Source organism: Streptomyces sp. NPDC017246, assembly GCF_044331325.1.
Taxonomy (GTDB): domain Bacteria; phylum Actinomycetota; class Actinomycetes; order Streptomycetales; family Streptomycetaceae; genus Streptomyces.
The window spans coordinates 57,672-114,436 of sequence record NZ_JBIRMW010000010.1 but is presented as its reverse complement, the minus strand read 5'-3'; the positions used below and the strand labels follow the sequence as shown (position 1 = coordinate 114,436).

The 56,765-nt window shown below is 72.5% G+C and carries 50 protein-coding genes (2 of these 50 cut by a window edge); 23 read left to right on the top strand and 27 right to left on the bottom strand.

Annotated elements, in window-relative coordinates; all coding sequences use genetic code 11:
• The 4 genes from ACH4MY_RS23495 to ACH4MY_RS23480 all read right to left on the bottom strand — a co-directional run.
• On the bottom strand, positions 1-428 hold the start of the coding sequence (locus tag ACH4MY_RS23495; RefSeq protein ID WP_398005682.1) for a polynucleotide kinase-phosphatase. The gene continues 2,143 nt to the left of window position 1, outside the view; 428 of the gene's 2,571 nt are visible here — the first part of the coding sequence; the start codon lies at positions 426-428; the stop codon falls past the left edge of the window.
• Entirely contained in the window at positions 425-2,047 is a 1,623-nt protein-coding gene (locus tag ACH4MY_RS23490) for a 3' terminal RNA ribose 2'-O-methyltransferase Hen1 (protein WP_398005681.1), read from the bottom strand. The genes ACH4MY_RS23495 and ACH4MY_RS23490 overlap by 4 nt, the downstream gene beginning before the upstream one ends.
• 94 nt (positions 2,048-2,141) lie before the next feature.
• Complete coding sequence (gene mmuM / locus ACH4MY_RS23485) at positions 2,142-3,068, bottom strand: homocysteine S-methyltransferase (RefSeq protein WP_398005680.1); 927 nt, start codon at positions 3,066-3,068, stop codon at positions 2,142-2,144.
• A 13-nt stretch (positions 3,069-3,081) separates the two neighbouring features.
• Complete coding sequence (locus ACH4MY_RS23480; RefSeq protein ID WP_398005679.1) at positions 3,082-4,005, bottom strand: LLM class F420-dependent oxidoreductase; 924 nt, start codon at positions 4,003-4,005, stop codon at positions 3,082-3,084.
• Between the two features lie 248 nt (positions 4,006-4,253).
• Here ACH4MY_RS23480 and ACH4MY_RS23475 point away from each other — a divergent pair, with 248 nt between their 5' ends.
• The gene (locus ACH4MY_RS23475; protein ID WP_398005678.1) at positions 4,254-4,484 is read left to right on the top strand and encodes a hypothetical protein; all 231 of its coding nucleotides are present in this window, start codon (positions 4,254-4,256) and stop codon (positions 4,482-4,484) included.
• A gap of 73 nt (positions 4,485-4,557) precedes the next feature.
• On the opposite strand, the gene ACH4MY_RS23470 is transcribed toward ACH4MY_RS23475, so the two are convergent.
• The 9 genes from ACH4MY_RS23470 to ACH4MY_RS23430 form a co-directional block, all read right to left on the bottom strand.
• Positions 4,558-5,040: a DUF6099 family protein gene (locus tag ACH4MY_RS23470; protein ID WP_398005677.1), complete on the bottom strand. Its 483-nt coding sequence runs from the start codon at positions 5,038-5,040 to the stop codon at positions 4,558-4,560.
• A gap of 127 nt (positions 5,041-5,167) precedes the next feature.
• Positions 5,168-5,590 carry a nucleotide pyrophosphohydrolase gene (locus tag ACH4MY_RS23465; RefSeq protein WP_398005676.1) on the bottom strand — a complete coding sequence of 141 codons (423 nt, stop codon included), beginning with the start codon at positions 5,588-5,590 and terminating at the stop codon, positions 5,168-5,170.
• A complete protein-coding gene (locus ACH4MY_RS23460; RefSeq protein ID WP_398005831.1) occupies positions 5,587-6,777 on the bottom strand; it encodes an ATP-binding protein in 1,191 nt (396 codons plus the stop codon). Before ACH4MY_RS23460 ends, ACH4MY_RS23465 begins: the two co-directional genes overlap by 4 nt.
• A gap of 223 nt (positions 6,778-7,000) precedes the next feature.
• On the bottom strand, positions 7,001-7,432 hold the full coding sequence (locus tag ACH4MY_RS23455) for a cell division protein SepF (protein WP_398005675.1): 432 nt from the start codon (positions 7,430-7,432) through the stop codon (positions 7,001-7,003).
• Positions 7,433-7,509: 77 nt separating this feature from the next.
• The gene (locus ACH4MY_RS23450; protein ID WP_398005674.1) at positions 7,510-8,034 is read right to left on the bottom strand and encodes a MarR family winged helix-turn-helix transcriptional regulator; all 525 of its coding nucleotides are present in this window, start codon (positions 8,032-8,034) and stop codon (positions 7,510-7,512) included.
• Positions 8,035-8,121: 87 nt separating this feature from the next.
• A complete protein-coding gene (locus ACH4MY_RS23445) occupies positions 8,122-9,345 on the bottom strand; it encodes a PLP-dependent aminotransferase family protein (RefSeq protein WP_398005673.1) in 1,224 nt (407 codons plus the stop codon).
• 66 nt (positions 9,346-9,411) lie between these two features.
• On the bottom strand, positions 9,412-10,137 hold the full coding sequence (locus ACH4MY_RS23440; RefSeq protein WP_398005672.1) for a GntR family transcriptional regulator: 726 nt from the start codon (positions 10,135-10,137) through the stop codon (positions 9,412-9,414).
• A gap of 113 nt (positions 10,138-10,250) precedes the next feature.
• Positions 10,251-11,255, bottom strand: coding sequence for a proline racemase family protein (locus ACH4MY_RS23435; protein ID WP_398005671.1), 1,005 nt, complete (start codon positions 11,253-11,255; stop codon positions 10,251-10,253).
• A gap of 148 nt (positions 11,256-11,403) precedes the next feature.
• Positions 11,404-12,318: a dihydrodipicolinate synthase family protein gene (locus tag ACH4MY_RS23430; RefSeq protein WP_398005670.1), complete on the bottom strand. Its 915-nt coding sequence runs from the start codon at positions 12,316-12,318 to the stop codon at positions 11,404-11,406.
• A gap of 148 nt (positions 12,319-12,466) precedes the next feature.
• On the opposite strand from ACH4MY_RS23430, the gene ACH4MY_RS23425 reads away from it, so the two are divergent.
• Together ACH4MY_RS23425 and ACH4MY_RS23420 are read left to right on the top strand one after the other, a co-directional pair.
• Positions 12,467-13,714 carry an SLC13 family permease gene (locus tag ACH4MY_RS23425; protein WP_398005669.1) on the top strand — a complete coding sequence of 416 codons (1,248 nt, stop codon included), beginning with the start codon at positions 12,467-12,469 and terminating at the stop codon, positions 13,712-13,714.
• A 121-nt stretch (positions 13,715-13,835) separates the two neighbouring features.
• A complete protein-coding gene (locus ACH4MY_RS23420) occupies positions 13,836-14,291 on the top strand; it encodes a tellurite resistance TerB family protein (protein ID WP_398005668.1) in 456 nt (151 codons plus the stop codon).
• Between the two features lie 60 nt (positions 14,292-14,351).
• Here ACH4MY_RS23420 and ACH4MY_RS23415 read toward each other — a convergent pair whose 3' ends face one another.
• From ACH4MY_RS23415 to ACH4MY_RS23400, 4 genes are all read right to left on the bottom strand, one after another.
• On the bottom strand, positions 14,352-15,314 hold the full coding sequence (locus ACH4MY_RS23415) for a M56 family metallopeptidase (RefSeq protein WP_398005667.1): 963 nt from the start codon (positions 15,312-15,314) through the stop codon (positions 14,352-14,354).
• 5 nt (positions 15,315-15,319) lie between these two features.
• The gene (locus ACH4MY_RS23410) at positions 15,320-15,724 is read right to left on the bottom strand and encodes a BlaI/MecI/CopY family transcriptional regulator (protein ID WP_398005666.1); all 405 of its coding nucleotides are present in this window, start codon (positions 15,722-15,724) and stop codon (positions 15,320-15,322) included.
• A gap of 87 nt (positions 15,725-15,811) precedes the next feature.
• The gene (locus ACH4MY_RS23405; protein WP_398005665.1) at positions 15,812-17,071 is read right to left on the bottom strand and encodes a cation:proton antiporter; all 1,260 of its coding nucleotides are present in this window, start codon (positions 17,069-17,071) and stop codon (positions 15,812-15,814) included.
• A gap of 7 nt (positions 17,072-17,078) precedes the next feature.
• A complete protein-coding gene (locus ACH4MY_RS23400) occupies positions 17,079-17,549 on the bottom strand; it encodes a cation:proton antiporter regulatory subunit (RefSeq protein ID WP_266897776.1) in 471 nt (156 codons plus the stop codon).
• A 215-nt stretch (positions 17,550-17,764) separates the two neighbouring features.
• On the opposite strand from ACH4MY_RS23400, the gene ACH4MY_RS23395 reads away from it, so the two are divergent.
• A complete protein-coding gene (locus ACH4MY_RS23395; RefSeq protein ID WP_398005830.1) occupies positions 17,765-18,715 on the top strand; it encodes a histidine kinase in 951 nt (316 codons plus the stop codon).
• Positions 18,712-19,458, top strand: a complete 747-nt coding sequence (locus ACH4MY_RS23390; RefSeq protein ID WP_398005664.1) for a response regulator — start codon at positions 18,712-18,714, stop codon at positions 19,456-19,458. Before ACH4MY_RS23395 ends, ACH4MY_RS23390 begins: the two co-directional genes overlap by 4 nt.
• On the opposite strand, the gene ACH4MY_RS23385 is transcribed toward ACH4MY_RS23390, so the two are convergent.
• Positions 19,418-22,357: a BREX system ATP-binding domain-containing protein gene (locus ACH4MY_RS23385; RefSeq protein WP_398005663.1), complete on the bottom strand. Its 2,940-nt coding sequence runs from the start codon at positions 22,355-22,357 to the stop codon at positions 19,418-19,420. The two genes, ACH4MY_RS23390 and ACH4MY_RS23385, sit on opposite strands and share 41 nt — an antisense overlap.
• A gap of 473 nt (positions 22,358-22,830) precedes the next feature.
• On the opposite strand from ACH4MY_RS23385, the gene ACH4MY_RS23380 reads away from it, so the two are divergent.
• From ACH4MY_RS23380 to ACH4MY_RS23340, 9 genes are all read left to right on the top strand, one after another.
• Positions 22,831-23,397, top strand: a complete 567-nt coding sequence (locus ACH4MY_RS23380; protein ID WP_398005662.1) for a hypothetical protein — start codon at positions 22,831-22,833, stop codon at positions 23,395-23,397.
• Positions 23,394-24,251 (top strand): thioesterase II family protein, encoded by an 858-nt coding sequence (locus ACH4MY_RS23375; protein WP_398005661.1) that lies wholly within the window; start codon positions 23,394-23,396, stop codon positions 24,249-24,251. The genes ACH4MY_RS23380 and ACH4MY_RS23375 overlap by 4 nt, the downstream gene beginning before the upstream one ends.
• Entirely contained in the window at positions 24,248-25,210 is a 963-nt protein-coding gene (locus ACH4MY_RS23370; RefSeq protein ID WP_398005660.1) for a class I SAM-dependent methyltransferase, read from the top strand. The genes ACH4MY_RS23375 and ACH4MY_RS23370 overlap by 4 nt, the downstream gene beginning before the upstream one ends.
• Before the next feature lie 328 nt (positions 25,211-25,538).
• Positions 25,539-26,384, top strand: coding sequence for a BTAD domain-containing putative transcriptional regulator (locus tag ACH4MY_RS23365; protein ID WP_398005659.1), 846 nt, complete (start codon positions 25,539-25,541; stop codon positions 26,382-26,384).
• Positions 26,385-26,472: 88 nt separating this feature from the next.
• Positions 26,473-26,937 (top strand): group II truncated hemoglobin, encoded by a 465-nt coding sequence (locus ACH4MY_RS23360; RefSeq protein ID WP_398005658.1) that lies wholly within the window; start codon positions 26,473-26,475, stop codon positions 26,935-26,937.
• 451 nt (positions 26,938-27,388) lie between these two features.
• Positions 27,389-28,618 (top strand): Cmx/CmrA family chloramphenicol efflux MFS transporter, encoded by a 1,230-nt coding sequence (locus ACH4MY_RS23355; protein WP_398005657.1) that lies wholly within the window; start codon positions 27,389-27,391, stop codon positions 28,616-28,618.
• Between the two features lie 99 nt (positions 28,619-28,717).
• Complete coding sequence (locus tag ACH4MY_RS23350; protein ID WP_398005656.1) at positions 28,718-29,467, top strand: methyltransferase; 750 nt, start codon at positions 28,718-28,720, stop codon at positions 29,465-29,467.
• Positions 29,468-29,567: 100 nt separating this feature from the next.
• Entirely contained in the window at positions 29,568-31,031 is a 1,464-nt protein-coding gene (locus ACH4MY_RS23345) for an NAD(P)/FAD-dependent oxidoreductase (RefSeq protein ID WP_398005655.1), read from the top strand.
• 67 nt (positions 31,032-31,098) lie between these two features.
• Entirely contained in the window at positions 31,099-31,506 is a 408-nt protein-coding gene (locus ACH4MY_RS23340) for a RidA family protein (RefSeq protein ID WP_398005654.1), read from the top strand.
• A gap of 61 nt (positions 31,507-31,567) precedes the next feature.
• On the opposite strand, the gene ACH4MY_RS23335 is transcribed toward ACH4MY_RS23340, so the two are convergent.
• Positions 31,568-32,161 carry a flavoprotein gene (locus ACH4MY_RS23335; protein WP_398005653.1) on the bottom strand — a complete coding sequence of 198 codons (594 nt, stop codon included), beginning with the start codon at positions 32,159-32,161 and terminating at the stop codon, positions 31,568-31,570.
• 233 nt (positions 32,162-32,394) lie between these two features.
• Between ACH4MY_RS23335 and ACH4MY_RS23330 the strand changes: the two genes are divergently transcribed.
• The 5 genes from ACH4MY_RS23330 to ACH4MY_RS23310 all read left to right on the top strand — a co-directional run bounded on the left by ACH4MY_RS23330 (position 32,395) and on the right by ACH4MY_RS23310 (position 40,029).
• Positions 32,395-35,685, top strand: a complete 3,291-nt coding sequence (locus ACH4MY_RS23330) for an amino acid adenylation domain-containing protein (RefSeq protein ID WP_398005652.1) — start codon at positions 32,395-32,397, stop codon at positions 35,683-35,685.
• Positions 35,682-37,352, top strand: coding sequence for a GMC family oxidoreductase (locus tag ACH4MY_RS23325; RefSeq protein ID WP_398005651.1), 1,671 nt, complete (start codon positions 35,682-35,684; stop codon positions 37,350-37,352). Before ACH4MY_RS23330 ends, ACH4MY_RS23325 begins: the two co-directional genes overlap by 4 nt.
• Positions 37,349-38,104, top strand: coding sequence for a thioesterase II family protein (locus tag ACH4MY_RS23320; protein WP_398005650.1), 756 nt, complete (start codon positions 37,349-37,351; stop codon positions 38,102-38,104). The genes ACH4MY_RS23325 and ACH4MY_RS23320 overlap by 4 nt, the downstream gene beginning before the upstream one ends.
• A gap of 4 nt (positions 38,105-38,108) precedes the next feature.
• The gene (locus ACH4MY_RS23315; protein WP_398005649.1) at positions 38,109-39,272 is read left to right on the top strand and encodes an acyl-CoA dehydrogenase family protein; all 1,164 of its coding nucleotides are present in this window, start codon (positions 38,109-38,111) and stop codon (positions 39,270-39,272) included.
• Between the two features lie 154 nt (positions 39,273-39,426).
• Positions 39,427-40,029 (top strand): helix-turn-helix domain-containing protein, encoded by a 603-nt coding sequence (locus tag ACH4MY_RS23310; RefSeq protein ID WP_398005648.1) that lies wholly within the window; start codon positions 39,427-39,429, stop codon positions 40,027-40,029.
• A 64-nt stretch (positions 40,030-40,093) separates the two neighbouring features.
• Here the strand turns inward: ACH4MY_RS23310 and ACH4MY_RS23305 are convergent, their stop codons facing one another.
• The 6 genes from ACH4MY_RS23305 to ACH4MY_RS23280 form a co-directional block, all read right to left on the bottom strand.
• Entirely contained in the window at positions 40,094-41,092 is a 999-nt protein-coding gene (locus tag ACH4MY_RS23305; protein WP_398005647.1) for an NAD(P)/FAD-dependent oxidoreductase, read from the bottom strand.
• Positions 41,093-41,237: 145 nt separating this feature from the next.
• Positions 41,238-42,779 carry a SulP family inorganic anion transporter gene (locus ACH4MY_RS23300; RefSeq protein WP_398005646.1) on the bottom strand — a complete coding sequence of 514 codons (1,542 nt, stop codon included), beginning with the start codon at positions 42,777-42,779 and terminating at the stop codon, positions 41,238-41,240.
• An 89-nt stretch (positions 42,780-42,868) separates the two neighbouring features.
• Positions 42,869-43,471 (bottom strand): carbonic anhydrase, encoded by a 603-nt coding sequence (locus tag ACH4MY_RS23295; protein ID WP_398005645.1) that lies wholly within the window; start codon positions 43,469-43,471, stop codon positions 42,869-42,871.
• A 471-nt stretch (positions 43,472-43,942) separates the two neighbouring features.
• Positions 43,943-44,605 carry a response regulator transcription factor gene (locus ACH4MY_RS23290; RefSeq protein WP_398005829.1) on the bottom strand — a complete coding sequence of 221 codons (663 nt, stop codon included), beginning with the start codon at positions 44,603-44,605 and terminating at the stop codon, positions 43,943-43,945.
• A complete protein-coding gene (locus ACH4MY_RS23285) occupies positions 44,535-46,034 on the bottom strand; it encodes a sensor histidine kinase (protein ID WP_398005644.1) in 1,500 nt (499 codons plus the stop codon). The genes ACH4MY_RS23290 and ACH4MY_RS23285 overlap by 71 nt, the downstream gene beginning before the upstream one ends.
• On the bottom strand, positions 46,034-46,453 hold the full coding sequence (locus tag ACH4MY_RS23280; RefSeq protein ID WP_398005643.1) for a hypothetical protein: 420 nt from the start codon (positions 46,451-46,453) through the stop codon (positions 46,034-46,036). Before ACH4MY_RS23280 ends, ACH4MY_RS23285 begins: the two co-directional genes overlap by 1 nt.
• Positions 46,454-46,917: 464 nt before the next feature.
• On the opposite strand from ACH4MY_RS23280, the gene ACH4MY_RS23275 reads away from it, so the two are divergent.
• From ACH4MY_RS23275 to ACH4MY_RS23265, 3 genes are all read left to right on the top strand, one after another.
• Complete coding sequence (locus ACH4MY_RS23275; protein ID WP_398005642.1) at positions 46,918-47,073, top strand: hypothetical protein; 156 nt, start codon at positions 46,918-46,920, stop codon at positions 47,071-47,073.
• 133 nt (positions 47,074-47,206) lie between these two features.
• The gene (locus ACH4MY_RS23270) at positions 47,207-48,448 is read left to right on the top strand and encodes a hypothetical protein (protein ID WP_398005641.1); all 1,242 of its coding nucleotides are present in this window, start codon (positions 47,207-47,209) and stop codon (positions 48,446-48,448) included.
• A gap of 54 nt (positions 48,449-48,502) precedes the next feature.
• Positions 48,503-49,018: a hypothetical protein gene (locus ACH4MY_RS23265; protein ID WP_398005640.1), complete on the top strand. Its 516-nt coding sequence runs from the start codon at positions 48,503-48,505 to the stop codon at positions 49,016-49,018.
• A gap of 75 nt (positions 49,019-49,093) precedes the next feature.
• Here ACH4MY_RS23265 and ACH4MY_RS23260 read toward each other — a convergent pair whose 3' ends face one another.
• Together ACH4MY_RS23260 and ACH4MY_RS23255 are read right to left on the bottom strand one after the other, a co-directional pair.
• Positions 49,094-51,574, bottom strand: a complete 2,481-nt coding sequence (locus tag ACH4MY_RS23260; protein WP_398005639.1) for an RICIN domain-containing protein — start codon at positions 51,572-51,574, stop codon at positions 49,094-49,096.
• Between the two features lie 1,173 nt (positions 51,575-52,747).
• Positions 52,748-53,896: a serine hydrolase domain-containing protein gene (locus ACH4MY_RS23255; RefSeq protein ID WP_398005638.1), complete on the bottom strand. Its 1,149-nt coding sequence runs from the start codon at positions 53,894-53,896 to the stop codon at positions 52,748-52,750.
• Between the two features lie 556 nt (positions 53,897-54,452).
• Here ACH4MY_RS23255 and ACH4MY_RS23250 point away from each other — a divergent pair.
• Positions 54,453-56,765 carry the 5' portion of an AfsR/SARP family transcriptional regulator gene (locus ACH4MY_RS23250; protein WP_398005637.1) on the top strand. The gene runs 831 nt beyond the window's last position, so 2,313 of the gene's 3,144 nt are visible here — the first part of the coding sequence; its start codon is at positions 54,453-54,455; the stop codon falls past the right edge of the window.

The following is a 56,765-nucleotide window of genomic DNA, read 5'->3' as shown; positions in this document are numbered from 1 at the left end:
ACGTGCGCGGGCATGTCCGCGCGGTCGGGGCGCCCGGCGTTCCGGCTGCGGCAGACCTCCTCGGGCACGTCGAGGACGATCGCGATGGGCAGCACGTCGTACGACCGGGCCAGCTGGACGAGCTGACGCCGGGCCTCCTGCTGCACATTGGTCGCGTCGACTACGGCCAGCCGGCCTGCCGCGAGGCGCTTGCCGACGATGTAGTGGAGGACGTCGAAGGCGTCCTTGCTGGCCGACTGGTCGTTCTCGTCGTCGGCGACGAGCCCCCGGCAGAAGTCGGAGGACACGATCTCGGTCGGCTTGAAGTGGCGCCGCGCGAAGGTGGACTTGCCGGATCCGGTGGCGCCGACGAGCACCACGAGGGACAGGTCGGTGACGGGCAGGGTGCGGGCCGGGGTGGCGGCCGGGGGCGTGGTCTCGGCGGTCATGCCTGTTCCTCCTTCGCCGTGGTCGGGTCGGTGGTGCGGGACTTCCCGGTGGCCGGGTCGGCCGCGCGGGTGTTCCCGGTGGCCGGGGCGTGGGTGCGGGTGTTCTCGGTGGCCGGGGCGTGGGTGCGGGTGTTCTCGGTGGCCAGGGCGTGGGTGCGGGTGTTCTCGGTGGCCGGGTCCGGGGTGCGGGTGAAGACGGCCATCTGGGTGGGCGGTCCGACCTCGGGATCGTCGGGCCCGACGGGGGTGAACCCGACGCCGTACCCGTACCGCCCGGCGACCGACGCCGCCCAGCTCCGGAACTCCTCGCGGGTCCATTCGAAGCGGTGGTCGCGATGCCGTACGTGTCCGGCCGGGAGGGACTCCCAGCGCACGTTGTACTCGACGTTCGGCGTGGTCACCAGGACCGTACGCGGCCGCGCCGAGCCGAACACCGCGTACTCCAGGGCCGGCAGCCTCGGCAGGTCCAGGTGCTCGACGACCTCGCTGAGCACGGCCGCGTCGTAGCCGGTCAGCCGCTTGTCGGTGTACGCGAGCGAGCCCTGCGTCAGCTTCACCCGGGCCGCCTGCCGCTCCCCCATCCGGTCGAGCCGCAGCCGGCGCGCGGCGACGGTCAGGGCCCGGACGGACACGTCGACGCCGACGATCTCGGTGAACCGGGTGTCCTTGAGCAGCGCCTGGACCAACTGGCCCTGGCCGCAGCCCAGGTCGAGGACCCGGCTCGCCCCGGCCTCGGCCAGGGCGGCGAGGATCGCCTCCCGACGCTGCTCGGCGAGCGGCACCGGTCGCTCCTCGGTGTCCGTCGTCTCGTCGATCGCGTTGTCGACGTCGTCGACGTCCAGGCCGTCGGCCTCGGCGAGCCGCACCAGTTCGAGCCGCTCCGTCGCCTCGCGGGCGAGACCCCGGCGACGGGAGAGGTAGCGTGCCGTGATCAGATCCCGCTCGGGGTGGCCCGCGAGCCAGCCGTCACCGGCGCGCAGCAGCTTGTCGACCTCGTCGGGCGCGACCCAGTAGTGCTTGGCGTCGTCGAGGACGGGCAGCAGCACGTACAGGTGGTTGAGAGCGTCCGCGAGCCGCAGCTCGCCCTCCAGGGCCAGCCGTACGTAACGGGAGTCGCCCCACTCGGGGAACCGCCCGTCCAGTGCCACCGGCTCGGCGTCCACCGTGTCCCAGCCGAGCGGGCCGAACAGCGCGCGCACCAGGCTCGCACCACCCCTGGCGGGCAGCGCGGGGACCTCGACACGCAGCGGCAACGGCTCGGCGGCCCGCTCGGGCATCGCCTGGCACACACCGTGCAGCGCCGTCTTGAAGACCTTGGCGAGCGCGACGGCGAGCAGCGAGGACGCCGCGTAGGGCCGGTCGTTCACGTACTGCGCGAGCGCGGAGTCCGGGGCGCCGCCCCGGCCCTTGCCCTTGCCGCGGCGCACCAGCGCCACGGGGTCCACCTCCAGGAGAAGTGCCGCCGTGCACCGCTCGGCGCTCGCCTCGGGATAGAGGACGTGCGCCGTGCCGTGCGAGGTCGAGAACATCTGCGCCCGCTCGGGATGCTTGTGCAGCAGAAAGCCGAGATCGGTCGCAGGACGCTCCGGGTTGCCGGTTGTACTGATCGTCAGGAACACACATCCGAGTATGGGCCGCCCCGACCCTCCCGACCAGGCATTTTCCGGGAGGGACGGGACCCCGAGGGCCCGGCCTCGGTCCCCGTGGCCGGGGCTACCGGGCAGGGGCGCCGGCCGGAGGCGCGTCCAGGGCGGCGGCAAGGGCGGTGATCGTCGCCGGACCCACCCGGCAGCAGCCGCCGACGAGCCGGGCGCCGGAAGCGGCCCAGCCGGTGGCCCCGGCCGGATCGAAGGCGACGTCCCCGCGCCAGCCCCGCGCACGGGCGTCCCACCGTTCCCCGCTGTTGGGGTAGACCACGGCCGGTCTCCCGGTCACCTCGGCGGCGAGCTCCACGGCGGGCCCGGCCTCCGAGGGGTCGCAGCAGTTGACCCCGACGGCGACGACCTGGTCGTTCCCCGCGGCGATCGCGAAGGCCTCCGCCAGGTCCTGCCCGGCCCGGGTCCGCCCTCCCTCGACGGTGTACGAGAGCCACACGGGCACCCCGCATCCCTCGGCAGCCCGCAGCAGCGCCTCCGCCTCCACCGCGTCGGGAACGGTCTCCAGGGCCAGGACGTCCGGCTCCGCCGCGGCGAGCGCCTCGATCCGGGGCCGGTGGAACGCCGCGAGCTCCCGTACGGACAGTCCGTACCGTCCCCGGTACTCGCTCCCGTCCGCGAGCATCGCGCCGTACGGCCCCACGGACGCGGCGACCCAGACCGGCTCCTCCACTGCTCCGGCCGCCGTCCGGGCGAGCGTCACGCTCCGCGCGAGGAGCCGCGCCGCCTCGTCCCGGCCCACGCCCCGCCGGGCGAAGCCCTCGAAGGTGGCCTGGTAGCCGGCGGTGATGAGCACCCGGGCTCCGGCCCTCACGTACGCCGCGTGAGCCGCCTCGATCTGCTCGGGTCCGTCGGCGAGGAGCCGCGCGGACCAGAGCGCGTCCGAGAGGTCGCAGCCCTGCGCCTCCAGTTGGTTGGACAGCCCGCCGTCGAGGACGAGCGCGCCCTCCCCGAGGGCTTCGGCAAGCGTACGGACCGGCTTCATCGGATCGCCCCGCTCATGCCAGTTGCGACTGGACCTGCGCGGAGATCAGCTCCAGGTGGTCCAGGTCGTCCAGATCGAGGACCTGGAGGTAGACGCGGGAGGCGCCGATGGCCGCGTACCGCCCGATCTTGTCGACGACCTCGGCGGGCGAACCCGCGAGACCGTTCGCCTTCAGTTCGTCCACGTCCCGCCCGATGGCGGCGGCCCGGCGGGCCACCTCGGCGTCGTCCCTGCCGACGCAGACGACCAGGGCGTTCGAGTACACCAGGTCGTCGGGCGCCCGGCCGGCCTCCTCGGCGGCGGCCCGGACCCGGCCGAACTGCCGCTCGCTGTCCTCCAGGGAGGCGAACGGGATGTTGAACTCGTCCGCGTACCGCGCGGCCAGGCGCGGCGTGCGGCTCGCGCCGTGTCCGCCGATCAGCACCGGGATCCTGTCCTGGGCGGGCTTGGGCAGCGCGGGAGAGTCGCTGAGCCGGTAGAACTCCCCTTCGTGGCTGAAGGTCTTGCCGACCTCGGTCTCCCACAGTCCGGTGACGATGGCCAGCTGCTCCTCGAGCCGGCCGAACTTCTCCTTCGGGAACGGGATGCCGTAGGCCTTGTGTTCCTCCTCGAACCAGCCCGCGCCGAGCCCGAGTTCGATCCGCCCGCCGGACATCCGGTCCACCTGGGCGACCTGGATGGCGAGCACGCCGGGGAGCCGGAAGGTCCCGGCCGTCATCAGCGTGCCGAGACGGATCCGCTTGGTCTCCCGGGCGAGCCCGGCCAGGGTGATCCAGGCGTCGGTCGGCCCGGGGAGCCCGTCGCCCGAGCCCATGCTGAGGTAGTGGTCGGAACGAAAAAATGCGTCGAATCCGAGCTCCTCGGTGGCCCGTGCCACCGTGAGGAGGGTGTCGTAGTCGGCCCCCTGCTGGGGTTCGGTGAAGATGCGAAGATCCATGCCTCCATCCTGCACCGTCGGGTGCGTGTCAACCTCTCCGTCAGCTCCTCGGGCGCCCCGGCACGGTCGGGTGAATATCCCGCCCCCTGGCGGGCCGCGTCCGCCCCGGCCAGTGACCGGGGCCCGGCACCCGTCGTTGGCTCGGGCGGAGCCGGACCGCCCGGCCCGCGCGCCGGCGGCCGCTGCCGGTGCGTCGCTCTCTCTCGTGGCCCCGTCCTCGGCGGCGGGGTCCGGGCCGAGGAGGCCCCATGTCCCAGGAAGCCGCGCCGGAGCGGGCCGTGCCCGAGCAGCCGGTGACGCCGTCCGTGCCCGAGCAGAAGGGCGCCGGCGCCCCCAAGGGCCTGCTCCAGCAGATGGAGGAACTGATGGCGGCGCTCTCCGCCGACCTGAATCAGCTGGACGCCGACCTCCAGTCCACGGCCGACCGCCACGAGCAGGACCAGACCGCCCGCGACGCCCGCGAGCCCCACCGGCCTTAGGGTCCGCCCGGCTTCCCGGCGGTCCGCCTTCCCCGGTGATCCGCCTTCCCCACCGGTCGCCGCACGCCGCTCGTCATCTGCCCCGCCCGGGGCCCGCGCGGCCTCGGGCGGGGTCGGGCGGGCGGGCCCGCTCCCCGTCCCGCACGGCGAGGCGCCGCAGCATCCCGCGGACCCGGTCGCTCGACTCGTCGGCGGCGTCGATGGCCTCGATGCACTGCCAGTACAGCCCTTCGTCGTCGGTGGCGCAGGCCACGCCCACCAGCGCGATCCCCACCTCCCCGAGCAACTCCCCGAGCTCGGTCAACGCCCCGTGCGGGTCCGCCACTTCGGTCAACTGGGCCGCACGCGGCCCGTCCGATCCCCACGCCGGGAACTCCCCGATCTCGCTCAGTCCCCGTGCCTCGCCGCGCAACTCCTGCGGTCCGCAGAGCGCGAGACGGTTCCCTATCGCCTGGGCGAGCGCCTGCGCCTGCCAGGCCTCGGCCACGATGCCCTGTGCCGATCCGCTCTCCGCCAGCGCGTGCCGGCCGAGCGCGATGAGTCGCTCCGCTTCCATCAACGCCGCCCCCGTTCGTACGACTTATCTGCCCACTCAGTCCACTACCCAGAGTGAGGCGGCCTGAGCCCCCACACCAGAGGAATTCGGAAATCTGTGGACAGGAGGCCTGAGGGGGAAAAGTCGATCACTCCGAAGAGTGACGGTCCTTGAGTGAATGCCCCTCCGCGCCCCCTTCCGCGCCCCCTGCGCCTCCCTCGTCCTCTCCTTCAGCTCCTCCACCCCGCCTCCGAACGGGAAACCGGACCTCGTTCCGGTCGATCTTGGCCGCGAGCGCGGACAGCGGATCGACTCCGAGCACCCCGCAGAACTGGAGCAGATAGGCGAGTACGTCGGCCACCTCGTCGGCGACCCGGTGCGCCGACCTCGGGTCGTCCATCACCCGCTCCGCCTGCTCGGGCGTCAACCACTGGAAGATCTCCAGGAGTTCGGCCGCCTCCACACTCAGGGCCGCCGCCAGGTTCTTGGGCGTGTGGTAGGGCTGCCAGTCCCGGGCCGCCGCGAACTCGGCCAGCCTGTGCTGCAGTCCCGCTACGTCGTTGTCCGTCACGCGCTCAGGTCTACCACCGTCACCCCGGGCGTCCGGCGTGTCTCGGCCGCCGTCCGGTCCCCGACGGTTCCGGCGACCCGGATGTGCCCGTCGGCGGCGATGCCCGCGGCGAGCCGGAGCAGTTCACCCGTCTGCCGGCCGTCCAGCCCGCGGTCGAGGCCGTCGGCGAGCAGTGTCAGGGACTGCATGGCGTCGGGCACCTCGGCGATCCGGTCCATCGCGAGGACGCCGGGGCCGGTGAGCAGGGTGAGCGCGAGGGCCAGATAGCGCAGCTCCCCGTCCCCGAGGCGGCCGAGCGGGGTCGCGGGCCTGCCGCCCCGTTCGAGGACCGCCCGGACCGTCCCCTCCGGCAGCCCCTGCACCCCGAGCCCGGTGACGGGCCCCGCGCAGCCCGCTCCCGCCACGGCCGCGAGGCGGTGGTGGCGGCGCGGGCAGTCGGTGTGGGTGCGGTGCAGGACCTCGGCGAGGTTGCCGCAGTCGCGCCGCAGCCGCCCCTCGCCCGGAAGCACCGGCGCCCGCATCCGCTCGGGACGGGGATCGCAGGCGAAGGCGGACCTGAGGCCGATGACCACCTGCTCGGCGGCGGCCAGGACCTCCAGCTGTCCCGGGGTCTTGCCCGCGACCCTCAGCGGCAGCAGGGCCGTACCGAGGAGGTCGTCGGGGAGCGGTGCCCGGGTGACGGGGGTGGTTCCGGCGGTGTGCCACTCGGCCTGGACGGTGCTGCGGCCCGGGTCGCGCAGCGCGGTGGCGAGGAGGGTGCGGCCGCGGCCGGTGAGCCGCTCACCGACGATCCGGAGGCGGGGTTCGGCCTGGACGGCGAGGTCCAGGTGGACGGGGCCCTCGGGGCCGTCGACCGTGCACCCGATCCGGAACCCGCGCCTGCCCTGGGCGTCGGGCCGGGCCCGCTCGGGGACGCAGTCGGCCGCGTCGGGGAAGACCTCGTCGAGGGGGTCCCCCGCGCCGAGCCGGGCCAGTGCCTCGTACGCGCGCAGGGCGGTGGACTTGCCGCTGCCGCTGGGTCCGGCGAAGAGGGTGACGGGTCCCAGCGTGTGCACGGCGGAGCGGTGACCGGCGAACGCGGAGAGCCGCAGTTCGGTGACGGCGGGCCGGGCCCGGAGTCTCCCGCCTCCTCCCCCGGCGGCGGACCCGCCCCGGGGTGCCCGCCGGGACAGGCCGCCCTCCGACATCACCGGGCCCCGCGCCTCGGGGACGGAGACACGCGGACCGGACCCACCGGCTCGGGGAGGGACCGCGCCGGAGGGGGAACCGGGAGACGGCGCCCCCGGGGAAGGAGCCACGGGGGGAGGAACGACAGGGGAGGAGTGGTCGAGCGTGAAGCCACCGGTGAGGTCCATGCCCGGACCGTACGCAGATCATTCCCTGACGAACCGTTACGGCGAGATGACCTTCCTACGATCGGGGGACGCAGGCCGACCGGCCGCCCACGACACCCTCCTCGTCCTCACCCTCCGCGCCCTCGACCTCCGTACCGGCCGGGGCGAGGAGAAAGACGTTCCGGTCGACGCGGTGCATCCCGCTCCCGAGACCGAAGACCACACCACTGCTGAAGTCGAGGATGCGCTTGGCGACCTCGGTGTCGGCGCTCGTCAGATCGAGGAGCACCGGGATCTGCGCGACGAGGTACTCGGCGACCTCTCGGGCGTCGGCGAACACCTGCACGCGGAGCACGACCATGCGGCGCTGCTCGGCGGTTTCGTACTGCTCGGGGATCGTGCGGTGGTCGACCCTGGACGGCCATTCGTCACGGCCGCGCAGGGGCACGACCTGGGCGAGGCCCTCCCACTGCTCGTCGGTGACGTCGTACCTCTCGTACCTACTCATGGACCCATCCTCCCGCTCCTCACCCGTTCGGCCCAACAGCGACACGAGGTGATGGCCGGGTGAGGGAGCCGAACGGGCTACGCGGGCTCGATCTTCCCCGTGACCTGGACGTTCTTCGCGGCCTCGACGTTGGCGACCATCCTGCGCAGAACCTTGAGCGCGGCCACGTACTCCTCGTCGCCGATGCCCTCGTGGACCACGGCGCGCAGCCCGGTCGCGAGCTCGCGCAGTGCGGCCCTCGCGGACTCGCCCGCGTCGGTGAGACGGAGCCGGTGCTCGTCGTCGGTCCGGAGCCAGCCCCGGTGGAGCAGCTGGTCCACCACCCGGGCGATGTCGTGCGGCCCGTCCGCCAGCGGTGTCAGCTGGGCGACGACGTCCTCGCGGGCGGGGGCCGGGGGTCCCGCGTTCACCCGGTTGAGCACCCAGTACTGCGGCTGCGTGGTGTCGATCCGGGCCATGGCGTCGCGGAGCTGACCGACGACGGCGTCATGCGCCAGGCCGCTCCAGTAGCCGATGGGCTGGCTCGGCAGCATGTCGTCGGTGGCGGCCGGATCGGCCGGCGCCTGGTCGGTGGTGGTGGCAGCGGCGCTCGTCGGGTTCATGATGACGACGCTACATTTCCTCCGGTCGCCGGCGTGAACAGCCCCCGGACGAAAGGCGTTCCGGAGGGACGACGCCGGCCGACCGCCTCAGGCGAAGCTCTTCGCCAGCCTGCGCAGTCCTTCCCTGATCTCGTCGGCCGAGTGCGTGGTGAACGAGAGCCGCATCGCCGCCGGATCCGGCTCCCCGCAGAAGAACGGGGCCCCCGGCACATACGCCACCTCGTGGCCGACCGCCGTCTTCAGGAGAGCGGTCGCGTCATGGCCGGCGGGCAGGGTCACCCAGATGAACATGCCGCCCTCCGGCCTGTTCCACCGGCTGCCCGCGGGCAGCGCGGCCGGCAGGCCTTCGAGCATCGCGTCCCTGCGCTCGTGGTACGCGGCCCTCATCACGGCGACATGCGCGTCGAGATCGCTGTCGCGCAGATAGCGCGCCGCCGCGGCCTGGTCGATGGTCGAGGTGTGCAGGTCGGCGGCCTGCTTGGCGATCACACAGGCGCGGCGGAGCCCGGCGGGAGCGCGCAGGAAACCGAGCCGGAGGCCGGGGGCCATCACCTTGGAGAAGGAGCCGAGCAGCACGGTCCGGTCGGCGGCCGCGGGATCCGCGGCGATCCAGGGGACGCGCTCCCCCTCGAACCGCAGCTCGCCGTACGGGTCGTCCTCGACGATCCAGAAGCCGATCCGCGCCGCGGCCTCGGCGACGGCGCTGCGGCGCTCGGCGGGAAGGGTGCGGCCCGTGGGGTTCTGGAAGGTGGGGACGAGATAGAGGAGGGTCGGCTTCTCGCGGGCCGCGATCTCCGCGAGGGCTTCCGGGATGACGCCCTGGTCGTCGGTGGGCACGGGCACGACGCGCGCGCCGGCGAAGCCGAAGGTCTGGAGGGCCGCGAGGTAGCAGGGGTCCTCGACGAGTACGACGGCGCCGGGTTCGACGAGTGCGGTGGTGAGGAGCGTGAGGGCCTGCTGCGAACCGGTGGTGACGAGCACGTCGTCCGCTTCGGTGGGCAGTTCACGGGCGGTCAGCCGGGCGGTGATCGCCGTGCGCAGCTCGGGGTCGCCCTCGGTCGTCGAGTACTGGAGCGCGTACTGCGGGTTCTCCGCCAGGACCCCGTCGTACGCCGCCCGGATGCCCGCGACGTCGAACAGCTCGGGGGCGGGCAGGCCACCGGCGAAGGAGATCACCTCGGGCCGCGCGGTCAGTGCCAGGATCTCCCGCACCGGCGACGAACCGACGTTGGCCAGCCGGGAAGCCGTGGCCGGCGGCGGCGCGGAGGGGGAACCGGCGGCGTTCGCGGGCCCGGAGGCGGCAGACAGCATGGTGTCAGCATATAGAGCTTCAAGGCGCTGTCCAGGTTGTCCGTTCCCCGCCCGACAAGCCGCCTCCTAGGGCCTGTTGGCGCTCCGGGCCGGCGGCACGGAGCGCTGTCCGCGGCCGTCCGGTTCGTCGCGGGCGTCGGCCCACAGCGACCGTACGTGGCCGAGGTGACGGTGCATGCAGGCCTCGGCCCCCGGCGCGTCGCCGGCGATCATCAGGTCGAGGAGTTCGAGGTGTTCCTCGGCGGAGGAGACGAGTCTGCCGGCCTCGTCGAGGCCGGTCAGGCCGTACAGACGGGAGCGTTTGCGCAGCTCTCCCACCGTCTCGACCAGACGGTCGTTGCCCGAGAGGGCGAGCAGCGCGAGGTGGAAGCGGCGGTCGGCCTCCAGGTAGCCGATGAGGTCGTGCTCCCGGGCCCGGGAGACGATCTCCTCCGCGACCGGACGCAGGGCCTCCAGCCGCTCCCGGTCGGCCGTCCTCGTGACCCGGCCGATGGTGGGGACCTCGATGAGGGTGCGCAGCTCGGTGAACTGGTCGAGGTCCCGTTCGCCGACCTCGGTGATGCGGAAGCCCTTGTTGCGGACGGGTTCGACCAGGCCCTCCCGGGCCAGGTCGAGCATGGCCTCGCGGACCGGGGTCGCGGAGACGCCGAGGTCGCCCGCGAGCCCGGGGGCCGAGTAGATCTGCCCGGGCCGCAGTTCGCCGGCGATCAGGGCCGCGCGGAGGGCGTGCCCGACCTGGTCGCGGAGCCGTTCCTGCGCTCTGACGAGGCCGTACTGTTTCAGGTCACCCATCGTGCGCCCTCCGAGAAGTCACGGAGGAGCATCGTACAATGTCACGTTTCTCCTTCCGGTCCCTCTGCGGAACTCCCCCGATCTGTTCCCCTCTCCCCCGCTCCGCCGCGGCCTCAGAGAAGGAACCCTGCGGGGAAGGGGTCCTCGGGGTCGAGGAAGTACTGGGCCGTTCCCGTGATCCAGGCCCGCCCGGTGACGGTCGGGACGACGGCGGGCAGACCGCCCACCTCCGTCTCCCCGACGATCCGCCCGGTGAACTCCGTACCGATGAAGGACTCGTTGACGAAGTCGGTGTCGGGGGCGAGCAGTCCCCTGGCGTGCAGCTGCGCCAGCCGGGCGCTGGTCCCGGTACCGCACGGGGAGCGGTCGAACCAGCCGGGATGGATGGCCATCGCGTGGCGCGAGCGGACCGCGTCGGAGCCGGGCGCGGCGAGGTAGACGTGCTTCACTCCGGCGATCGCGGGGTCCTCCGGGTGAACGGGCCGGTCGGGGCCCGCGTTGATCGCGTCCATGATCGCGAGCCCGGCGGCGAGCAGCTCGTCCTTGTGGGCACGGTCGAACGGCAGCCCCAGGGAGTCGAGGGTGACGAAGGCGTAGAAGTTGCCGCCGTAGGCGAGGTCGTAGGTGACGGTGCCGTAGCCGGGCACGTCCGCCTTGAGGTCGATCCCGGTGGCGAAGGCGGGCACGTTGGTGAGCGTGACGGAGCACGCCCGGCCGTCCTCGACCCGTACGTCGACGGAGACGAGCCCGGCCGGGGTGTCGAGGCGGACGGTGGTGACCGGTTCGACCACCGGCACCATGCCGGTCTCGACGAGGACGGTGGCGACGCCGATGGTGCCGTGGCCGCACATCGGCAGGAGGCCCGACACCTCGATGAAGAGGACGCCGTAGTCGGCGTCGGGGCGGGTGGGCGGCTGGAGGATCGCGCCGCTCATCGCCGCGTGACCGCGCGGCTCGAACATCAGGAGGGTGCGGACGTGGTCCAGGCGGTCGGCGAAGTGCAGCCGCTTCTCGGCCATCGTGGCACCGGGGATCACCCCGATGCCGCCGGTGATCACCCGGGTGGGCATGCCTTCGGTGTGGGAGTCCACCGCGTGGTAGACGTGGCGGGTGCGCATGAGGGGTCCCCTTCGGGTCTACGGGAGTGGGTGTGCGTGCGGGTGCGGGTGTGACGTGCAGGTGCGGGTGCGACGTGCGGGAACAGGTACGCCTGCACGTGCGGGCTTGCACGCCGGGATGCGCGTACGGGTACGGGTACGGGAAGCCCTACGCGTGGCCCTCGGCGAGGGCCTTCTCCGTCGCGGCCCGGACCACGGCCTCCTGCTCGGGTGCGAGCGGAACCCGGGGCGCGCGGGTGGGGCCGCCGTACCGGCCCGCGAGGTCCATGGAGAGCTTGATCGCCTGGACGAACTCGATCTTGGAGTCCCAGCGGAGCAGGGGATGCAGGGACCTGTAGAGCGGAAGCGCGGTGTCGAGGTCTCCGGCGACGGCGGCCCGGTAGAGCGTGGCGCAGCTGCGCGGGAAGGCGTTGGGGTAGCCGGCGATCCAGCCGACCGCGCCGGCGAGGGCGAGTTCGAGGAGGACGTCGTCGGCGCCGACCAGCAGATCCAGGTCCGGGGCGAGTTCGGCGAGCTCGTAGGCGCGGCGGACATCGCCGCTGAACTCCTTCACGGCGACGACGGCGCCGTCGGCGTGCAGCCGGGCGAGCAGGGCGGGTGTGAGGTCGACCTTGGTGTCGAAGGGGTTGTTGTAGGCGACGACGGGCAGGCCGACGGCGGCGACCTCGGCGTAGTGGGCGCGGACGGAGCGTTCGTCGGCCCGGTAGGTGTGGGGCGGCAGGAGCAGGACCGAGCCGGCGCCGGCCTCCGCCGCCTGTTCGGCCCAGCGCGCGGCCTCGGCGCTGCCGTACGCGGAGACGCCGGGCATGACCCTGGATCCGTCCCCGGCCGCTTCGACCGCGGTCCGTACGACCTGGGCGCGCTCCTCGTCGGTGAGCGTCTGGTACTCGCCGAGGGAGCCGTTCGGGACGACCCCGTCGCAGCCCTGGTCGATCAGCCGGGCGACGTGTTCCGCGTAGGCGTCGTGGTCGACGGCGCCGTCGTCGCGCAGGGGGAGGGCGGTGGCCACCAGGATCCCGTGCCAGGGGTGGGCGCGGTGCACAGGGGCTTGCTCGTGGGTCATGAAGAACTCCCTTGTGTGGTGTGTGACATTTTATTGATGATCGCGAAGGCCACAAGAGTCCTGTCGCCACTCAGTTCTGACACACGGTCAGGCACCCTGCGGGGACCCCCCGGAAAGATCGGCCCGCCCGACCCGGATCATCGAGCACATGCTCGCTGCGTCCGTGTCCGTGCTCGCCCTGGCCGTGGTGCTGATCTGCGCCGTCGTCCGCCCGTTCCGCCTGCCCGAGGCGGTCTTCGCCGTACCCGCCGCCGGCGCCGTCCTGGCGGTGGGCGCGATCACCCCCGGGGCCGTAGGCGAGGAGGCGGAACGGCTGGGACCGGTGATCGGCTTCCTGGCGGCCGTCCTCGTCCTCGCCAAGCTCTGCGACGACGAGGGCCTCTTCCACGCCTGCGGCAGCTGGATGGCACGCCTGTCCCGCCGGCGTCCGCGGCGACTGCTCGGCGCCGTCTTCGCCCTGGCCTCGCTGATCACCGCCGTACTGAGCCTGGACGCGACGGTCGTCCTGCTCACCCCGGTGGTCTTCGCGACCGCCACCCGGATGGGAGCCCGCCCCGGCCCGCACGCCTACGCGAGCGCCCATCTGTCGAACACGGCCTCGCTGCTCCTGCCCGTCTCGAACCTCACCAACCTGCTCGCCCTCACGGCCACCGGGCTCGGCTTCACCCGCTTCGCCCTGCTGATGCTGCTCCCCTGGCTGACCGCGATCGCGGTCGAGTACGCGGTCTTCCGACGCTTCTTCGCCCGCGACCTGGCCGCCGCCGCGGCCCCCGTCGACCCGCCCGCGCCCGTCGCGCTCCCCCTCTTCGCCCTGCTCACCGTGGCCGCGACACTGGGCGGCTTCGCCCTCGCGTCGGCCACCGGCGTGGACCCGGCGTGGGCGGCCGCGGCGGGCGCCGCCGTGCTGGCCGTACGCGCGCTGGCCCGCCGCCGCACCACCCCGCGCGCGCTCGTCCGCTCGGCCTCGGTGCCCTTCCTCGCGTTCGTCCTGGCGCTCGGCGTCGTCGTCCGGGCCGTCGTCGACAACGGCCTCGGCGCCGCCCTCGCCCATGTCCTCCCCGACGGCACGTCCCTCCCGGCCCTGCTCGGCATCGCCGCACTCGCCGCCGTCCTCGCCAATCTGATCAACAACCTCCCCGCGACCCTGGCCCTGGTCCCGCTCGCGGCGGCCTCGGGTCCGGGCGCGGTGCTCGCCGTGCTGCTCGGGGTGAACATCGGCCCCAACCTCACCTACGCGGGCTCCCTCGCCACCCTCCTCTGGCGCCGCATCGCCCAGGAGCACGACCACCCGGTCGCCCTCGGGGAGTTCACCCGCCTCGGGCTCCTCACGGTCCCGGCCACCCTCGTCGCGTCGACGGTGGCGCTGTGGGCCTCGCTCCGGGTGGTGGGCGTCTGACGGCGCGGTCTCCCCGCCCGGGAGGGCGACGGCGCGGCGGCCGTCTTCCCGTCCCCGGGAACTCCACGCTCCACTGCTACGTTCTACAAGACCGTAGAAGTAATCGACGTTTGGAGTACTCATGGCCCTGTGGGACCGCGTCAGGGAATCCGCATCGACGATGCAGACCCAGCTGATGGCGAAGAAGAACGATCTGAAGAGCGGCGCGTTCCGGGACGCGAGCATGGCCATGTGCGCGCTCGTCGCCGCCGCCGACGGCACGATCGATCCCGCCGAGCGCCGCCGGGTCGCCCAGCTCATCTCGACCAACGAGGTCCTGCAGAACTTCGACGCGCTCGACCTCCAGCGCCGCTTCGACGACAACCTGAACAAGCTGACGGCCGACTTCGACTTCGGCAAGGTCAGCGTGCTCCAGGAGATCGCCAAGGCGAAGAAGAAGCCGGCCGAGGCACGCGCCGTCGTCCAGATCGGCATCGTCATCGGCGGCGCCGACGGCGACTTCGACAAGACGGAGCAGGCCGTGGTCCGCGAGGCGTGCTTCACCCTCGACCTGCCGCCCCACGAGTTCGACCTCTAGGCGGTGGGCCGCCCGGCCGGCCCCGCTCCGCCGGCCGGGCACGGCCGCGCGGAGCGAAGGTCACACCGGCGGGGCGACCCCGCGCAGCACGAGGAAGAGCGTGACCGCCGAGTTGGCCGAGGACAGCGCCGACACGGTCACGCCGAAGGCCGCACCCCAGGCGGCGAGTCCGACGGCGGTGCCGACCGGCGGCCACGCGCGGCCCGCCGGGGCCGGGCGCATCAGGGCCGCGACCCGTCGGGGCACCGGGCCCGCGCCCGTCAGGGCGGGGAGCCCCGCGGCGGGAGCGCGCGGCGCCAGGAGGGCCGCCCGGCCGATCGCGCGGGCGACGGAGCGGCGGCTGCCGACCTCGGCGGCCGCCTCCTCGTCGGCCCAGCGTTCGGCGGTGTACGAGACGGCGGTACGCAGCGGCCGCAGGAACGGGTTCGCGCGCGCCGCGAGATGGACCGTCAGGAGATGACGGTGGTGGCGCCCTGCCAGGTGGGCCCGCTCATGGGCGAAGAGGGCCCGGCGTTCGGCGGAGGCGAGCCCGGTGAGCATCCCGGTGCTGACCACGATCCGACCCGGCCCTCGCCCCCGCCCCGGTCCGCACCCCCGCCCGCCGGGCAGCGCGTACGCGTACGGGGTACGGTCCGGCAGCACCGCGACGGACCTCGGCGGCAGTCCACCGAGCGCGGCCACGGCCCGGCGGCGCACCCGCCGCTGACGCCGGGCCGCCGCGCCGCACGAGACGAGGACGGCGAGCAGGGCCGGGATGGCCGCACGGCCGGCGATCTCGTCGTACGGGAGAGCCGCGCGCACGTCGGGGTCCGACCAGCTGTCGGGGAGCGGGTTGCCGGGCAGCTGCGCGGTGCCCACGATCATGAGCAGGCCGAGGCAGAGGGTGCTGCACACGGCGGAGACACCGGCGACGGCGGCGAGCAGGCGCGTCGCGGTACGGGGGTGGAGCCGCTGTTCGGCGAGGCGGGCGACCGGCCACGCGGTGAGCGGAAGGACGAGGGGAAGGAAGACGAAGACTCCCATGGCGGCTAGCCTTCCTCCTCCTCGGCGGCCTTGGAGAGCAGTTCACGAAGGAGTCGCTCCTCGTTCGGCGAGAGGCCGGTGACGAAGCTGGCGAGGACCGCCTGGCGGTCCGTCTCCCCGTCGAGCACCCTCCGCATGCGCAGGGCGGCGAGCCCGGCCTCGTCGGCGACCGCCGTCCAGCGGAAGGAGCGGCCGGCGCGCGCGCGTTCGACGGCGCCCTTGGCCCGGAGGCGGGTGAGGATCGTGATGACGGTGGTGTAGGCGAGGGCGCCGCCGAGGCGTTCGCGTACCCATGCCACGGGCACCGGCTCGGACGCCTCGCGCAGCGCGGCGAGGACCTGGGCCTCCAGTTCGCCCTGTCCGCGCCTGCGCGGGGAGGGCTCCGCCCCGCCCTCGCTCCGGTCCGTCATGTCCCGCTCCTCCGCGTCCGAACAGCGGCCCATCGTACTGAACGGCGGGGTTGCTCCCCGGATGGGCGGACCGAGCGGGACCGTCACTCACACCCGGTCGGAGGCCGATTCGGGTCCGGGCTCGGGCACACGTACGGGCACGGCCCCGGGCCCGGGTACGGCGTCCCCTCCCCCGCCCGGGGGCGCGGCGGTCCGCTGGCGGGTGAGGTGGGTGGCGACCGGTTCGGTGTAGCGGGCGGTGAGCGGCCCGATCACCACCAGGATCAGCACATAGGCGGTGGCGAAGGGGCCGAGCTGGGGCTGCACCCCGGCGGTGACGGCGAGCCCGGCGATGACGATGGAGAACTCGCCGCGCGCCACCAGGGTGCCGCCCGCCCGCCAGCGGCCCTTGACCCCGATCCCGGCGCGACGCGCGGCCCAGTGACCGGTGGCGATCTTGGTGAGTGCGGTGACGACGGCCAGCGCGAAGGCCGGGAGGAGCACTGGCGGGATGCTGGCGGGGTCGGTGTGCAGCCCGAAGAAGACGAAGAAGACCGCGGCGAACAGATCGCGCAGCGGGCTCAGCAGCGCGTGGGCTCCGTCGGCGACCTCCCCGGAGAGGGCGATGCCGACGAGGAACGCGCCGACGGCGGCGGAGACCTGGAGCTGCTGGGCGACACCGGCGACCAGCAGGGTCAGGCCGAGGACGACGAGAAGCAGCTTCTCGGGGTCGTCGCTGGAGACGAAGCGGGAGATCAGCCTTCCGTAGCGGACGGCGACGAAGAGGACGGCTCCGGCCACGCCGAGGGCGATGGCGAGCGTCGCGCTGCCTGCCGCGAGCCCGACCCCGGCGAGCAGGGCCGTGATGATGGGCAGGTAGACGGCCATGGCCAGGTCTTCGAGGACCAGGATGCTGAGGATGACCGGGGTCTCGCGGTTGCCGAGACGCCCGAGGTCGCCGAGGACCTTGGCGATGACGCCCGAGGAGGAGATCCAGGTGACGCCGGCCAGGACGACGGCGGCGACGGGTCCCCAGCCCATCAGGAGCGCGGCGGCCGCTCCGGGCAGGGCGTTGAACGCGAAGTCGACGAGCCCGGCGGGGTACTGGGTCTTGAGGTTGGAGACGAGATCGCTCGCCGTGTACTCGAGGCCGAGCATGAGGAGCAGGAGGATGACCCCGATCTCCGCGCCGATGGCGACGAACTCCTCGCTGGTGCCGAGCGGCAGCAGGCCGCCCTTGCCGAAGGCGAGCCCCGCGAGGAGATAGAGGGGTATCGGGGAGAAGCTGAACCGGCCGGCGAGGCGTCCGAGAAGGCCAAGGCCGAGGATGATGGCGCCGAATTCGATCAGGAAGACCGCGGAGTGCACGGCGCCCTCACTCCCGACCGAGGATCGCGGCGGCGGCGTCGACACCCTCGCGGGTGCCGATCACGATGAGGGTGTCGCCGCCGGCGAGCCGGAAGGCGGGCGTCGGGGACGGTATCGCCCCGGAGCGGCGCAGTACGGCGACGATGGAGGCGCCGGCCTCGGTGCGCATCCGCGTCTCGCCGAGCAGGCGGCCGTTCCAGTGCGAGTGGGCGGACAGCTCGATGCGTTCGGCGACGAGCCCCAGGTCGGTGGTGTGCAGGACGTTGGGGCTGTGGTGCGCGGGGAGCAGCGCGTCGATCAGTGAGGCGGTCTCGGCCTCGGTGAGGTGGAGCGACTGCGCGCACGCGTCGGGGTCGTCGCCGCGGTACACGTTCACGGTCCGGGTCCCGTCGCGGTGCGCGATGACCGACAGCTGGCGGTGCTCCCGGGTGGTGAAGTCGTACTGCACTCCGATGCCGGGCAGGGGTGTCGTTCTCATCCGCGGAGCAGGCAAGGGCCCGTCCCTCCTGTTGTCATGTCGAGGGGTGATCAGGTTCGTGGTCGGGGGCCATGGTGCCACCCGCCGGGAGTCCCGGAACATGGGTGTCGGCACGGATGGACAAGTCACCGGGAACTGGTCAGGATGGAGCGGGGCGATCGATCCCGTCGCAGGTCAGAGGCGTGGAGAGTACAAAGAGGGTGAGTGTCGCAACCGTGTCGCTGTACTGGCGCATCTTCCTTCTCAACGCCTCGGTCCTGATCGTCGCCGTGCTCCTGCTGCTCGGCCCCGTCACGGTCTCGACGCCCGTCCTCCTGGGTGAGGCGATCGTGCTCGTGGCCGGTCTGGTCGCGATGCTCCTCGCGAACGCGTTCCTCCTGCGGCTGGGGCTCGCGCCGCTCCAGCGGCTCACCCGGGCGATGCGGACGGCGGACCTGCTGAGGCCGGGACGCCGGGCGGCGGTGACGGGCCGGGGCGAGATCGCCGACCTGACACGTACCTTCAACACGATGCTCGACCGGCTCGAGGCCGAACGCGCCGCGAGCACCGCGCGGGCCCTCTCGGCGCAGGAGGAGGAGCGCCGGCGGATCGCTCAGGAGCTGCACGACGAGGTCGGCCAGACCCTCACGGCCGTCCTGCTGCAGCTGAAGCACACCGCGAACCACTCCCCGGACGAGCTGCGGACGGAACTCCACCAGGCGCAGGAGACGACCCGGGCGGGCCTGGACGAGATCCGCCGCATCGCACGCCGTCTGCGGCCGGGGGTCCTGGAGGAACTGGGGCTGCACAGCGCGCTCAGATCGCTGGCCTCGGAGTTCTCGACGCGGGGTCTGACGGTGCGGCCGCACATCGAGTCCGGTCTCCCGAAACTCGACGAGGCGACGGAGCTGGTGTTCTACCGCGTGGCACAGGAGGGCCTCACCAACACGGCCCGCCACGCGGGGGCGACCCAGGTGGATCTGCGACTGCGCCGGCTCCCGCGGGGCGGGGTCGGCCTCCTGGTCAAGGACGACGGCCGGGGAATCGGCGGGTCGCCGGAGGGCGCGGGCCTCAGCGGGATGAGGGAGCGGGCGCTGCTGATCGGCGCCGAACTGACGATCCGCGAGGGCGTCGCGGGCGGCACGGAAGTCCATCTGAACAGTCCACGTGGTAAGGCGATGTCATGACGGGACGGCCCACCTCCGGCTCCGGCTCCACCGGCCCCACCGGTCCATCCAGCCCCGCCGACCCCAGCCCCGGCCCCGGCCCCGGCCCCGGCGGCACCCCCACCCGCATCCTGCTGGCGGACGACCACGCGCTGGTACGCGGAGGAGTACGCCTCATCCTCGACGCGGAGCCGGACCTGACGGTCGTGGCGGAGGCGGCGGACGGGGCGGAGGCGGTCGCGATGGCCCGCTCCCACACCGTCGACCTGGCCGTCCTGGACATCTCGATGCCCCGCAGGACCGGCCTCCAGGCGGCCCGTGAACTCAGCCGCCTCCAGCCGGAGCTGCGGATCCTGATCCTCACCATGTACGACAACGAGCAGTACTTCTTCGAGGCGCTCAAGGCGGGGGCGAGCGGCTACGTCCTGAAGTCGGTGGCGGACCGCGACCTGGTGGAGGCGTGCCGGGCGGCGGTCCGCGACGAACCCTTCATCTACCCCGGCGCGGAGACGGCCCTGATCCGCACGTATCTCGACCACGCGCGGCAGGGCAGGCCCCTGCCGGACAAGGCCGTCACCGAGCGCGAGGAGGAGATCCTCAAGCTGGTGGCGGAGGGCCACAGTTCCAAGGAGATCGGCGACCTCCTCGTCATCAGTCCGAAGACGGTGGAACGCCACCGCGCGAACCTCCTCCAGAAGCTCGGCATGCGAGACCGTCTGGAGCTCACGCGGTACGCGATCCGGGTCGGGCTGATCGAGCCGTAGCCGGGCCGGCCGCGGGTGCCGGGGCGAGCGTGGGCCGCGGCTGGTAGAGCAGGACCGGCGCCGGCACGGGCGGTTCGTCGGAGAAGAACCGGTCCAGTTCGTGCCGTCCGCTGATGCGCAGCTTCCGGTACGAGTGGGTGAGATGGGACTCCACGTTCCGCAGACTCACCTGGAGCAGCCGCGCGATGTCGCGGTTGCTCAGCCCGCGCGCGGCCAGTTCGGAGACCTGTCGCTCCGTGGGGGTGAGCAGCGACTCCGTGGAGTCCTTGCGCGGGTCGGGACGGCCGCCCGCGTCCCGCAGCTCCCGCTGGACCGCCTCCACCAGGCCCTCGGCGCCCAGGGAGATGCCGACCTCGTTGGCGCGGTGCAGGAGTTCGCGGGACCGTCGTGCCGTGCCGCTCTGCCGGTGGGCGCGCCCCGCCGCGTACAGGGCGTGGGCGAACAGCAGCGGGGCCGGGGTGGGTTCGAGGAGTTCGACGGCCCGGTCGGCGAGCCGCAGCGCCTCCCGGCCCGTGCTCGCCGCCGCCTCGGCGACCAGGGCGCGGCCCAGTGCGACGGGGGCGCCCCAGCGGTGGGCGAGCGCGGTCTCCTCCTGGGCTGCGCGGCGGGCGGCGGCCACGTTGCGCCGGGCCAGCTGGAGCGTGGCGCGGGTGGAACGCCAGGGAAGGATAGCCGGGTTGACGATGCCGCGCCGGGCCAGCTCCTCCTCGCAGTGGGCGAGCAGCACCAGGCCGCGCCGTGCCTCGCCGAGCCGGCCGAGGGCCCGGCCCGCGCTGTGCAGGAGGTACAGCCGCCACCAGGTGACCGGCCGGTCGCCGGGGAGCGGCGGCGCGTCGTCGAGGAGGGTCCCGGCGGCGGCGATGTCGTCCCGCTCCATGGCCACGTCGATGAGCACGCTGCGGGCGAGCGGCCCGACGTGGAAGTGGCCGGCGCGGATCCGGGTGAGCAGGCCGAGCGCCTCACGGGCGTCGTCCTCGGCCCGGGCCAGCTGCCCGCGGTGCAGCTGCACCAGACCCCGTACGGCCAGCGCCTCGGCGATCCGTGTGGTGGTGCCGTCGGCGCGGGCGAGTCCGACCTCGGTGTCGATGTGCCGCCGGGCCTCCTCCACGTCGCCCGCCCACAGCTGGGCGAGGAGCGCCTGGTACCAGCGGGCGGAGCCGTACGGGGCGCGTGGGACGGACAGCAGCCGGTCGGCGATCCGCCGCGCCGCTGGCGCCGAGTCCCCGGCCGCGGTGCGCAGCAGCAGCACCCGCAGCAGCCGGTCGTCCTCGCCGGGATGGTGACCGCCGTCGTGGAGCCGTACCTGGGCCACCGCCTCGCGCAGGCGGCTGGCGGTGGCCGGGTCGAGCGTGCCGGCGGTCTCCCGCCGGGCCTCCTCCAGGGCGTCCAGGGCGCCCGCGGTGTCGTCCAGGCGCAGCAGGAGGTCGGAGAGCCGCACCGCGTGCCGGATCCTTTCGGCGGACCCGGTGACGGTGGCGGTGTGAACGGCCATGGCGCGTGCCGCGGCGGGCAGGTCGAGGCCGCTGAGGGCCTGGATCCGCAGGGCTTCGGCCCGGTCCTCGTGTCCCTCGGGCACGCCGTGCAGAACGGCCTTCTCGATCAGCCGGCGGGCGCCCGCCGGGTCGTGCTCGACCACGCCCTGGGCCACTTCCAGCAGCAGCTGGGCCATCCAGGGCTCGTCCAGTCGGTGGGAGCGCAGCAGATGGGCGGCGACGTCCTCGCCGGGGGCGCCGCGGTGCCGCATCCTGCGGGCGGCGAGCCGGTGCAGTTCGGCGCGTTCGGCACAGGGGATGTCCTGGTAGAGCAGCCCGGCGAGGAGGGGATGGCGGAACTTCATGTCGTCGGGACAGAGGAGTCCGGATTCCGTCAGTCTGCCGAGACATCGACACGCGTCTTCGGTGGGTACGCCGCACAGGTCGGCGAGGAGGGCGGCGTCCACCGGGCCGCACAGGATGCTGGCGGCCCGGGCGATCTCCAGGCCGTGCGGGTCGATCCGCCGGAGCATGCACAGGATGCGCTCCTTGACCGCCTGGAGCCGCAGTTGCTCGTCGGGAGGGTCGCCCGGCGTCCGGTCGGCGCGCGCCTCGGCGGAGCCTCCGGGCCCGTCGGGGTGGTCGCTGCCCGAGGGGGCGAAGGGTGCGCTGTGCAGGGTGGGGCCGGCGGGCACGAGGGGGCCGGAGAGTGCCGTCGGGCCTGTCCGTATCTGCTCGGTCAGCAGATAGGGGTTGCCTCCGGTCCCGGCGACCAGCGCGTCCACGGCCTCGTGGCCGTGATGGTGGCCGCACAGCGAGGTGGCCAGATCGAGGGCCGCGCTGGGGCTGAGATCGCTCAGGTGGATGTGGCGGTCGGGACGCAGTCCTTCCATGAACTCGACCAGAAGGTGCTGGTCGCTGGCCGGTTCGCCACAGCGCTTGGTGGCCAGCAGGACGATGGGGAGGTTCTCCAGACGGCGGCTCAGGAAGCCCAGCCAGAGCAGCGAGGGGCAGTCGACGTGCTGGACGCTGTCGACGGTCAGCAGGATCGGGGTGCGCCGCGCGGCCCGGCCCACGCCCGCGCACAGCTCCGCGAGGAGGGGGTAGTCGGGCTCGGCCGGGCCGCCGTGCGGCGCGCCGTAGGCGGCGAAGGCGCGGTCCCAGCCGTCCGCGGTCTCCGGCAGTGTCCCCAGGAGCTGGTGCACGACCCCCAGGGGAAAGCGCTGTTCGGTGGGCGAGGCGGTGGCGGAGAGCACGATCATGCCCTGGTCCCTCGCGGTCTGCTCGGCCCATCGCAGCAGCGAGGTCTTGCCGGTGCCGATGATGCCCTCCAGGAGGGCGACGGCGCCCGCGCCCGCTCTCGCGGAGTCCAAAATCTCGGTGATGGTCTTCGATTCCTCGATCCTGCCGAACAGTTCCTTGGGCACCGCCCCACACCTCCCTGCCGAACAGTGGATTGACTCGGACGAGATCGCCACTTCGGCGGGGGGAGGCCATGCCGGAAAAACTGTTGGAACCGGCACCGTCAAGGCCAATTTCCGGTCATGGCCGAGCCGTCGCCGTCAGAGTGGAAATGCCTTCTTCAGACGGCGTGGAAGCCGGTCCGAGTCCTCCACGACGATCCCCCGAGCACCGGTGAATGGCGTACACCTCCGATGTTCCCGAAGCTAACACGGGGGCCGCGATATTTGTACAGCGGATCTCGCCGTACGCATTCCGAACGTATTCCTTCGGCCATTGCTTCGGTGCCACCGTATTGATCTATACCGGGACCACACGGGTACGTTCGGCACCGATGTGCGGCGGTGACCAGTGAACGCCCCGGAAAACGCCTGTCCCGGCTCCGGCAGGTTCACCACCGGCCAATTGGCGAAAACCTGATGGAGGGAGCGGTACCCGCGTGTCCGCGATCAGTGAGGAGCTCCGCACCGAACAGTTCGTCCTGTCCCTGCGCGGAGTCCTGCCGTACGTGTACGAGCACGCCTGGCAGTCCGTCCTGGACGGCACGACCCTGACCCGCACCGCGCTCCGCACCGGCCCGGACGGCCTGCTGCGCCGCACGCTGCGGCCCGAGGCCCGCTTCCGGCTGCAGATCGTGGACTGGCGGGCCACCCGGGCCGAGGTGCAGGACGCCCGGCTCGCCGAACGGCTGGCCGGGGAGTCCGCCGCCGGACTTCCCCTCGACCGGGCGCCGCTGATGCGCGCCACCCTGATCCGGCGCTCCGACCGCCACTGGACCTTCGCCTGGCGGTACGCCCGGGAGCTGATGGACCGGCGGTCGGGGCTCCGCGTCCTGGAGGAGGTCGCGGACGCGTACGCGGTCCTGCTGCGCGGCGGCGCTCCCCGCCACGCGTCAGCGGGGCGGGTGGGAGCCCCGGCCGGGGGGCCGTCGGGCGCCCGGGCCACGGGGCCGGCGGGCTCGGCCGCCGGCCCGGTGACCTCGGCCGTGGGGCAGGTGTCCCGATGAGCGACGACACCTCGGTACGGCTGTTCTGTCTGCCCTTCGAAGGCGCCTCGGCGGGAGTCTTCCTGCCCTGGGCCGAGGCCCTCGGCAGCTCGGTGGTCGTCACCCCCGTCGAACTCCCGGGCCGCGGCCGTCATCCGCACACCCGCCCCTGCGGCCGGCTCGAACCGCTGCTCGCCGGGATCATCCCGTACGTGGCCCGCATGCGCGACCGCCCGTTCGCCCTCTACGGGCACGGCTTCGGCGCCCTCCTCGCGTACGAGATCGCCGCCCGCCTCGAATGGGAGCACGACGCGGTGGCCGAGCGGCTGTACGTCTCCGGGACCGGCGTCCCGCACCGGACCACCCCGGAGCGCTCGGTCGCCCAGCTGCCGGACGCCGAACTGCTGCGCAGGCTCGGCGAGCGGGGCCGTGTCCCCCCGGGCGCCCTCGACCCGCTGCGGGCGGCCCGGGTGCTGCCCGCGCTCCGCGCCGACCTCGCCGTCCTGGAGGCGTACCGGCGCGACCCCCGCCATGTGGTGCACTGCCCGGTCACGGCCATGGGCGGCAGCGACGACCGGAGTGTCACCGGGGCCGATCTGGCCGGGTGGCGCCGGTGCACCCGGCGCTCCCTGCGGGTGGACACGGTCTCCGGCGACCACTACTTCCCGCTCACCGCCCGGTGGGAGCTGCTGGACACCTTCAGCCGGGACCTGATCCGCCCCCGGGCCGGGGCACGGCGCGCCGCCGACGCCGGCCGCCGTCGCGCGCCGGCCGGTTCCGGACCGGGCGGACCGACGGCCGGTCCCGGAACCGGCAACAAGAGTTGTCCCGTGTCCCCGCCGTCCCCATCCTGGCCGGCGGAGGTGAGCGCATGACACCCACAGAGCGCACCGGGGGCCTCGACGACGAGGCCCCCGGCGCCGGGCACGGCATCGGGCCGAACGCCGAGGCGGACGTCGGGACGGACGACGGGCACGAGCCGGGGCTGGAGGCCGAACTCGAAGCCGAGCTGCACGCCGGCTTCCTGGCCGAGGCGGCCCGCTGGCTGCACGGGCTGTTCGGCCCCGCGGACCGGGCCACGGCCGCGGTCGGCCGGATCCTCGACGTGGGCAGCGGTCCGGGCACGGCCTCCCGTGCCCTCGCCGACGCCTTCCCGCGGGCCCGGGTCGTCGCCGTGGACCGGTCGGCCGCCCTGCTCGCCCGGGCCGAGGCCCTGGCCGCGGAGCACGGGCTCGCCGGCCGGATCACCACCCGGCGGGCCGAACGGCCCGAGGAGTTCGCCCGGTCGGGACCGGTCGACCTGATCTGGACCGGAAACGTCTGCCGCCACCTCGGCGACCAGCAGGCGGCCGTACGGAGCCTGGCTTCCGCGCTGCGGCCCGGCGGGCTGCTCGCCGTCGCCGAACGGGGCCTGCCGCCGCGCTTCCTCCCCCGGGACATCGGCATCGGCCGGCCCGGACTCCAGGCACGCCTGGACGCCGCCGTCGAGGAGCAGGTCACCGCCCGGAGGTCCCGGCTCCCCGGCGCCACCTCCGTCGTCGAGGACTGGCCCTGTCTGCTGGCCTCGGCCGGGCTCGTGCCGGCCGGCTCCCGCACCTTCCTCATCGAGTTCCCGGCCCCGCTCGACGTGCCCGTGCGCCGCCATCTGCACACCCGGCTGCACGGACTCCTCACCGACCTCGGCGAACGCCTCGACCTCGTCGACCGGCTCACCGTGGAGCAACTCCTCGACGGGGACTCCTGCACCGGCGTCCTGTGGCGCCCCGACGCCTTCTATCTGACCGCCGTCACCGTGCACACGGCCCGGCTGTGCCGGCCTCTCACCGCCGCCTGAACCGGCGGCGCGAAATCGCGGTGGCGGAAACCGACCCCGAAAGCGAGGCACCGAACTCCACGGGTCCGCGCCTAATCCCCGAATGAACTAAGGAGATTAGCAGTTCCCGCAATACCCCCGAGGGCGTCGCCCTCGGGGGTCGTCGGCATGCCCGGAATCCGTTGCCCCCACCCGGACCGTAGGGACACCCCGGCCGCAGATTCTTCGGTCAGCCCTACGGTCCCACCGTATTGAGGCGCTCGCCCCCGAACTCCTACGTTCCTTCCCAAGAAGCCGCTCCCGGAAATCGACTAATCCGGACGGTACTCGGCCGACGGACGGAGGACGCGTGAAGATACGGATTCTGGGCCCGCTGCACGCCGAGACGGGCGGAGTTCCGGTCGTCCCGAGCGCGGCGAAGATGCGGCAGATTCTGGCGCTCCTCGCGCTCCACCCCGGCCGGCCCGTGCCGGTGGCCACGCTCAAGGAGGAGATCTGGGGGCCGGTGCCGCCGTGCAGCGCGCACGGCACTCTCCAGACCTACATCCTGCGGCTGCGCCGCGCCCTCGCCACCGCCCTCGGCGGCCCGTACGGCGAGGCCGACGCCGACGGCCCCGCCCGGGCCAGGGATCTGCTGGCCACCGGCCACGACGGCTATCTGCTGCGGATCGACGAGGAGGACGTCGACGCCTTCGCCTTCCAGTACGCCGCCGAGGCCGGGCACGCCGCATTCGCCGACGGCGACAGCGCCCGGGCGGCCCGGCTGCTGCGGGAGGCCCTCGCGCTGTGGAGGGGCCCGGCCCTGGTGGACGTACGGGCCGGGTCGGCGCTGCGGACCCACGCGGCCCGGCTCGAGGAGAGCCGGCTGCTCGCCACCGAGCGCCGTGTCGACGCCGAGCTCCGGCTCGGTCTGCACGGCGAACTCCTCGCCGAGCTGGTCGAACTGACCCGGCTCCACCCCGCCAACGAGCGGCTGCACGCGCAGGCCATGGTGGCGTTCTACCGTGCCGGCCGGCAGTCCGACGCCCTCCAGCACTACCGGTGCCTGAGGCGGCGGCTCGTGGAGGAACTGGGTCTGGAACCCGCCCCGCAGCTCCAGCGGCTGCACCAGGCGATGCTCTCGGTCGATCCGCGCCTGGACACCCCCGCGCACGGCGGCCGGCCGACGCCGACCTTCGACCTCTACGCGGCCTGAGCCCGCGCCGCCCCCGCGCCCCCGCTCCCCCGCACGCCCCTGTCGACACCGCACACCGCGCTCCCACCGCCCCGAGAAAGGCGACACAGTGACGGACCAGGTACCCACGCTCTACGAATGGATCGGCGGCGCCGAGGCGCTGGAACGGCTCACCGAGGCGTTCTACGCCCGCGTCCGCAAGGACGAGACGCTCGCCCCGCTCTTCGCACACATGGACGACGACCACCCCCAGCACGTCGCGACCTTCCTCGGCGAGGTGCTCGGCGGCCCCACGCACTACACCGAGCACCACGGCGGCTACCCCCGCATGCTCTCCCGCCACCGCGGCCGGGCCATCAAGCCCGAGCAGCGGGCCCGTTGGGTGGAGCTGATGCTGCTGGCCATGGACGAGGTCGGACTGCCCGACGACGCGGAGTTCCGCTCGGCCTTCATCGGCTACATCGAGTTCGGCTCGCGCCGCGCCATGGCCAACTCCCAGCCGGACGCGGGGCCCACCCGGCGTACCACCATCAAGACCTGGGGCTGGGGCGAGGGCGTACCGGGTGAGGAGTGATCCGCGGGCGGGGCCCCGGGCCCGCACCGTCACGGCGGTCCCGGCAGTCACAGCCGTCACGGCGGTCACAGCCGTCACGGCAGTCCCGGCGGTCCCTGCTCCGTACCCGGACCCGGTCCCGGCCCGCCGCGGCCCTGCCCGGCGTCCCGGTATCGGCAACAAATGTTGTCCGTCCGCGGCGCCCGGTTCGAGCATGAGGGCAGCTGGTGATCACCACGATCCGGCGGACCGCCGAAGCCGGCCCACCGGCGCGCACCCGCCCTGATCCTTCTGCCCCAACCGTCAGAACGAGGAGTCCGCCCATGCGTTTGACCACCCCTGGGCCCGTGCGACGCGTCCCCCCGCACCCCGTCGTCGCCCAGGCCGTCCCCGCGCACCCCGTCGGCACACCGGCCGTCCCCGCACATCCCTTCACCGGGCGTCCCGCACGACGGACGGGAGGTGGCCACCGATGAGCGTCCAGACCGAACCGCAGGAGGCCACCGCCCCCAAGGCGGGCGGCCGGCTGCCGCTCGCCGTCTATCTGCTCGCGTTCAGCCTGTTCGCGATGGGCAGCGCCGAGTTCCTGCTCGCCGGCGTCCTCCCGGACATCGCCGACGACCTCGACATCTCGCTCTCCTCCGCGGGTGCCCTGATCTCCGCCTTCGCCATCGGCGTGGTGATCGGCGGTCCGCCGCTCGCGGTGCTGACCCTGCGCTGGCCCCGCCGTACGACCCTGGTGACCTCGCAGGCCGTGTTCGCCGCCGGGGTGGCCGTCGGTCTGCTGACCGACGACTTCACCGTGCTGCTCGTCACCCGCTTCCTGATCGGTCTGGCGTACGCCGGGTTCTGGGCCGTCGCGGCGGTCACGGCGATCTCCCTCGTCACCCCCGACCGCACCGCCCGGGCCTCCGGCGTGGTGGTCAGCGGTCTCAGCATCGCCATGGTCGCCGGCGGTCCGGCCGGCGCCTTCCTCAGCCACTTCACCGGCTGGCAGGGCGGGTTCTGGGCGGTGGTCGTGCTCACCGTGCTCAGCGCGATCGCCACGATCGTCGCCGTACCGGTGACCAAGGCGGTCCAGGAGCCCAGTGTGCAGCGGGAGTTGCGCACGATGCGGCAGCCGCAGCTGTGGGTGGTGTACGCCGCGACCCTGCTCAGCACCGCCGCTTACATGATCTCGTACAACTACCTCGCGGCCTTCCTCACGGACGTCACCGGTGTGGACTCCGTGTGGGTGCCGGCCATTCTCGTCCTCTTCGGCATCGGGGCCTTCATCGGCCTCTCCATCGGCGGCCGGATCGCCGACGGACGCCCCCACCACGCCCTGCTCATCGGGGCCGGCGGCATCCTGGTCTGCTCCGTGGGGCTCGCGCTCCTCGCCGACCACGCCGTGGCCGTCGTCGCCCTGGTCCTGCTCCTCGGGGTCGCCGGCTTCGTCCTGAACCCGGCCATCTACGGGCGGGTGTTCACCGTCGCGGCCGGCGCGCCCACGCTCGCCGGAGCGACCGCGGTCTCCATGTTCCAGCTCGGCATCAGCCTGGTCCCCGTCCTCGCGGGCGTGGCGCTCGGCGCCGGTGCCGGTCTCACCTCGATCCCCTGGCTGGGCGCCGGCCTGGCCGTTCTCACCATCCCGGTCGTCCTGGCCGACCGGACGATGGCCCGCAACCGGGCCCGGAGGAATCCCGAGCCCGAGGGCAACTGATCCCACCGTCGAAACACCACCGGGAGCCGCGGAGAGTTCCGAGTTCCGTCCCGAGGAACGCAGGGAACTCTCCGCCGGCTCCCCCACAGGGAGGACCTCATGGACAACGAGCTCGGCTACGAACTCGGCACCTGGGTCGTGTCACAGATCCAGAGCCCCGACCGCCCGACGCAGTCGACCTTCTCGCTGCTGGGCAGGGAATGGGACCTGCTGCCCGAGGTGTTCCCGCCCTACACGGACCCCGGCCCCGGCCTGTTCGCCTCCTGGGTGCCGTACGAGCGGGGCTCCCGGTTCCTGGAACTGGGCTGCGGCGCCGGTGTGGCCGCCGTGCTGGCCGCGCAGCACGGCGCCACGCGGGTCCTCGCCACCGACATCAACCCGGCCGCCGTGGAGAACGCCCGGCGCAACGCCGAGCGGCACGGGGTCGCCGACCGGGTCACCGCGCTGACCAGCGACCTCTTCGACGCCCTGGACCCGGCCGAGCGGCTCGACACGGTGTTCTGGAACACCCCCTTCATCGAGGCGCCCGCCGACCGCCCCTACGCGGGGCAGATCGAGCGCGCGGTCTTCGACCCCGGGTACGGCCTGGTGAACCGATTCTTCCGTGATGTGGCACGCCATCTGACCGCCGAGGGACGCGTCTACCTCGGCACCAGCGAGGCCATGGGCAACCCCTTCAAGATGCTGCGCGCCGCCGACGAGGCCGGCTTCGAGGGCAAGCGCCACCGCACCGAGTCCGTGGAACTGCCCGCGGCGGACTTCGGCGACTCCCCGGTGGTCAAGGCCCACACCGACGACCGCGGCATCGTCCACATGGACTTCACGCTCTACGAGTTCCGGCGCCGCTGACCCTCCCCGCGCCCCTCCCCGAACCCACGCACCAGCAGCTCCGAAGCCCCTCACCACACCGATCCGGGCACCCCGACGGCGCCCGGGAGATTGGACATCGATGAACGCCAACGGCAACGCAGACGCGGACGGTACCGGCTTCGACATCGTCATCGCCGGAAACGGAGTCCTGGGGCTGTCGCTCGCCTGGGTCCTGGCGCGACGCGGACAGCGCGTCGCCGTACTCGGCCAGCCGCACCGGCCCTGGGCGGGATCGGCGGCGGCCGGCGCCATGCTCGGCTGTTTCGGCGAGGTCACCACCTCCCTGCTGGCCACCGAGCACGGCCGTCACAAGCTCGAACTCGGCATCAAGGCGACCGAGTTGTGGCCGCAGTGGCTGGCCGAACTGGAGGAGCAGACCGAGGGTGCGCCGGTCAAGACCGCCGAGGGCACGACCGTCGTCCTCAACACCATCGGCACCGCCGAGATCGACGACGCCAACTACAACGCCATCCGCGCCGAGCTCACCCGCTACGAGGAGCCGTTCGAGGACGTCGAGCCCGCCGACCTCGACTGGGTGGACGCCGAGCCCATCTCCCGCCCGCTGAAGGCCTTCCACATACCCGGCGAGCACGCGGTCAACGCCGCCGCCCTGCTGGAGCGGCTCGAATCGGCCGCCGTCCGGTCCGGAGCCACCCTCGTTCCCGAGTTCGCCACCCGCGTCGAGTACCGGGGCGAGCGGGTCACCGGAGTCGTCCTCGCCTCCGGCCGTACGCTCTCCGCCGACCACGTCACCCTGGCGGCCGGCGCCCGCACCCAGGAACTCCTGGACAGTCTGCCCGTCGGCCCCCGCATCCCGCGGATGGTCAGCGGCTACGGAGTCTCCGCGCTGATCAAGACGCAGGACGGTACGAGCCCGGACAGCGTCATCCGGACGCCGAACCGCTCCTTCGCCTGCGGCCTGCACGTCGTGCCCCGCGGCGACGGTCACGTCTACGTCGGCGCCACCAACGTCATCGCCGTCGAGCCCCGCGACACCGCCGAGATGCGCGACCTGGTCTTCCTCCTCCAGTGCGCCCACCGCCAGGTCCGCCGCAACCTGTGGAACAGCGAGGTCAGCAAGGTCCAGGTCGGCAACCGCCCGGTCTCCATGGACGGCTTCCCCCTGCTCGGGGACGGCGGCATGGAGGGCCTGACGATCATGACCGGCACCTACCGCGACGGCCTCCACCTGTCACCGCTGCTCGCCCAGGACTTCGCCGCCCGCATCCTCGGCGAGGAGCCGCAGGCCGACCTGGACCGGTTCGCGCCGCTGCGCCGGCCCTACCGGACCGGGACCCGCGAGGAGATCGTCGACCTCCTCATCGACCACCAGATGGGCATCGGCTACGAGCAGGACTGGACGATCCCCGTCGAGTGGCACCAGTGGATCGAGATGGACCTGCGTCCGGCCACCCTCGCCTGGGCCGATGAGCTCGACCCCGAGTTCACCCCGCCGGCCGAGCTGCTCTTCGCCTCCCGCTTCGACCCCGAGCTGGTCAGCCTGCTGCGCAAGTACTACGCGACCTGCCGCGAATACAGCTGACCGTCCCCCACTCCTCGTCACCGGCCCCTCCAGGCCCCTCGTCACCGCCCTTCAGAAAGGACACCCCATGGCTGTCGAGAACATCGACCCGCCCGGACTCCCCAAGCCCTACGGCTGGCGGCAGCTGGCGGTCGGCACCGGAAGCCGCGTCATCCTCCTCAGCGGCCAGACGCCTCGTACCGCCGACGGCGAACCGGTGGGCATGGGCGACCTCGCGGCGCAGACCGAGCAGGTCTACCTCAACATCGCCACCGGTCTCGCCTCGGCCGGCGCCTCCTTCGACGACGTACTGCGGCTCACCATGTACGTGGTGGACTGGTCGCTCGACAAGTGGGAGGCGATCACGGCGGGCGCCGAGCGGGCGGCGGCGAAGCTCGGCGCGGATGTCATCCGGCCGACGACCCTGGTCGGGGTCGCCACCCTCGCCGAGCCCGACTTCCTCATCGAGATCGAGGCCACGGCCATCGCGGAGTAGCCGCACACCGTACGCGTCAGGGCCCCGCCGGATCCGGCGGGGCCCTGACGCGTACGCGGGTTCAGGACGAGGGCCACCGCTTGGCCAGGAGGTCCTCGATCACGGTGGCCACCGTCGCCGGCGCGGGCAGGCCCGGGTGGTGGCTGGCCGTTCCCGTGGTCGGGTCGAAACCGTCGTGCCACTCCGGCTCGTTGACCAGTCCGCCGTCCTCGCGGATCCGCGCGATGTTCCGCTGCACGGCCGGCTTGGTCCACATCCTGGCGCCCATCACCGGGAAGTAGACCACCGGGTAGTCCACCGACAGCGCGACCGTGAGCAACCGGTTCGGCGCGGCGCCCGCGGCGGCCGAGGCGAGCGTGTGGGCGGTGGCGGGCAGCACCGCGAGGATGTCGTGGTCCCCGGCGAGCCGGGAGGGCTTGTCGGTCGGCCAGTCCGCCGGGGATTCCCCGCTCACCACCCGTTCGGCGAAGAGCGCGAGGCTCTCCGGGGAAATGAACGAGGTCGCCGTGTGGGTCAGCAGAACGGTGAACGTACTTCCCTCGATCTGTCGGCGCATCGCCTCGACATACGCCGGAAGCCCGGCCACCGCGATGGACCCGGTGGCACCGACGAGTATGCGTTTCCCGGTCGTCCCCGGGGAGTTTCGAATTCCCATGCCCCGATGATGTCGCCGCTGTCCCGTCGCCGGTCAATGGCGCCGACGTGCAGGCCAGAGCGGGTCCAGCGGGAGTCCGGTCGCGGTCCGGCGGCGGTCCCGCGGCACCGAAATCCTTCGGTCGTCCCTACGGTCCCACCGTATTGAGACCCTTTGCCCCCCTGCCTAACGTCGCTTCTCGCAAGGGAATTCGAAAGCCCGTCAGGGCATCCGAAGAAAAGGGACAGACGTCGATGGAGGATCTTTTCGCAAGGCTGCGCGGCGGTGCCGGACACCCCCGTCTGGACGAGGACCGGCTCCTCGAACTCAAGCCGCAGCCCGAGCACCGGCACGACCCCTTTCCGCTGACCGACATCCAGCAGGCGTATCTGATCGGCCGGCTGGGGGGCCTGGAGCTGGGCGGCATCTCCAGCCAGTACTACCTGGAGTTCGACTGTCCCGCCCTCGACCCGGACCGGCTGACCGAGGCCCTGCGCGCCGTGATCGCCCGCCACGAGGCGCTGCGCACGGTGGCCGGGACGGACCAGGCCCAGCGTGTCGTCCCCGTGGCCGAGCTCGACCCGTACGTCATCCGCACCGTTGATCTGCGCGGTCTGCCCGATGCGGAGCGGACGGCGGAACTGCACCGCGTCCGCGCCGAACTGAGCTCACAGGTACTGCCGTTGGACCGGACCCCGCTCCTCGACATCAGGGCCACCCGCCTCGACGACGACCGGCTGCGGCTCCATGTCGCCGTGGACCTGCTGTTCCTGGACATGCGCGGGCTCTACCGGCTCATGGACGAATGGCGTCGATGTTACGACGACCCGGAGTGGCGGCCCGAGCCGCCGGAGCTGTCCTTCCGCGACTACGTCCTCGCCCGGGAGGAACTGCGCGAGGACGCCCTGGGCCGGGAGGCCGCCGCCTACTGGACGGACCGCCTCGACACCCTGCCGGGCGCGCCCGAACTGCCCCTGGCCACCGCGCCCGAGCAGCTCGGCACCCCGCGTTTCGTACGGCACCGGGCACAGCTCGCCCCCGCACGCTGGGGGGCGCTGCGGGCAGCGGCCGTACGGCACGGCCTCACCGCGTCCGGCGTGCTGCTCGCCGCCTACGCGGAGGTCCTGCGCACCTGGTCGCGGCGGCAGGAGTTCACCCTCACCGTCACCCAGTTCCACCGGCTCGGCCTGCACCCGCGGGTCGAGGAGCTCATCGGCAACTTCCTCGACCCGAGCCTGCTCGCCGTCGGCGGCCGCCCCGAGGAGAGCTTCCTCCAGCGGGCCCGGGACCTGGAGGGGCGCCTCCTGGAGGACCTGGCGCACTCCACCCACGGCGGCATCCGGGTGCTGCGCGACCTGGCCCGCCGCCGGGACGACGGCCGGGCGTCCATGCCCGTGGTCTTCTCCAGCACTCTCGGGGCCGGAGCGGGCCGGAGCGGCGCGCCCGGCGCCGGGCGCCTGGAGTCCTTCGGGCCGCTCGTCCACGACCACAGCCGTACACCACAGGTGTGGCTGGAGAACCAGATCCTGGAGCTCGACGGCCGGCTCTCGGTCAACTGGAACGCCGTCGAGGGGCTGTTCCCCGAGGGCACCCTGGAGGAGATGTTCACGGCGTACACGACACTGCTCGACCGGCTCGTCGACGAACCGGAGCTCTGGGAAGCCACCCGCGGCGTCGTGCCGCTGCCGGCCGCGCAGGCCGAGGAGCGTGCCCTGGCCAACGCGACCGCCCAGGACATCCCGCCCGCGCTGCTCCACGAGCTGGTCGCCGAGGCGGCCCGGCGCACCCCCGAAGCGCCCGCGGTGATCACACCCGGCCGGGAGACCACGTACCGGCAGCTGACCGAGAGCGCGCACCGGATCGCCCACCGGCTGCTCCGCGCCCCCGGGGCCGGCCCGGACGAGATCGTCGCCGTGTCCATGCGGCCCGGCGCCGACCAGTTCGCCGCGCTGCTCGGGGTGCTGCACACCGGCGCCGCGTACGTCGCCATCGACCCCGAACTGCCCGAGGAGCGGCGCCTGAAGCTGCTCGCCCGGTGCTCGGTGCGCGCCGTGGTGACCGAACCCGGACTGCGGGAATCACTGCGCTGGCCGCCGGGTGTGACCGTGACGACCCCGGAGGACGAGGAGACCCTGGCCTGCCCCGCCGAGGCGCCCGGGCGCCGCCAGGGCCACGACGACCTCGCGTACGTCATCTTCACGTCGGGGTCGACCGGTGAGCCCAAGGGCGTGATGATCAGCCACCGCAGCGCCGCCAACACCGTCCAGGACATCAACCGGCGGTTCGAAGTCGGCCCGGACGACCGGACCCTGGCGCTCGCCCCCGCGGGCTTCGACCTGTCCGTGTACGACCTGTTCGGCGTCCTCGGCGCCGGCGGCACCGTCGTCGTCCCCGACCCCGCGCGCGGCAACGACCTCGCCCACTGGTCCCAGCTCGTCGGCCGCTACGGCGTGACCATCTGGAACAGCGTGCCCGCACCCATGCGGATGTGGATCGACTCACTGGGCGAAGGGAGCGTCCCGCGCGGCTGCCGTCTGCGGCTCGCCCTGCTCAGCGGCGACTGGATCCCCGTCGACCTGCCGAACCGGATCCGCGAGAAGCTGCCCGCGATGCGGGTGATCAGCCTCGGCGGCGCGACCGAGGGCTCCATCTGGTCGATCCACCACCCCGTCGAGAGCGTCCGGCCCGAATGGTCGAGCATCCCGTACGGCAAGCCCCTCGCCAACCAGACCATGCACGTCCTCAACCAGTGGCAGGAGCCGTCGCCCGTCGGGGTCACCGGCGAGATCCACATCGGCGGCACCGGCGTGGCCCAGGGCTATCTCGGCGACCCCGGGCGCACCGCCGAACGCTTCCCGGTCCACCCCGTCACCGGCGAGCGGATCTACCGGACCGGCGACCTGGGCCGCTACCTGCCCGGGGGCGACATCGAGATCCTCGGCCGCGAGGACTTCCAGGTGAAGATCAACGGCTACCGCGTCGAACTCGGCGAGATCGAGGCCGCGCTGCTGCGCCGGCCCGACGTGCGCACCGCCCTCGTCACCGCGCCCGCCCACGCCCGCACCGGACAGCGGCAGATCGCCGCGTACGTGGTGCCCGAGGCCGGAGCCGCACCGGACCCGGCCGAGCTGCGCGAGGCGCTCACCGCCCTGCTGCCCGGCTACATGGTGCCCAGCCGCTTCCTCACCCTGGACGGCCTGCCGATCACCGCCAACGGGAAGATCGACCACAAGGCGCTGCCCACGCCGTGGAACGACGACACCGAGACCACCGCCGCCGCGCGGGTCGCGCCGCGCGGCCGGGTCGAGGAACGGCTCTTCGCCCTCTGGTCCCAGCAGCTGGGCCACGCCGACTTCGGCGTCGAGGAGGGCTTCTTCGACATCGGTGGCGACTCGCTGCACGCGGTCGGCCTGCTCGCGGTGCTGCGCACCGAGTTCGGCATCGAGGCGGACATGGAGCAGGAGATGGTCGAGGGCCTCTTCATGAACGCCTCGATCTCGTCGTTCGCCGAACTGATCGTCTCCGCCGAGGAGTCCGCGGCGTGACCACGACACCTTCGTCCGGAACAGCCGCGTCCCCCGCGCCTTCCTCCGGCGCGCCCTCGTCCCCGGTCGCCGAGTGGGACCACGTCGTCGTCGGCGGCGGCTCCGCGGGAGCCCTCGTCGCCGCCCGGCTCGCCGCCCGCGGCACCGGCACGGTGCTGCTCCTGGAGGCCGGACCGGACCAGCCGCGCCCCCGCGACCGCTCCCACCCGCTGGCCGACGCGGGCCGGCTCGTCCTCGCCGGCTTCAACTGGGACTACCGGGCCAACCTCCGTACCAGCGGGCGCCTGGAGGACCTGATCAAGGGCGGTGACGGCACCGGGACCCCGGCCCGCGCCCTGTGGGAACGCTTCCCGTACCAGCTCGGCAAGGTCATGGGCGGCGGCTCGGCCGTCAACGGGGCCATCGCCCTGCGCGGGCTGCCCCGTGACTTCGCCGCCTGGGCGGCACAGGGCAACCCCGACTGGTCCTGGGAGCGGGTGCTGCCCTTCTACCGGGCCATCGAGAACGACGCCGACTTCCCCGGCCGGCTGCACGGCGACAGCGGACCGCTGCCCATCCGGCGGACCCCGCGCGAGCAGGTGCACCAGCTGGACGCCGCGTTCTGGGAGGAGTGCAACCGGCAGGGCGTCACCGACCTCCCCGACCTCAACGCCGGGCAGGAGTCCGGTGTCGGCCCGATCCCGGGCAACACGGTCGACGGCGAACGGATCGACGCCGACACCGCCTTCCTCTCCGGCGCCCGCGAACTGCCGAACCTCCATGTGCGCCCCGGCGTCCGGGTCACCCGGGTGCTGTTCGACCGGCAGGACCGGAACCGTGCCGTCGGCGTGGAGACCGAACGGGACGGCAGGCTCGACACCGTCCGCGCCCGGAACGTGATCCTCACCGCCGGGGCCGTCGGCACCCCCGTCGTCCTCCAGCGCTCCGGAGTCGGCGACGCCGCCCTGCTGGGCGCCCTCGGCATCGACCCGGTGGCCGACCTGCCCGGCGTGGGCCGCGACCTGGTGGACCACCCGTCCGTCGTCATCTGGTCCCGGCCCGCCGACGGCGTGTGCACACCGGGCCTGCCCTGGCGCCAGGTCGCCGCCCGGATGAGCAGCGGCTTCGACGAGGACGTCGACATCCAGATGGGGCTCCTCAACAACGTGGAGAGCCACACCATCCCCGGCTTCGTCGACCGGCTCGGCTGGCCGCTGGTCGTCGGCCTCTCCGTGATGCTGATGCGCCCCCGCTCCCGCGGCCGGGTCTTCCTCGGCAGCTCCGACCCGTCGGCCGCGCCCGTCATCGAACTCGGCCTCGGCACCGACCCCGAGGACATCGAGCGGCTCTGCCACGGCGTCCGCAGGGCCTGGGGCTTCCTGCGCTCCCCCGGACTGTCCGGCCGGCTGCCGCGTACCCAGTTCTGGAGCGACCGGATGATCGCCAACGACGGCGTGGTGCGCAGCGGGGTCCGGCACATCATGAACCCCGGCTGGCACGCCTCCGGTTCGTGCCGGATGGGCCCGGACACCGACCCGTACGCCGTGGCCGACCAGGAGGGCCGGGTGTACGGCACCGAGAACCTGCGGATCGCCGACGCCTCGCTCTTCCCCGCGATCCCCAGCGCACCCACCAATCTGACCACCCTGATGCTGGCCGAGAAGCTGGCCCGGAGCATGGAGGAATGACCGTGCACCCTGTCACCGGCGCTCCGGTGCGGCTCTACTGTTTCCCGCACGCCGGGGCGACCTCGCAGGTCTACCGCGGCTGGCAGTCGCTCGGCGAGCCGCAGCTGCGGATCCGGGGCGTGGACGCGCCCGGCCGCGGCGCGCGCCGCCGGGAACGCAAGGCGGTCGGCTACCACGGACTCGTACGGTCCATGGCCGAGGAGGTGATGGCGGACCTGCTGGCCGAGCGCGAGCGGTCCCCCGGACTGCGCTGGGCGACGTTCGGGCACAGCTTCGGCGCCACGATGAGTCTGGCCGTGGCCGCCCATGTCACCCGGCAGACCGGTCTGGCGCCGGTGCGGGCGGTGCTGTCCGGCGCGGTGCCGCCGGCGCTCCAGCGGCCCGGGGCGCTGCTGGCCGCCGTCCCCGACGAGGAGCTCCTGGCCCGTACCGCGGCCGACGGCGGGACCCCTCCCGCGGTGCTCGCGGAGCCGGCGATGAGCCGGATCCTGCTGCGGATGCTCCGCGAGGACGACTGCGTACGGGCCGAGTTCGCCCGGGAGGCGTCGGCGCTGCGGGTGGACTTCCCGCTCACCCTGATCGCCGCCCGCGAGGACGTGCACGCCCCGCCGGAGAAGGTCTGGCCGTGGTCCGGGCACAGCTCGGCCCCGGTCCGCCGGGTGGAGATCGACGGCGGCCACTTCGCCGCCGTCCGGCATCCGAAGGAGACCCTGACGATCATCGGCGACGACACCGGACCCGGGGAGGGATGAGCCCGTGACACAGAGCAGAGGCAGCCGCCCGGCGTCGCGGTACGAGCCGGAGCACGAGCAGTTCCGGGACACCTGCCGGGAGTTCCTGACGCGGGAGGTCCTTCCGCACCACGCCCGCTGGGAGCGGGACGGCATCGTCGACCGCGCGGTGTGGCGCGCGGCCGGGCGGGCCGGGCTCCTCGGCATCGGCGTCGACCCCGCGTACGGAGGGGGCGGCGAGCCCGACTACCGCTACCCGGCGGTGTTCTCGCGGGAGATCATGTGGGCCCGGGCCACCGCGCCCGGCTTCGTGGCGCACAACGACGTCATCGCCACCTACCTCGCCGAGCGGACCACCGAGGAGCAGCGCAAACGCTGGCTGCCGGGTCTGTGCGCGGGTGAGCTGGTCGCGGCCATCGCGATGAGCGAGCCCGACGCCGGCTCCAACGTCGCCGACATCCGTACCACCGCCCTGCGCGACGGGGACTCCTATGTCCTCAACGGGCAGAAGACCTTCATCACCAACGGCGAGAACGCCGATGTCGTCGTGGTCGCCGTCAAGACCGCGCCCGAGCGGGGTGCCCAGGGCATCAGCCTGCTGGTGGTGGAGCGCGGCACGCCCGGCTTCACCCGCGGCCGGCGGATGGAGAAGCTGGGCTGGCACGCCAGCGACACCTGCGAGCTGTTCTTCGACGACTGCCGGGTGCCGGCCGAGAACCTGCTCGGCAAGGAGAACGCCGGGCTGGCCTACCTGATGGCCGGCATGCCCCGGGAGCGGCTCAGCATCGCGACGGTGGCGGTGGGCGCGGCGGAGCGGATGCTCGCCGACACCCTGGAGTACGCGCGGACCCGTGAGGCCTTCGGGCAGCCCATCGGCAGCTTCCAGCACAACCGTTTCCAACTGGCCACCATGGACACGGAGTTGACGGTCGCCCGGGTCTTCCTCGACCACTGTGTCGCCGAACTCAACGCGGGCCGGCTTTCGGTGACCGACGCCGCGAAGGTGAAGTGGTGGACGACGGAGCTCCAGGTGGACATCGCCAACCGCTGCCTCCAGATCCACGGCGGCTTCGGCTATCTCAAGGAGAGCGCGATCTCCCGTGAGTGGGTCAACAGCCGGGTGCAGACCATCTACGGCGGGACGACGGAGGTGATGAAGGAGCTGATCGGCCGTTCGCTGGGCCTCTGACGCACGCCCGTGCGCCCCGCCCCGCCCCGCCTCCGACGTACGCCGGGGCGGGGCGCAGGCGTCCGGCGACGGCCCTCGGGGCCGGGTGCACGGCAGCGTCCGAAAACAGCACCTCTCTTTGCGGATTCCGGAACGGATCGATCTAATTGACGGTGTGGAGCAGCCCTCGTCCATCGCCCAGGCCCTGTCCGCCGTCGGTCCCCGACTCAAGCGACTTCGCACCGCCCGCGGTGTCACCCTCGCCGCCCTCTCGGAGGTCACCGGCATCTCCAAGAGCACCCTCTCGCGCCTGGAGGCCGGCCAGCGCCGCCCCAGCCTGGAGCTGCTGCTGCCCATCGCCCAGGCCCACCAGGTCCCGATCGACGAACTGGTCGGCGCCCCCGACGTGGGCGACCCGAGGGTCCGGCTCAAACCGCACGCGGTGAACGGCAACACGGTGCTGCCGCTGACCCGGCAGCCCGGCCCGCTGCAGAGCTACAAGATGGTGCTGCCGGCGAGCCGCGACACCCCGGAGCTCTGCACCCACGAGGGATACGAGTGGCTGTACGTGCTCTCCGGGCGGCTCCGGATCGTGCTCGCCGACCACGACATCGTCCTCGACCCGGGCGAGGTCGCCGAGTTCGACACCCGGCTGCCGCACTGGTTCGGCAGCACCGGGCACGGCCCGGTCGAGGTGCTCAGCCTGTTCGGGCGCCAGGGCGAGCGGATGCACGTCCGCGCCCGGCCCACACGCCGAACGCCCGCCTCCGACGACTGAGTCGGAGACGGGCGCGGAACGGAGGCGGCGCGGGGAGACGGACGCCGGTGGGGGAAGCGGGAGATCAGGCCGCGGAGACCGGCTCTCCCGCGTCGGAGGCACGGCCGGCGGCGGCACGGTGCGCGGCGAGATCGCGCTCGATCTCCTCGTCCACCAGGTCGTGGTTGAGGGCGAACGCCGCCGCGGCTCCCATACCGGCGGCCGTGACGGCCTGGGCGCGCGAGTCCACCACGTTGCCGACGGCCCACAGGCCGGGGCGGCTGGTGCGCCCGGCCCGGTCGGTGACCAGCCAGCCCTGCTCGTCGCGGGTGCAGCCGAGGCCGTCGAAGGCCGAGTCGTTCGGGGTCATCCTCGGGAACAGGAACACGCCGGCGCACTCCACGGTGCGCCCGTCGACGAACTCCACCCCGTGCAGCCGCCCGTCCTTGCTCAGCAGGGTGGACACCCGCCCCTCGACGACCTCGACGCCGCGCGCGTCCATGCGCTCGCGCTCCTCGCCGGTGAGCGGCCGGTCGTGCGTCGCGTACACGACGTCGTGCGACCACTGCCGCAGCAGCAGCGCCTGCCCGGCGGAGGCCGGGTGCACCCCGAGGACGACGATCTTCTCGTCGCGTACCTCGTAGCCGTGGCAGTAGGGGCAGAAGTGCACGTCCTCGCCCCACATCGCCCGTACCCCGGGGATCTCGGGCAGCTCGTCGCGGAGCCCCGTGGCCAGCACCACGTGCCGCGCGTCGAGCGAGGCACCGCCGTCCAGCAGCACCACGAAGCCGCCTCCGTCGCGGGGCTCCACCTGGTCCACCCGCCCCTCGATCCGTACGGCTCCGTAGCGCGCGATCTCCGCGCGTCCGGTCTCCAGCACGGTCAGCGGCGGCACACCGTCACGCGAGAGAAAGCTGTGCATATGGGCCGAGGGAGCGTTGCGGGGCTCCCCCGAGTCGACGACGGCGACACTGCGCCGCGCCCGCGCGAGTACGAGCGCGGCATTGAGCCCACCCGCCCCGCCGCCTATGACGATCACGTCGTACGAGGTTCGGTCACTGTCTTCCTTGTGGGCGCCGGTCATGGCGATCACCTCCACCGCCAGGGTGCGGCCCGTCCCGAAATCCGAACAATATTTGTTGCCGTTTCCGGGACGGACCGCACCGGCGGCGGCCGGCCGGGGGACACCGCGGAGGCGCGTCGCGCGGCCGGCGGCCCCTCACCCTCGGCTAGCCTCCCGCCGCGCGAGGGGCCCGTTCACCGTCCGGGGTGGCGGCGGCGAGGGCGGGCTCGCGCGGTGGGCCGTCCGCCGGCTCTTCGGGGTTCCGGACGGCGGCGCTGTTGTGGGCGGTCCACGCCTCCAGGGCGGTGCGGCAGGCGTGGTCCAGGTGGCGCAGTCGCGAGAGGTCGAGTTCCACCGGCCGGTCCTTCGGCAGGGCCTCCAGGGTGTCGAGGATCAGGGGCAGCCGCAGGAAGGTGGCGCTGCCGCCGAAGGCGACCGCGATGCGGTCCTCGTGCTCGACGATGTCCAGGCGCACGGCGGAGGTCTCCCACGCCGTCTTGATCACGGCCATCCCGATACCGAGCAGGACGCCCATGAACATGTCCGTGGCGATGATCGCCAGCGCGGTGGCGGCCAGGACCACGGCCTCCCCCCGGTTCTCGCGCCAGAGCGGGCGGAAGGTGGTGACGGGGACGAGCTTGGCTCCGGCGTGGACGAGCACCCCGGCGAGGGCGGCCACGGGGATCAGACCGAGCACGGCGGGGAACAGGGCCGCGAACAGCAGCAGCCACACCCCGTGCAGGATCCTGGACGCCTTGGTCCGGGCCCCGGCCTGGACGTTGGCGGCACTGCGCACGATGACGGCGGTCATGGGCAGTGCGCCGAGGAGGCCGCAGACGGTGTTCCCCGCCCCCTGGGCGATGAGTTCCTTGTTGTACTGGGTGCGCGGGCCGTCGTGCATCCGGTCCACGGCCGCGGCGCTGAAGAGCGACTCGGCCGAGGCGATGAGCGTGAAGGCGAGTACGGCGCCGAGCAGTGCGGGCTCCGCCAGGAGCCCGAAGTCGTCGAGGCCCGTCAGCCGGAGCGAGTCGGCCAGGCCCCGGACCTCGATGGTGGCGACGGGCAGGTCCAGCACCGCCATCGCGACGGTGGCCAGTCCGACGGCCACCAGCGGCCCGGGAAGCAGCCGGGGCAGGCGGCCGGGAAGCCGCTTCCACAGGATCAGGACGGCGATGGCGCCGGCGCCGATCGCGCAGGAGGACAGCGTCGGGGCCCCGTCCGCGATCCGCGTGAACAGCTTCGGCAGCCCGAGCAGGTTGTCGAGACCGCTGCCGGGCGCACGGACGCCCACCAGGGCGTAGAGCTGGCCGCAGATCAGTACGAGGCCGATGCCGGCGAGCATGCCGTGGACGACCGCGGTCGATATCGCGCGGAACCACCGGCCGAAGCGGACGAGACCGAGCGCGATCTGGAGCAGGCCCGTCGCCAGGACGAGGATCCCGAGCGCCGCGACGCCGTGGTGGGTCACGGCCTCGTACACCAGGACCGTGAGCCCCGCGGCCGGGCCGCTGACCTGGAACGAGCTGCCCGGCATGGCGCCGACGAGCAGTCCGCCGACGATTCCCGTGACGAGGCCCAGTTCGGCGGGGACACCGGAGGCGACGGCGATGCCGACGCACAGGGGCACGGCGACGAGGAACACCACGACCGAGGCGAGGAAGTCGCGGGACAGGACGTCCGGCCGTAACCGGAGAGGTGGAGAGGACATGGGGGGTCAGCTCCTAGGAGTGTGGGGGGAGTGGTCGGTGGCGGGGGACGGCGCGCGCAGACGTGAGCACACGCACACGCACACCGCTGTCACAGGGAGGAGAAGGTTCCGGTGGAGAGCTGATGGGCCTGTACGGCGCCGGTGTGGACCTCGTAGTACCAGGCGTGCAGACCGAGTCGGCCCTCACTGACTGCCTGGCTCACACACGGGTAGTCGCGCAGCTTCGCCACCTGTTCCACCACATGGCGCTGTACGGGTCGCGCGACGTCGGGACCGAAGTCGCCGAGGTCGTGGAGGGCGCCGCCCGCGGGAGCGGACCGGCCGAGCCAGCCGCGCACCGCGGGAAGGGTCCGCAGGTCCTCCCCCCGGGCGAGCGCTCCGACGGCGCCGCAGTGGGAGTGCCCGCAGAGGATGATGTCGGACACCTCCAGGACGCTGACGGCGTACTCGATCGTCGCCATCTCGCTCGTCGGGCCGTCCGGGTCGTACGCCGGCACGATGTTCCCGGCGGTGCGGAGCTCGAACAGCTCGCCCGGTCCGGTGCCGGTCAACTGAGTGGGAACCACGCGGGAGTCGGAGCAGGTGATGAACATGACGGTGGGCCGCTGGCCGTCCGCGAACCTCCGCAGATCGTGACCCGCTCCGCCGCAGCGGGAAGGGTAGGTGCGGGCATGGTCGATGAGTCGTTGCACAGGAGTGTCCTCCGTACGGAAGGGGCGTGTGGCTCGTCGCGCCGGGCGGGTCCCACCCCGGCCGGGACCGGGCCGTCGTGGTCCGCGGATGGCCGGGGTGGTGAGAGAACAGGTGCGGGTGGTCGCGTCGCAGAGCTGCCGGGGTGTCTCTTACCTGCTGTCGGTGCGGCGGCACCCGTGGCTCGGACGGGGACCGCGGCGACCGTGCGCGCCGTGCACGGGCACCGCGTCGCGGTTCACCCGTGGGAAGCAGTCTCGGTCCGGGTGATGAGGTGACCGTGAGACGGCGGTGAGAGAGCTCTCATCGCGTGCGGTGGTGCCGACCCGCCACCGGTTGGAGACCGGTCCCCGGCATGCCGAAGCCCGCCCCCGGCATGCGGAGTCCGCCCGCGCCGCCGGCCGCCACGGCGACCGTGCCGTCGGCCACGGCCCGCCCCGGGGAACGGCGTCGCGCGTACCTCCCGCCCGGGATCAGGACGACCGGAGCCGGTAGCCCACGCCCCTCACGGTCTGGACCCGTTCGGCTCCGATCTTGCGCCGCAGATAGCGAATGTAGACATCGACGATGTTCGAACCGGGGTCGTAGTCGAACCCCCACACCTGGCTCAGCAGCTGCTCCCGGGAGAGCACACGGTCGGGATTGCGCATGAGGATCTCGGCGAGCGCGAACTCACGGGCGGACAGGTCGCTGACACGCTCGCCCACGTGTGCCCGGCGGGTGCGCAGGTCGAGGCTCAGGTCGCCCACCCGCAGCAGCAGGTTCTCCGACGGCTCCTCGCGGCGCAGCCGCAGCCGTACGCGTGCCAGCAACTCGTCGAAGGCGAAGGGCTTGGGCACGTAGTCGTCGGCGCCGCTCTCCAGGCCGGCCACGATGTCGCTCACCGTGTCGCGCGCCGTCAGGATGACGACGGGAAGGGTGCTGCGCGCGCTCCGCAGCTTGCGCAGCACGGTCAGCCCGTCGTGGCCCGGCAGTCCGAGATCGAGGATCAGGAGGTCGAAGTCCTGGCCACGCGCGTGTTCGTAGGCGGAGACGCCGTCGGCGACGACCCGGGTGACGTACCCGCTACGGCGCAGCCCCTTGTCGACGAAGGAGGCAATCCTTGCCTCGTCCTCCGCTATCAGGATCCTGCTCACCATGGGTTCCCTCCGTCGTGGGGTGCAGTGCGGGAAGGTCGACGACGAAGCGCGCGCCGCCCCCGGGAGCGTCCTCGACGTGTGCGACGCCGCCGTGGGCCTGGGCGATCTCGCGGACCAGGGCGAGCCCGATGCCGATGCCGGTGCCGGTGCCGGTGGGGTTCGCGGCGCCGGCCTGGTAGAAGCACTGGAAGATCCGTTCGCGGTCCTCCGGGGCCACGCCGGGCCCCGTGTCCGCCACCCACAGCAGTACCCGGCCGTCCTTCAGGCGCGAACCGATCTCGATGGTGTCCCCCTCGCCCGTATGGCTGACCGCGTTGGCGGCGAGCTGCATCAGGGCCTGGGTCACGCGCTGTTCGTCGAGGCGCACGCCGGCATCGGTGACCTCGGCCACCGTCCAGCGTCTGCGCCCGAGCGCCTGTGCCTTGGCGGCCACGTCGACGACCAGGTCGGTGAGGTCGGTCGGGCCGAGGGTGAGGAAGCCGGGGCGTTCGGCCCGGGCCAGGAGCAGCAGGTCCTCCACGATCCGGCTCATCCGGTCCAGTTCGTCGAGGAGCAGGGCGCGGGTCTGGCGGCGCTGGTGGTCGGGGTCGTCGTCCATCAGTTCCAGGTGTCCGCGGACGACCGTGATGGGGGTGCGCAGTTCGTGCGCCACCTCGTCCAGGAAGCGGCGTTGTGTGGTGAAGGCGTGCGACAGACGGTCGAGCATGTGGTTGAACGTCTCGGCGAGCGCCGCCACGTCGTCGCTGCCCCGCACCGGCAGCCGCTGCGTCAGATCGGTCTCGCCGATCCGTTCGGCGGTCTGCCGGACCAACCGGATCGGAGCCAGTATCCTGCCCGCCACCAGCCAGCTGGCCGATCCCGCGACCAGCAGGGCGAGGCATCCGGAGGCCAGCAGGGTGCGCGCGAGGTGGCATTCCCGCCTCAACTGCCGGTCCCGGAAGGCCACCAGGGCGAGCCGGGTGTCGGCGCGGTCACCCTCCACGTGGACCCGGACGACGCCGTAGCGAACCTTCCCCGCCGGGGAGTCCAGCCACCGGATGCCGGTGTCCGCCGTTTCCGCCAGCAGGTCCACCACCGCCGGGTCCCGGTCCAGCCGAGCCGGAACCGGGCCGTGGCTGCGCCGGTCAGCGCGCCCGTCGACGATGCTGAAGAAGGCCGTGTCCGGGCCTGGTTGGTGCACCGTCATGAACGCCGTCAGCAACGCGGCTCCCGTGGTGAAGGGCTCACCGGTCTCCGGGTCGCGCGAGCTGCGGGCGAAGGCGCGCAGCGTGTCGGCCTCGGAGCGGAGCTGCACGTCGACCTGGTGGTCCAGCTCCGCTCGCCAGACGATCGTGATCCCCACCGTGGGCACGGCCAGGGCCGCGCTGAGCAGCAGGAGCATCCAGCCCACGATCCGGGACCGTGCGCTGATCGAGGGCCTGAACATCAGTCGCCCCGCTCGTCGTCGGATTCTCCCTCGGAGCACCCGGGCGCCGTCCCGTCCTCGATGTCGTCCGGGTCGTCCGGGCCTTCCAGGGCGTCGAGCACGTCCAGGCCGTCCAGCATGTCCAGGCCGTCCAGCATGTCCAGGCCGTCCCACGCGTCCAGGTCGTCCAGCGCGTCCCAGATGTCGTCGTCGACCTCCGGCGGCGGCAGAGCCCGCACGGCCCGGCCGCCGGAGCAGGGTGGGTGCGGGGAGGCGGGAGGCGGCGCGCCGGCAGGTCGTGCTGAGTGGGACGGGGCGGTGGCCGAGGGCGTCGGCACGTGCGGGGTGGGCACGGGCACGTACGGGGTGGGCACGACGACCGCGGGGCCCATGGAGGGCGACTCGTGCTGTCCCGGCCAGAGCTGTATGAACAGAAACACCAGCAACGCCGGTAAACCGACTCCGCTTCCCAACACCAGCCCCACCCTGCGCCACAACATCAGACCATTCTGCCGTGGTCTAGTCCAGGGAGCCGACTTGAGGAGAGCATTCTCATGATGTGGGGTGGCCGGGGTGTCCCGCGGCCGGCCACGAGGACGCCGCCAGTCCCCCGCACAGCAGCCGTCCGGTGCGGTCACACCCGTCCCCACCTGCCCGTCAGGGCGAGGCGTGCCCTGTCACGGTGTGCGGCGAACCGGGGCCGCGAGGGGGCTCCGGCGCACCTGTCCGGTGCGGCGGAATCGCGCCGAAGCCGGCCCCGCCGGGGCCGCTTTCCACGATTCCGCTTTGCCATTCATTGACAGTCGCTCGACCGCACTTCTAAATTCACCCAGCGGGTCGAGGGGCAATCCATTCATCATCGGCCCGTCGAAGTGAACCTTCCGTACCACTACCGGAGGCACCTGTGGAACAGCTGATCAAGAAGATGGCCACGGACAACGTCTGGCAGAATTGGCTCTCCGCCAACTCGGCCCAGCAGGCCGCGAAGAACGGCTGCATCAGCTCCGCGCCCAAGAGCGGCTGCATCAGTGCGGCGCCGAAGGCCGGCTGTATCTCCTGACCTGCCGCAAAGGGGGCGCCCGGGAGCAACTCTGTGAGAGTTTTCTCCTCCACCACAGCGAGTTCCCGGGCGCCCGGCTCCGGTCCCCCTTATCCCGTACTTCCTCAACCATGCGAATGATGAGAAGGAATTAATGAAGGGCCAGCCGACCGCCGAGGTCATCGAGCACATCCGCGACATACCCCTTTACCAGGAGTCCCTGGCGAAGGGGTACTTCCCCCTGCTCGACAAGCCGGAGATCGCGCGCGGCTTCCCCGGCAACTGGATGACGCCTCGGCTGGCGACGGCGCTGGAGTCCGGCGAGGCGGAGTTCGTCCTGTCCACCGGCACCAACCACGCCCGGATGCGGATCATCCGGCCTCCGTACTTCCTCCTCCACTCCTACTACGAGCTGTGGCGGACCCACCCCGACATCGCCGAGACATGGGAGTCGGGCTGCCGACGCGTCTCGCTGACCACGGTGCTCGCGACGGAGCACGTGGCGCGGGTCAACGCCGCCCGCCGCGGGACCGAGCCCGGGCCCGTACCCACCCTGGACGACCGCCGGCTCGACGAGCGCACCTGCTACCTGAACCTCCGGCTGGACCCGGCTCAGTGGGACCGGGAGGACGTGCTGCGCATGCTCGGCGAGATCGACCGGGCGCGGAGCGAGCACCCGCAGGGCCGGTACCACCTCGACTGCTCCGGCTACCACCTGGCGCACCTGGTGCGGAAGGCCGTGGCCTGGGACCTGTGGGACGCCTTCCCCGCGCCGGCCAGCATCGTCCACGCCTACGAGTACACCCCGGTGAACGTACGGCGCTTCCTCCGCCGGCACTTCGACTGCCCGGTCATCGACCTGTTCGGCAGCACGGAGCTCGGCTACCTGTACTTCAGCGACCGGGAGGGCAGGTACTGGCCGCACCTCGACGGGATGAGCGTGGAACTCCTGCCGGTGGCACCCGGGAGCACGATCCACCAGCTCATCGTCACCAGCGTGCGCAACCCCTACATGCCGCTGGTCCGCTACCGCTCGGGGGACTGCGTCCGCACCCTGGACGGTACGCCGGATCCCGAGGCGATCATCCAGTTCTGCGGCCGGGAGAAGGAGCTGCTGGGCACGCCGGACGGGCCGGTCGCCCAGGGTGACCTCGACCGGATCGTCGGCGACGCGTCCGCCCAGGTCTTCCTGCACCGGCTTCACCTCCACGGCGAGGCGGAGGCCACCCTGCGGTACACGACGTTCACCGACGAGCCCGTCGACGCCGCGGAGGCGGCGGCGCTGCGGCGGGCCGTGGGAGAACTGACGGGGCGGCGCTGCCGGATCGAGCACCGCGAACACATTCCCGTCGGGCGATCGGGAAAGTACGCCTGGCTCGCCGACGACGGCGCCTGACGACCCGCCCCTTATGGCTTCACCTTTCCCCGTCCCTCCAGGAACCGGAGCGCCATGACCAGCGGACGAGCTCTCTCCGCCGACGACATCAAGAACCTTCTCGGGGACGCGCTGTACGCCGAGGTGGTGAGGTATTCCATGGACAGGACCCCGGACGCGCCACGGGAATTCGTGGAGCGTCAGGTCACCGAATGCCTGCGGTATCTCTACCTCGTCTCCCGGTACCGGGAGCGGCTCAGCGGCCTGTTCCTGCCGGTCGAGCAGGACATCGACGAGATATGGCACTACCTCATCCTGCAGACCCGTGAATACCGTGCGCTGTGCGAGGAGCGGCTTCCCGGAAGGTTCTTCGTCGAGCACCGCAGCATCGCCTACGAGGAATACCAGGAGGGGCCGGGGCGCGAACAGGCACTGGAAGAGGCATTGCGCTGGATCCCGCTGTACCGCGAGGAATTCGGACCGTTCGACGAAGGTGCGCTGCCCCACTGGACCATGGTGCGGTTCCTTCACGACCAGATGAACCTCTCCCTCGCGGACATCGCGGATCTGGAGCCCGTGGCCGTGGTGTGAGCACATGGTGTGACGGCACGCCGGGCCCCTGCTGCTGCGCGGGGGCCCGGCGTGCCGGTCACGGACGCGGTGGCATCAGGTGACGGTCCACCGCTGCGATGTCGAGCCGGTGTCGGGCTGTTGGGTGACGCGGGCGCCGTCGGCGGAGGAGGCGGTGGTCAGGAGCAGTCCGCTCGCCGCGGAGGAGACCGTAGAGGTGCCGCCGGCCTGACGGGTGATGTTCCAGCGCTGGTTGGCCCCGTTGGTGCAGGTCCACTGGATGATCTTCGCGCCGGCTGCGGTGGAGCCGCCTTCGACGTCGGCGCACAGCCCGGACTCGCTGTTCTTGAGCGTGTAGGTTCCGTCGGCCTGCTGGGCGAGGTTCCACTTCTGGTTGAGGCCGCCGGTCGGCGCCCAGGTGATGAGCTGGGTGCCTGGGGTGGTGCTGTGGTCGGGATTGTCGAGTGCCCTGCCCGCGGCGGTGAGGGTGCGGACTCCGTCGAGGGAGGCGGCGACCGTCCAGATGAACGTGGCCGTGCCGGTGGCGCTGCCGGAGGACGCGGTGACGGTGACCGTGGACGTGCCCGCCGTGGTGGGGGTGCCGGTGACCAGTCCGCCGGAGCTGACGCTCAGCCCGGCGGGAAGCCCGGTGGCGGTGAAGGTCAGGGGCTTCCCGGCGGAGTCGGTGGCCTCCAGCTGAAGGGAGACGGCTTTGCCGAGGGTCGTCGTCCGGTTGCCCGGGTTGCCGACGGCCACCGTCTCGGGGGCCTGGGCGGTGGGGGTCAGGGTCAGGACCTGCTCACCGGCCGTCCGGGTACCACCGACCGCGTTGCCGGTGGTGTTGTTCCAGCTGCGGGTGGGGGTGGTCTCGGCGAGGCGGCCCGACTCCGCGGAGAGCCCGATGACGAGGCCGCTGTAGCGATTGACGATCTTGTACGTGCCGGTGGCCGCGCCGGTGGCGGGCGAGGTGCTCCGGAGGACGAACCACTGCTGTCCGACGGTGGGTCCGCCGGCCGCGACGGCCGTGGCGGTGGGCTTGGTGCCCCAGGCCCGGGTGGCGGTGGAGGTGGTGCCCACGCCGAGGAGCTGACCCGAAGCCGAGTTGGCGATGCGGTACGAGCCGTCGCCGTTCGAGGTGAAGACCCACGACTCCAGGCCGGAGCCGGTGGCGGCGGCGAGCGAGGTGGTGGCCGAACCGCCGGAGACCTGGGCGAGGACGCGGCCGCCGGTGGCGGCGATGCGGTACGCCTTCGTCGTGTCGACCGGTGCTGCGGGCTGGGTGGTGCCGATCGACAGGTTGACGTACTCGCTGCTGGTGCCGTTGGAGCAGCCGAAGGAGCAGTACGAGCGGAAGTCCCTGCCGACGATCCCGGAACCGGTCTTGTTCGCGCTGTCGAGGAACCAGCGGTACCAGGAGGCGTTCTTGTAGCCGCCGGTGTCACCGAGACGGAACCACTTCTGCGTGGCCAGGTTGTCGGTGGCGTAGATCTCCTGGGAGGCGTTGCCGCTCTGGTCGACCGCCTGGGGCTGGCCGATGTACAGGCCGAGATGGGCGTTGTACGTGATGTCCATGACGAACAGCGGGGACGTCGGGGGTGTCAGACCGGCGGCCACCTGCTGGCTCACGGTGCCGCTGTTGGCGGGGTCGTACTCCTTCGACGGCGGGGTGTAGCCCGTCGTACTGCCGGAGCCGACCGGGACCATGGTGCTCTCGCGGCCTCCGACACCGGGCTCGGACCAGGCGCCGTCGTACCACTTCTGCCAGGAGGCGGGCGCCATCTTCGACGAGATCGGGGCTCGGGCGACGTGCCCGTAGAACGCGGCCCAGCCACCGCCCTTGTTCACGATCCGGGAGCCGTAGAAGGCGTAGAAGTAGCCGGACGCCGTGTCGACGAACAGCCGCTGGTCACCGGTGCCGTAGTGGTACGTCTGCTGCGGGAAGCCGGCGGTGTCGCCGCGGTCGGTGCTGTAGTGCGAGGTGATGACGTGGTCCTTGATGGTCCACGTACGTCCCTGGTCCTTGGAGACGGCGTAGTCGATGCCGTCGTAGTGGACGCCGTCGCCGAAGGGCTGCGGGGTGAACTCGTTGTGCACGAGTCCGTACCAGTCGCCGGTGTCCGGGTCGACCCAGACACCGGCGAGGTCGCAGTAGTTGCGGTGCGCGTACGAGCCGGTGGAGGGCGCCTGCGTGGACTCCACACCCGTCGGGCTGTTGTTGCAGCGCCAGGTGGTGTCGTTGTTTCGGTCGTTGGAGTTGGCCGGGTTCACCGCGTCGCTGATGGCGCCGGACCGGGTGGCGGTGTCGAGGTTCGTTCCGGTGAAGAAGGACCACGTGCGGGGATCACTCGCCCCGTACAACGCGTGGGCCTGCTGGAAGTAGAAGGTGCCGTCCTTGTCGATGTACGCGCCGGCGGGCGTGTCGTCGGGGTGCGTCCACGAGCCCTTGGCGCCGACCGTGACGGTGTAGGCGGCGGTCGGCGCCGCGGCCGCCATGGGAGTCGCCAGCGCTCCGGCGCCGGTGACGACCAGCGCGGCGGCGGCGAGCGCTCCGGCCAGTCTGCTTCGAGGAGTGATCATGGTTCTCCCTGATCGGAGGAGCCGAGAGGGGGGCGGCTCCTGGGATGCCCCGCGTCCTCGGCGACGGCGCGCGGCAGCCCGTTCACCGGCTGTCCACCCGCCGGCGGGGAAGCGCTCGGCGGCACTCAGGCTGCTCGCCCGCCCCCCACGACGCCTAGGGATGAACCGCCGAGGCGCTTGGACTTTCCGTCACCGGGGCACGCCCCGCGCCGAGCATGCGGGCACGGCCAGTCGCTCACGGGAAGGCACCGTACGACGGTTCGGACCGGACCAGCCGGACCCGTCACTCTCGCCGCTGCAATTCCCGAGCAACGGCGTCTGTCTAGCGTCCGGGCTCCCCGCAACCACCCCGAGGAGCATCCCGATGCACCTGCCGCGCTCGGTGACCGGCAGGCGGAACACGAGGTACGCACGGCACGTGCCGAACTGGCCCTGTACGCAAGCCGCCTGGACGACGCGCTGCGCGCCCTGGAAGGTCACGCCGCCGACGCACCGGTCCTGACGGCCTGGACGGAACTCCTGTCGGGACGGGCCGACACAGCGCTGCGGCTCGCACGGGCGGAGGTCGGACGAGGCGAGCGCACCGGGAAACGAGCCGTCACCCGCCTCAGGGGTGACGTTGACCGGGCCGAAACCGTCGAGCCCCGCCCGGCGCACCGCGGCCTGACCCGTGTCCGTACCACCGCGTCCTCGATCCAGCCGCGGCCTGAGGACGGCGAACTCGACATCCACGCAGAGGTACGGACCCACCGCGACAGGCGGGCGAGTCAAGGCGACGTTCTATCGGCTCATGGTGTGAATCTAGCGCTATGTCATCGGCATCGAAGGCCGCACAGCCGGCCATCACCGAGCAGCAGGCCAAGACCGGCTCCCGTTCTCCGACACGCAGGATTTCGAGGACGCCAGGCGTGGCTTCATCGCCCGCAGGACACCCGACGCCGTCACCGATGCCGCCGGCACCGTCGTGCGTGACAACGACACCTACTCCGTCGACTTCATGGGAGGCGGTAGTGGCGCTCCTGGCGACTGGCGGCGTCGCACAACCGCCAGAACCTGACCCCGCGCCGAGGGACCGACCCGGGAACCGCGCCGTGCCGCGCAAGCCGAACCGGTGGGGCACGTCTCCGCCCACGGAGCTCTCGGCCCTGGCCTCCAAGGCGCAGCGGCCGGCCTTCAGTCGGTGGAGTCCAGGACTTCGTAGACATGCCTGATGTAGTCATGGGTGCGCTCCGAGCCGAGGATTCCGTCGCCCAGCCGGTTCATCGTGTACGAAAAGGTGACGCGCCGGTCGAGGTCCATCATGACGATCGAACCGCCCCGGCCGACCCAGAAGCAGACCCTTCCGGTGGGCATGTGCGGCATCGTCCTCGCATCGGTGAGCGCGAAGCCGATGCCCCAGCGGACGGGAACGCCCAGGAACAGGTCGACCCCGTCCGCCTGTACGTCGAGGACCTTCTCCGCCGTTTCCTCGGAGAGCATCCGGCGGCCGTTCACCCGGCCGCGCCGCGAGATCACGGAGAGGGCGCGGGCCATGCCTCGTGCGTTGCCGTGTCCGTTGACGGCTCCGAGTTCGGCACGGCGCCATTGCGGGGTGTCGACGTGTTCGTCCCGGGCGGGGCTTCCGAGGAGTGTCTTGGTGAAGATCCCCTCGGGATCGAGGCCGTCGGGCATTCCGGAGAGCGGCGCCGGAGCCACCAGCTCGGCGATGCGCGGCCAGTCGGCCTCCCGCGCGCCGATCTGGACATCGGCCTGCGACGGTTCGGCGATCTCGGTGTCGACGAACTCGGTCAGGGTACGGCCGCTGACCCGCCGGACGAGCTCTCCCACGAGCTGCCCCTGAGTCTGCACGTGATAGCCCGAGGCGCTGCCCGGCTTCCACCAGGGCGCCTGTGCGGCCAGCCGGGCGCTGGCGGTGGGCCAGTCGTACAGGTCGTCCATGGTGAAGGGCTGCTGCCAGCCGGACAGCCCCGAGGTGTGTGCCAGAACGTGTCGCACCTCGATGTCCTGCTTGCCCTGGGCAGCGAATTCGGGCCAGTAGTGCGCGACCGGGCGGTAGAGATCCAGTGCCCCCTTGTCGACGAGGACGAGGGCCGCCAGACTGCTCAGGGTCTTGGTGGTCGACCAGAGGTTGACCACCGTGTCCTGGTGCCACGGGACGGTCCGCGCCTCGTCGGCATGCCCGCCCCACAGGTCGACTTCCATGACTCCGTCGACATCTACGGCGATCGACGCCCCCAGCTCCTCGCCGGACTCCAGGTGCGCTGCCAGCGCCGCTCGGACCGGTTCGAACCGGACGGTGCTCGTTCCTTCGACCTTGGCCATGTCTTCTCTCCACTCCTGATGACGACCGTTCGATCACTCAACGGAGCGGATGTCGCACTGGTTCACGCGTCGTCGCAGGTGAGGGGCGTCTGCCCAGAAGCCCCTCTGGCAGGACGTCGCCTGCGGAGATCATCTGCACCGGCTACGCGGCACGGTGTGCGCAGCTCAGCAGGCCGGAATCCGCGACGCCTTTGCCGGGTGGTGGTTCCGGCGCTCGACCACGACGGACCTGCCGCGAACCGCCTCACGCCCATCGTGTGCAGCACTCCACGGGCCGGGGCTCCGCCTGGGCGAGGAAGCCGTCCAGCGCATGGCCGCCTCCAACGTCATCACGCCGATCGGCGTCCTGCTAATGTCCTGTGTGGTATGCGGGAGGCGGACGACGGGGTCCATGCCACCCCGATCGCCTGAACAGCCCCCATCTCGGCGGTTGGGTCACCGCGACGAGGATCGTGCGGGTCCGGTTTTCGTCACAGCGGGAGCGGGTCGCCCACATGTCCGCTGGTCATGGTCATGTATGTGCTTCCGACGGTGGCGTCGTCGGGCGGGATTCCGGATGAGTGTGGTGACAGGGGTGGGACAGGGTCTCGACTTCGGGCTGCTGGGTCCGCTGCTGGTGCGGCGGGCGGGGGCGGTGCTCGATCCGGGCCGGCGCCGACAGCGGCTGCTGCTGATCCGCCTGCTGCTCGCCGACGGCCGGGCGGTCACTCCGCAGACGCTGTGTGAGGAACTGTGGCCGCAGCAGCCGGGACGGACACCGGGCGGAGCGATGGCCTCCCTGCACGCCCATGTCAGCAAGGTACGCGCGGTCCTGGAACCCCAGCACCTGCGCCGAGAAGGCACCTGCGAGGTCCTGGTCACCGAACCTCTGGGCTACGCCCTGCGGGTGCCGTCCGAGAGCCGTGACACCGTGCGCTTCGAGGGGGCCCTTGCCCAGGCGCACCGGTTCATGGACGAGGGCCGGCCCGAACGCGTCGTGGAAGAGACCCGGAAAGCCCTGGAGATGTGGCGCGGCACCGCGTTCGCCGACGCCGCGCACCACCTGTTCGCCGTCAACGAGACAGCACGCCTGGAAGAACTGCGACAGACCACCCGCGAGATCCGCGCCACTGCCCTGCTCCTGCAAGGACGGATCACCGAGGCCCTGGACGCGGCACAGGAAATGACCACAGAGCTTCCTCTTCGGGAAACCGGCTGGGCTCTGCTGCTGCGCGCCCTGTACCTTGCCGGCCGGCACCCCGAAGCGCTTCAGCGCTATACCGACCTGCGCCGCCACCTCGCCGACGAACTCGGCCTCGAACCCGGCCCGGCCCTGCGTGCGCTGCACCACGGCATCCTCCACCACGACCTGCCGCCCCTTCATCCAGCCGATGGGCTGAACAGGTTCGGCGCGGCATCCGTGGCCGGCGGGGCTACCGGACACGGGCGCGGTCCGCTCGGGCCGGCCACGTCCGGGACGCCGGAGAAGGGCGAGGCGACCGCCCCCCTCGGCCCTGCGGACGACGAACCGGCCGACGCCGCCGATCGGTCCGATGCGAGTCACGACCGGGCCGCGGATTTCCAGGAAACCGCGCCGCCGCCCCGGAGGCGTCCGGCACAACTGCCGAGCAGCCTCCCGGTGTTCGCGGGGCGGGAGGCCGAGGGTGCCTGGCTGTCGGCCGTGAGCGGTGCACCGGGTCGGCCCGGAACGACCGCTGCCTCTGCCGTCGTCATCAGCGGTGCTCCCGGTGTCGGCAAGACCACCTTCGCCGTCCACCACGCCCAGCGCATCGCCTCCTCCTTCCCCGACGGACAGCTTTTCGTCAACCTGTGCGGATTTCACCCCCACGCACCCGCCGTCGAACCCGGCAACGCCTTGCACGGCTTCCTCACCGCCCTCGGCGTCCCCGCCCAGCACATCCCCGAGGACACCCCGGGCCGCAGCACACTCTTCCGCAGCCTCCTCGCCGACCGGCGGATCCTCCTCGTCCTGGACAACGCCCGCGACGAACAACAAGTGCGCCCCCTGCTCCCCGGCGGAGCGGGCTGCCTCACACTGATCACCAGCCGCAACCGGCTTCCCGGGCTGATCGCCACCGACGGCGCCAAACCCCTCACGCTCCCCCTGCCCTCACAGGCAGAGGCCCATCACGCCCTCGAACGGCGCCTGGGAACCGAACGACTGGCCGCCGAGCCCACCGCCACAGCCGACATCATCCGCCTGTGCGGACGGCTCCCCCTGGCCATGGCGGTGGTCGCCGCCCGCGCCGAACTCGATCCCTCTTTCCCCCTTCACGCCATCGTCGACGACCTGCGCCACGCCCACGGCAGCCTCGACGCGTTCACCGGCTTCGACTCCACCACCGACGTACGCGCCGTCTTCTCCTGGTCCTACCAGTCCCTTGACGAGCCCACGGCCCGAGTCCTCCGCCTCCTGGCTCTGCACCCCGGCCCCCACATCACCGCGCCCGCCGCCGCCAGCCTCGCCGGCCTTCCTCTCCCCCAGGCCCGCCGCGCGCTCGCCGGCCTGGTCAGCTCCTGCCTCGTGGAACAACCGCTGCCCGGCCGCTACAGCCTTCACGACCTCCTGCGCGGCTACGCCACCGAGCTCACCCACACCCACGACAGCGCCCAGGAACGCCACCACGCCACCCTCCGGGGCCTGGACCACTACATGTTCACCGCCCACGAGGCCAACCAGCTTCTGAAACAGGACACATCGTCCGACCTCGACCTCGGTGCACCCGTCCCAGGTGTCACCCCGGAAACCTTTTCCACCGTCAAGCAGGCGACCCGATGGCTCACCGCCGAACACCGGGTGCTGACCGGCCTGCTCCACACCGCCGTCAGCCAGAAGCTGGACCACCACACCACCGGGTTGGCCTGGTCG

Excerpts from the sequence above, each read along its gene's own strand:
- ACH4MY_RS23340 (WP_398005654.1), top strand. The coding sequence starts at position 31,099 with ATGGCTGTCGAGAACATCGACCCGCCCGGACTCCCCAAGCCCTACGGC.
- ACH4MY_RS23260 (WP_398005639.1), bottom strand. The coding sequence starts at position 51,574 with ATGATCACTCCTCGAAGCAGACTGGCCGGAGCGCTCGCCGCCGCCGCG.
- ACH4MY_RS23265 (WP_398005640.1), top strand. The coding sequence starts at position 48,503 with ATGACCAGCGGACGAGCTCTCTCCGCCGACGACATCAAGAACCTTCTC.
- ACH4MY_RS23390 (WP_398005664.1), top strand. The coding sequence starts at position 18,712 with ATGACGGGACGGCCCACCTCCGGCTCCGGCTCCACCGGCCCCACCGGT.
- ACH4MY_RS23450 (WP_398005674.1), bottom strand. The coding sequence starts at position 8,034 with ATGAACCCGACGAGCGCCGCTGCCACCACCACCGACCAGGCGCCGGCC.
- ACH4MY_RS23305 (WP_398005647.1), bottom strand. The coding sequence starts at position 41,092 with ATGACCGGCGCCCACAAGGAAGACAGTGACCGAACCTCGTACGACGTG.
- ACH4MY_RS23420 (WP_398005668.1), top strand. The coding sequence starts at position 13,836 with ATGGCCCTGTGGGACCGCGTCAGGGAATCCGCATCGACGATGCAGACC.
- ACH4MY_RS23445 (WP_398005673.1), bottom strand. The coding sequence starts at position 9,345 with ATGCTGTCTGCCGCCTCCGGGCCCGCGAACGCCGCCGGTTCCCCCTCC.
- ACH4MY_RS23435 (WP_398005671.1), bottom strand. The coding sequence starts at position 11,255 with ATGCGCACCCGCCACGTCTACCACGCGGTGGACTCCCACACCGAAGGC.
- ACH4MY_RS23350 (WP_398005656.1), top strand. The coding sequence starts at position 28,718 with ATGGACAACGAGCTCGGCTACGAACTCGGCACCTGGGTCGTGTCACAG.
- ACH4MY_RS23335 (WP_398005653.1), bottom strand. The coding sequence starts at position 32,161 with ATGGGAATTCGAAACTCCCCGGGGACGACCGGGAAACGCATACTCGTC.
- ACH4MY_RS23480 (WP_398005679.1), bottom strand. The coding sequence starts at position 4,005 with ATGGATCTTCGCATCTTCACCGAACCCCAGCAGGGGGCCGACTACGAC.
- ACH4MY_RS23345 (WP_398005655.1), top strand. The coding sequence starts at position 29,568 with ATGAACGCCAACGGCAACGCAGACGCGGACGGTACCGGCTTCGACATC.
- ACH4MY_RS23270 (WP_398005641.1), top strand. The coding sequence starts at position 47,207 with ATGAAGGGCCAGCCGACCGCCGAGGTCATCGAGCACATCCGCGACATA.
- ACH4MY_RS23425 (WP_398005669.1), top strand. The coding sequence starts at position 12,467 with ATGCTCGCTGCGTCCGTGTCCGTGCTCGCCCTGGCCGTGGTGCTGATC.
- ACH4MY_RS23330 (WP_398005652.1), top strand. The coding sequence starts at position 32,395 with ATGGAGGATCTTTTCGCAAGGCTGCGCGGCGGTGCCGGACACCCCCGT.
- ACH4MY_RS23430 (WP_398005670.1), bottom strand. The coding sequence starts at position 12,318 with ATGACCCACGAGCAAGCCCCTGTGCACCGCGCCCACCCCTGGCACGGG.
- ACH4MY_RS23370 (WP_398005660.1), top strand. The coding sequence starts at position 24,248 with ATGACACCCACAGAGCGCACCGGGGGCCTCGACGACGAGGCCCCCGGC.
- ACH4MY_RS23475 (WP_398005678.1), top strand. The coding sequence starts at position 4,254 with ATGTCCCAGGAAGCCGCGCCGGAGCGGGCCGTGCCCGAGCAGCCGGTG.
- ACH4MY_RS23470 (WP_398005677.1), bottom strand. The coding sequence starts at position 5,040 with ATGGAAGCGGAGCGACTCATCGCGCTCGGCCGGCACGCGCTGGCGGAG.
- ACH4MY_RS23460 (WP_398005831.1), bottom strand. The coding sequence starts at position 6,777 with ATGTCGGAGGGCGGCCTGTCCCGGCGGGCACCCCGGGGCGGGTCCGCC.
- ACH4MY_RS23400 (WP_266897776.1), bottom strand. The coding sequence starts at position 17,549 with ATGAGAACGACACCCCTGCCCGGCATCGGAGTGCAGTACGACTTCACC.
- ACH4MY_RS23355 (WP_398005657.1), top strand. The coding sequence starts at position 27,389 with ATGAGCGTCCAGACCGAACCGCAGGAGGCCACCGCCCCCAAGGCGGGC.
- ACH4MY_RS23455 (WP_398005675.1), bottom strand. The coding sequence starts at position 7,432 with ATGAGTAGGTACGAGAGGTACGACGTCACCGACGAGCAGTGGGAGGGC.
- ACH4MY_RS23285 (WP_398005644.1), bottom strand. The coding sequence starts at position 46,034 with ATGTTCAGGCCCTCGATCAGCGCACGGTCCCGGATCGTGGGCTGGATG.
- ACH4MY_RS23410 (WP_398005666.1), bottom strand. The coding sequence starts at position 15,724 with ATGACGGACCGGAGCGAGGGCGGGGCGGAGCCCTCCCCGCGCAGGCGC.
- ACH4MY_RS23440 (WP_398005672.1), bottom strand. The coding sequence starts at position 10,137 with ATGGGTGACCTGAAACAGTACGGCCTCGTCAGAGCGCAGGAACGGCTC.
- ACH4MY_RS23300 (WP_398005646.1), bottom strand. The coding sequence starts at position 42,779 with ATGTCCTCTCCACCTCTCCGGTTACGGCCGGACGTCCTGTCCCGCGAC.
- ACH4MY_RS23255 (WP_398005638.1), bottom strand. The coding sequence starts at position 53,896 with ATGGCCAAGGTCGAAGGAACGAGCACCGTCCGGTTCGAACCGGTCCGA.
- mmuM (WP_398005680.1), bottom strand. The coding sequence starts at position 3,068 with ATGAAGCCGGTCCGTACGCTTGCCGAAGCCCTCGGGGAGGGCGCGCTC.
- ACH4MY_RS23415 (WP_398005667.1), bottom strand. The coding sequence starts at position 15,314 with ATGGGAGTCTTCGTCTTCCTTCCCCTCGTCCTTCCGCTCACCGCGTGG.
- ACH4MY_RS23375 (WP_398005661.1), top strand. The coding sequence starts at position 23,394 with ATGAGCGACGACACCTCGGTACGGCTGTTCTGTCTGCCCTTCGAAGGC.
- ACH4MY_RS23320 (WP_398005650.1), top strand. The coding sequence starts at position 37,349 with ATGACCGTGCACCCTGTCACCGGCGCTCCGGTGCGGCTCTACTGTTTC.